This window comes from Microaerobacter geothermalis (assembly GCF_021608135.1).
Lineage (GTDB): Bacteria > Bacillota > Bacilli > DSM-22679 > DSM-22679 > Microaerobacter > Microaerobacter geothermalis.
This window is the reverse complement of the sequence record NZ_JAKIHL010000001.1, coordinates 230687-288357: the sequence shown is the minus strand read 5'-3', so window position 1 is coordinate 288357 and position 57671 is coordinate 230687. Positions and strand designations below refer to the sequence as shown.

54 protein-coding genes, 2 tRNA genes and 2 riboswitches (2 of these 58 running past the window's edge) are annotated in these 57671 nt (G+C 42.1%); of the genes, 5 read left to right on the top strand and 51 right to left on the bottom strand.

What is annotated here, in order from left to right; all coding sequences use genetic code 11:
• The 6 genes from L1765_RS01470 to L1765_RS01445 form a co-directional block, all read right to left on the bottom strand.
• Window positions 1-690 carry the 5' portion of a DMT family transporter gene (locus L1765_RS01470; RefSeq protein ID WP_236403653.1) on the bottom strand. 204 nt of this gene lie to the left of the window's left edge, so only the first 690 of its 894 coding nucleotides appear in the window; its start codon is at window positions 688-690; its stop codon lies off the left edge, out of view.
• 42 nt (window positions 691-732) lie between these two features.
• Window positions 733-2031, bottom strand: coding sequence for a (Fe-S)-binding protein (locus L1765_RS01465; protein WP_236403651.1), 1299 nt, complete (start codon window positions 2029-2031; stop codon window positions 733-735).
• On the bottom strand, window positions 2028-3455 hold the full coding sequence (locus tag L1765_RS01460; protein WP_236403649.1) for an FAD-binding oxidoreductase: 1428 nt from the start codon (window positions 3453-3455) through the stop codon (window positions 2028-2030). Before L1765_RS01460 ends, L1765_RS01465 begins: the two co-directional genes overlap by 4 nt.
• 274 nt (window positions 3456-3729) lie before the next feature.
• A complete protein-coding gene (locus L1765_RS01455; protein WP_236403647.1) occupies window positions 3730-5016 on the bottom strand; it encodes a nickel pincer cofactor-dependent isomerase, group 22 in 1287 nt (428 codons plus the stop codon).
• Between the two features lie 248 nt (window positions 5017-5264).
• Window positions 5265-5960 (bottom strand): FadR/GntR family transcriptional regulator, encoded by a 696-nt coding sequence (locus L1765_RS01450; protein ID WP_236403643.1) that lies wholly within the window; start codon window positions 5958-5960, stop codon window positions 5265-5267.
• Between the two features lie 198 nt (window positions 5961-6158).
• On the bottom strand, window positions 6159-7775 hold the full coding sequence (locus tag L1765_RS01445) for a methyl-accepting chemotaxis protein (protein WP_236403642.1): 1617 nt from the start codon (window positions 7773-7775) through the stop codon (window positions 6159-6161).
• A 206-nt stretch (window positions 7776-7981) separates the two neighbouring features.
• On the opposite strand from L1765_RS01445, the gene L1765_RS01440 reads away from it, so the two are divergent.
• Complete coding sequence (locus L1765_RS01440; RefSeq protein ID WP_236403641.1) at window positions 7982-8902, top strand: DMT family transporter; 921 nt, start codon at window positions 7982-7984, stop codon at window positions 8900-8902.
• A 27-nt stretch (window positions 8903-8929) separates the two neighbouring features.
• The gene (locus L1765_RS01435; protein WP_236403638.1) at window positions 8930-9427 is read left to right on the top strand and encodes a hypothetical protein; all 498 of its coding nucleotides are present in this window, start codon (window positions 8930-8932) and stop codon (window positions 9425-9427) included.
• Window positions 9428-9639: 212 nt separating this feature from the next.
• On the opposite strand, the gene L1765_RS01430 is transcribed toward L1765_RS01435, so the two are convergent.
• The 37 genes from L1765_RS01430 to L1765_RS01245 form a co-directional block, all read right to left on the bottom strand.
• Window positions 9640-10182 carry a hypothetical protein gene (locus tag L1765_RS01430; protein ID WP_236403637.1) on the bottom strand — a complete coding sequence of 181 codons (543 nt, stop codon included), beginning with the start codon at window positions 10180-10182 and terminating at the stop codon, window positions 9640-9642.
• Window positions 10183-10198: 16 nt separating this feature from the next.
• Entirely contained in the window at window positions 10199-11086 is an 888-nt protein-coding gene (locus L1765_RS01425) for a 4Fe-4S binding protein (protein WP_236403636.1), read from the bottom strand.
• A 128-nt stretch (window positions 11087-11214) separates the two neighbouring features.
• Window positions 11215-11817: a 4Fe-4S dicluster domain-containing protein gene (locus L1765_RS01420; RefSeq protein WP_236403634.1), complete on the bottom strand. Its 603-nt coding sequence runs from the start codon at window positions 11815-11817 to the stop codon at window positions 11215-11217.
• A 52-nt stretch (window positions 11818-11869) separates the two neighbouring features.
• Window positions 11870-14383 carry a molybdopterin-dependent oxidoreductase gene (locus L1765_RS01415; protein WP_236403631.1) on the bottom strand — a complete coding sequence of 838 codons (2514 nt, stop codon included), beginning with the start codon at window positions 14381-14383 and terminating at the stop codon, window positions 11870-11872.
• A gap of 21 nt (window positions 14384-14404) precedes the next feature.
• On the bottom strand, window positions 14405-15118 hold the full coding sequence (locus L1765_RS01410; protein ID WP_236403629.1) for a c-type cytochrome: 714 nt from the start codon (window positions 15116-15118) through the stop codon (window positions 14405-14407).
• A 413-nt stretch (window positions 15119-15531) separates the two neighbouring features.
• The gene (tatA, locus tag L1765_RS01405; RefSeq protein WP_236403625.1) at window positions 15532-15744 is read right to left on the bottom strand and encodes a twin-arginine translocase TatA/TatE family subunit; all 213 of its coding nucleotides are present in this window, start codon (window positions 15742-15744) and stop codon (window positions 15532-15534) included.
• Between the two features lie 32 nt (window positions 15745-15776).
• Window positions 15777-16334 carry a 4Fe-4S dicluster domain-containing protein gene (locus L1765_RS01400; protein WP_236403624.1) on the bottom strand — a complete coding sequence of 186 codons (558 nt, stop codon included), beginning with the start codon at window positions 16332-16334 and terminating at the stop codon, window positions 15777-15779.
• A 121-nt stretch (window positions 16335-16455) separates the two neighbouring features.
• Window positions 16456-17214, bottom strand: coding sequence for a twin-arginine translocase subunit TatC (gene tatC / locus L1765_RS01395; protein ID WP_236403621.1), 759 nt, complete (start codon window positions 17212-17214; stop codon window positions 16456-16458).
• A gap of 77 nt (window positions 17215-17291) precedes the next feature.
• Complete coding sequence (locus tag L1765_RS01390) at window positions 17292-17969, bottom strand: molybdenum cofactor biosynthesis protein (protein WP_329609976.1); 678 nt, start codon at window positions 17967-17969, stop codon at window positions 17292-17294.
• Between the two features lie 6 nt (window positions 17970-17975).
• A complete protein-coding gene (mobB, locus tag L1765_RS01380) occupies window positions 17976-18497 on the bottom strand; it encodes a molybdopterin-guanine dinucleotide biosynthesis protein B (protein ID WP_236403618.1) in 522 nt (173 codons plus the stop codon).
• Window positions 18481-19728 (bottom strand): molybdopterin molybdotransferase MoeA, encoded by a 1248-nt coding sequence (locus tag L1765_RS01375; protein WP_329609973.1) that lies wholly within the window; start codon window positions 19726-19728, stop codon window positions 18481-18483. Before L1765_RS01375 ends, mobB begins: the two co-directional genes overlap by 17 nt.
• Window positions 19721-20728: a molybdenum cofactor guanylyltransferase gene (locus L1765_RS01370; RefSeq protein ID WP_236403611.1), complete on the bottom strand. Its 1008-nt coding sequence runs from the start codon at window positions 20726-20728 to the stop codon at window positions 19721-19723. Before L1765_RS01370 ends, L1765_RS01375 begins: the two co-directional genes overlap by 8 nt.
• A 127-nt stretch (window positions 20729-20855) precedes the next feature.
• The gene (gene yihA / locus L1765_RS01365) at window positions 20856-21446 is read right to left on the bottom strand and encodes a ribosome biogenesis GTP-binding protein YihA/YsxC (protein ID WP_236403609.1); all 591 of its coding nucleotides are present in this window, start codon (window positions 21444-21446) and stop codon (window positions 20856-20858) included.
• The gene (gene lon / locus L1765_RS01360; protein WP_236403606.1) at window positions 21443-23770 is read right to left on the bottom strand and encodes an endopeptidase La; all 2328 of its coding nucleotides are present in this window, start codon (window positions 23768-23770) and stop codon (window positions 21443-21445) included. The genes yihA and lon overlap by 4 nt, the downstream gene beginning before the upstream one ends.
• 85 nt (window positions 23771-23855) lie before the next feature.
• Entirely contained in the window at window positions 23856-25541 is a 1686-nt protein-coding gene (lonB, locus tag L1765_RS01355) for an ATP-dependent protease LonB (RefSeq protein WP_236403601.1), read from the bottom strand.
• Window positions 25542-25770: 229 nt separating this feature from the next.
• Window positions 25771-27042 (bottom strand): ATP-dependent protease ATP-binding subunit ClpX, encoded by a 1272-nt coding sequence (clpX, locus tag L1765_RS01350; RefSeq protein ID WP_236403599.1) that lies wholly within the window; start codon window positions 27040-27042, stop codon window positions 25771-25773.
• Between the two features lie 16 nt (window positions 27043-27058).
• Window positions 27059-27649, bottom strand: a complete 591-nt coding sequence (gene clpP, locus L1765_RS01345; protein ID WP_236403597.1) for an ATP-dependent Clp endopeptidase proteolytic subunit ClpP — start codon at window positions 27647-27649, stop codon at window positions 27059-27061.
• A 101-nt stretch (window positions 27650-27750) separates the two neighbouring features.
• Window positions 27751-29046: a trigger factor gene (gene tig / locus L1765_RS01340; RefSeq protein ID WP_236403593.1), complete on the bottom strand. Its 1296-nt coding sequence runs from the start codon at window positions 29044-29046 to the stop codon at window positions 27751-27753.
• Window positions 29047-29191: 145 nt separating this feature from the next.
• Window positions 29192-30565, bottom strand: coding sequence for a sensor histidine kinase (locus L1765_RS01335; protein WP_236403589.1), 1374 nt, complete (start codon window positions 30563-30565; stop codon window positions 29192-29194).
• Complete coding sequence (locus L1765_RS01330) at window positions 30565-31257, bottom strand: response regulator transcription factor (protein WP_236403586.1); 693 nt, start codon at window positions 31255-31257, stop codon at window positions 30565-30567. The genes L1765_RS01335 and L1765_RS01330 overlap by 1 nt, the downstream gene beginning before the upstream one ends.
• Window positions 31258-31446: 189 nt before the next feature.
• A tRNA-Arg gene (locus tag L1765_RS01325) sits at window positions 31447-31523 on the bottom strand.
• 13 nt (window positions 31524-31536) lie between these two features.
• Window positions 31537-31610, bottom strand: a tRNA-Gly gene (locus L1765_RS01320).
• 106 nt (window positions 31611-31716) lie between these two features.
• Complete coding sequence (locus tag L1765_RS01315; protein ID WP_236403584.1) at window positions 31717-32235, bottom strand: YfcE family phosphodiesterase; 519 nt, start codon at window positions 32233-32235, stop codon at window positions 31717-31719.
• 3 nt (window positions 32236-32238) lie between these two features.
• Complete coding sequence (locus L1765_RS01310) at window positions 32239-32868, bottom strand: XTP/dITP diphosphatase (protein WP_236403580.1); 630 nt, start codon at window positions 32866-32868, stop codon at window positions 32239-32241.
• A gap of 141 nt (window positions 32869-33009) precedes the next feature.
• Window positions 33010-33756: a ribonuclease PH gene (rph, locus tag L1765_RS01305; protein WP_236404000.1), complete on the bottom strand. Its 747-nt coding sequence runs from the start codon at window positions 33754-33756 to the stop codon at window positions 33010-33012.
• Window positions 33757-33927: 171 nt separating this feature from the next.
• Complete coding sequence (locus tag L1765_RS01300) at window positions 33928-34998, bottom strand: GerMN domain-containing protein (RefSeq protein ID WP_236403577.1); 1071 nt, start codon at window positions 34996-34998, stop codon at window positions 33928-33930.
• Window positions 34999-35112: 114 nt separating this feature from the next.
• Window positions 35113-35913, bottom strand: coding sequence for a glutamate racemase (gene racE, locus L1765_RS01295; protein WP_236403574.1), 801 nt, complete (start codon window positions 35911-35913; stop codon window positions 35113-35115).
• A 66-nt stretch (window positions 35914-35979) separates the two neighbouring features.
• A complete protein-coding gene (locus L1765_RS01290; protein WP_236403568.1) occupies window positions 35980-36453 on the bottom strand; it encodes a MarR family winged helix-turn-helix transcriptional regulator in 474 nt (157 codons plus the stop codon).
• A gap of 357 nt (window positions 36454-36810) precedes the next feature.
• The gene (locus L1765_RS01285) at window positions 36811-37062 is read right to left on the bottom strand and encodes a helix-turn-helix domain-containing protein (protein WP_329609972.1); all 252 of its coding nucleotides are present in this window, start codon (window positions 37060-37062) and stop codon (window positions 36811-36813) included.
• A gap of 114 nt (window positions 37063-37176) precedes the next feature.
• On the bottom strand, window positions 37177-37533 hold the full coding sequence (locus tag L1765_RS01280; RefSeq protein ID WP_236403560.1) for a sulfite exporter TauE/SafE family protein: 357 nt from the start codon (window positions 37531-37533) through the stop codon (window positions 37177-37179).
• 5 nt (window positions 37534-37538) lie between these two features.
• Window positions 37539-37901, bottom strand: coding sequence for a sulfite exporter TauE/SafE family protein (locus tag L1765_RS01275; RefSeq protein WP_236403556.1), 363 nt, complete (start codon window positions 37899-37901; stop codon window positions 37539-37541).
• A gap of 83 nt (window positions 37902-37984) precedes the next feature.
• On the bottom strand, window positions 37985-39193 hold the full coding sequence (locus L1765_RS01270; protein ID WP_236403553.1) for a M24 family metallopeptidase: 1209 nt from the start codon (window positions 39191-39193) through the stop codon (window positions 37985-37987).
• A 120-nt stretch (window positions 39194-39313) separates the two neighbouring features.
• The gene (locus tag L1765_RS01265; protein WP_236403549.1) at window positions 39314-39790 is read right to left on the bottom strand and encodes an acyl-CoA thioesterase; all 477 of its coding nucleotides are present in this window, start codon (window positions 39788-39790) and stop codon (window positions 39314-39316) included.
• Between the two features lie 47 nt (window positions 39791-39837).
• Window positions 39838-40572, bottom strand: coding sequence for a DNA/RNA nuclease SfsA (gene sfsA, locus L1765_RS01260; RefSeq protein ID WP_236403548.1), 735 nt, complete (start codon window positions 40570-40572; stop codon window positions 39838-39840).
• A 134-nt stretch (window positions 40573-40706) separates the two neighbouring features.
• On the bottom strand, window positions 40707-41456 hold the full coding sequence (gene sdhB, locus L1765_RS01255; RefSeq protein ID WP_236403547.1) for a succinate dehydrogenase iron-sulfur subunit: 750 nt from the start codon (window positions 41454-41456) through the stop codon (window positions 40707-40709).
• Complete coding sequence (sdhA, locus tag L1765_RS01250) at window positions 41453-43219, bottom strand: succinate dehydrogenase flavoprotein subunit (RefSeq protein ID WP_236403546.1); 1767 nt, start codon at window positions 43217-43219, stop codon at window positions 41453-41455. The genes sdhB and sdhA overlap by 4 nt, the downstream gene beginning before the upstream one ends.
• Before the next feature lie 14 nt (window positions 43220-43233).
• A complete protein-coding gene (locus L1765_RS01245) occupies window positions 43234-43878 on the bottom strand; it encodes a succinate dehydrogenase cytochrome b558 subunit (RefSeq protein WP_236403545.1) in 645 nt (214 codons plus the stop codon).
• 347 nt (window positions 43879-44225) lie between these two features.
• On the opposite strand from L1765_RS01245, the gene L1765_RS01240 reads away from it, so the two are divergent.
• Window positions 44226-44657 (top strand): DUF2507 domain-containing protein, encoded by a 432-nt coding sequence (locus L1765_RS01240; protein WP_236403544.1) that lies wholly within the window; start codon window positions 44226-44228, stop codon window positions 44655-44657.
• 81 nt (window positions 44658-44738) lie between these two features.
• On the opposite strand, the gene L1765_RS01235 is transcribed toward L1765_RS01240, so the two are convergent.
• Window positions 44739-46076: a homoserine dehydrogenase gene (locus tag L1765_RS01235; protein ID WP_236403543.1), complete on the bottom strand. Its 1338-nt coding sequence runs from the start codon at window positions 46074-46076 to the stop codon at window positions 44739-44741.
• 1 nt (window position 46077) lies between these two features.
• Window positions 46078-47187: a homoserine O-acetyltransferase MetX gene (gene metX / locus L1765_RS01230; protein ID WP_236403541.1), complete on the bottom strand. Its 1110-nt coding sequence runs from the start codon at window positions 47185-47187 to the stop codon at window positions 46078-46080.
• A gap of 108 nt (window positions 47188-47295) precedes the next feature.
• Window positions 47296-47407, bottom strand: a riboswitch (SAM riboswitch).
• Window positions 47408-47631: 224 nt separating this feature from the next.
• Between metX and L1765_RS01225 the strand changes: the two genes are divergently transcribed.
• Window positions 47632-48219 (top strand): biotin transporter BioY, encoded by a 588-nt coding sequence (locus L1765_RS01225; protein WP_236403537.1) that lies wholly within the window; start codon window positions 47632-47634, stop codon window positions 48217-48219.
• Between the two features lie 134 nt (window positions 48220-48353).
• On the opposite strand, the gene L1765_RS01220 is transcribed toward L1765_RS01225, so the two are convergent.
• From L1765_RS01220 to trxA, 6 genes are all read right to left on the bottom strand, one after another.
• On the bottom strand, window positions 48354-49259 hold the full coding sequence (locus L1765_RS01220) for a DMT family transporter (protein ID WP_236403536.1): 906 nt from the start codon (window positions 49257-49259) through the stop codon (window positions 48354-48356).
• 208 nt (window positions 49260-49467) lie between these two features.
• Entirely contained in the window at window positions 49468-51027 is a 1560-nt protein-coding gene (locus L1765_RS01215; protein ID WP_236403532.1) for a Na+/H+ antiporter, read from the bottom strand.
• 50 nt (window positions 51028-51077) lie between these two features.
• Entirely contained in the window at window positions 51078-51725 is a 648-nt protein-coding gene (trhA, locus tag L1765_RS01210) for a PAQR family membrane homeostasis protein TrhA (RefSeq protein WP_236403526.1), read from the bottom strand.
• 80 nt (window positions 51726-51805) lie between these two features.
• Window positions 51806-53044, bottom strand: coding sequence for an aspartate kinase (locus L1765_RS01205; RefSeq protein WP_236403525.1), 1239 nt, complete (start codon window positions 53042-53044; stop codon window positions 51806-51808).
• 177 nt (window positions 53045-53221) lie between these two features.
• Window positions 53222-53404, bottom strand: a riboswitch (Lysine riboswitch).
• Between the two features lie 76 nt (window positions 53405-53480).
• Window positions 53481-55262 (bottom strand): excinuclease ABC subunit UvrC, encoded by a 1782-nt coding sequence (gene uvrC / locus L1765_RS01200; protein WP_236403523.1) that lies wholly within the window; start codon window positions 55260-55262, stop codon window positions 53481-53483.
• 177 nt (window positions 55263-55439) lie between these two features.
• Window positions 55440-55754, bottom strand: a complete 315-nt coding sequence (gene trxA / locus L1765_RS01195) for a thioredoxin (protein WP_236403521.1) — start codon at window positions 55752-55754, stop codon at window positions 55440-55442.
• A 328-nt stretch (window positions 55755-56082) separates the two neighbouring features.
• Between trxA and L1765_RS01190 the strand changes: the two genes are divergently transcribed.
• Window positions 56083-57671, top strand: partial view of a long-chain fatty acid--CoA ligase gene (locus tag L1765_RS01190; protein ID WP_236403519.1) — the 5' portion only. The gene runs 28 nt beyond the window's last position; 1589 of the gene's 1617 nt are visible here — the first part of the coding sequence; the start codon lies at window positions 56083-56085; its stop codon lies off the right edge, out of view.

Here is a 57671-nt window from a genome sequence, read left to right as displayed (position 1 = left end):
TATACCGGACAAAACATAATAGCCATTCACATTCTTCCAATTACGGTAGACGGTTTCCTTTAGTTCTCCTTTATATGCCAACAACGCTGAAAAAGACACGACGGCGGTAATGGCACCAAACAACGCTCCTACAAAAGGATCAGACATCGAGATCATGCCCAATTTTCTTATCCCCTGTCCGAGCCCAAATCCTGCGGCGGCCGTTAATGCCAATAAGTATCCCGTAGAATTGCGATTTCTGTCATCATTGTTCCTTTTCCCCAGCATATAAAACCCTTGAATACTCAGACCAAGAAACAATATCCCTATTCCGATGGAAGGCAATACGTGCAGTTTTTCGTTTAATATCAACAAGGCAAAAACTAAGGTAAAAAGGGGAGCCGTATTTTTTATCGCTGCACCACGGGAAGGACCAATTAATCGAAAGCTTGCAAAAAGACTGATTCGGCCGATAAAGGTGGTCAGCAAACCGGCGATAACAAAAAATAGAATGGCCTTAGACGAAAAGGAAGGGGCTTGGGGGCCCTGATTGATTCGCCAAATCCATGTGACAAATAATAATACAATTAAATTAACGGTCATCGTTGTAAATACGCCATTATCATCGGCATTTTTTTTCATTCCTTTTTTCATGATAATATTGCTGACAGCAAAACCCAATGCAGACAAAAAAGCAAAAAGGTACCCCATTCTTCTCCCTCTTTCTATTGAAGTGAAACTGATAAAGCCGTTTTAATTGATTCCTGCCGCTTCTGCTAACAATTCTACCAGGTGGACTGCCCTTACTTTCTCCTTTAATCCTTCTCTTTCTATTCCCATCCTCATTTGCAGCAAGCAACCGGGATTTGTTGTCACGATGGTGGTTGCTCCGGTATCCTTGGCGTAGGACATCTTCTCATCCAGGATCTCCATCGATTCTTTATAATGAACCAGGTTATAAATTCCCGCTGATCCACAACAGGATTCAGCATTTTCCATCTCTACAAACTGAATGCCGGGGATGGATTGCAGTAGGCGAAGGGGTTCAACCCGCACCTTCTGCACATGATTCATATGACAGGAAGGCTGGTAAGTGACAATCTCGTTGATTTCCTTGGTAAAAGGCACCCCTCCGCATTCCACAAGTACTTGGCTGATATCCTTTGTCCTCGCTGTAAAATTTTTCGCCCTTTCCTCCCACTCGGAATCACCATGGAATAGATGGCCATATTCTATTAGCATGGCCCCGCATCCACCGGCATTATTAACGATAAAATCAATGTCTCCATTTTCAAAGGCCATGATATTTTTCTTCGCTAATTGAATGGCTAATTCCTTCTCTCCTGAATGGGCATGCAGGGCTCCGCAGCAAGTTTGGCCATCTAGTACCACCACTTCACAACCTGCTTTGGCAAGGAGTTCGATGCTTAGACGATTGATTTTTTGAAACATGGCGTCCATGATACAGCCATGAAAAAATGCCACTTTAAATTTCTTCTGTTTGGGAACGATCTGTTTGGGTGTTTTCTTCCTCATTCTTGGTGAGGAAAGGTCATCGGGTATGACTGCCTCGAAATCTTTCAAGTGGGAAGGCAATAGGTTTAGCATCCCGCTTGTTCTTGCCAGACGTTGAATCCCCGATTTCTGATAAAACCATAGTACATTCCCAATCCTCCTCATTTGTTTTGAATTGGGGAAAACATATTTAAACAGGACCTTTCTAGAAACCTGAACGGGTTTGGCGTACTTTTTGCGAACTTCCAATGTATTTTTTGCCGCTTCATAGATCTTTCCGTATTCTACTCCAGTTGGACAGGCAACTTCACAGGCGCGGCATCCTAGACACAAATCAATTGGATCTTCTAAAACAGAAATGTCTGCTCTCCCCTCCGCCACAAGCTTGACCAGATTAATTCTTCCTCTGGGAGAGTGAGTTTCCTTCTCCATGGTTTGATAGGTGGGACAGACAGGTAGACAGTATCCGCATTGGACACAATTGAAGGTTTTATCGTATTCCAGTTGCTTCTTTAGTTGTAATAGGTTGTTGTTCATTCTGTCAGCACCAACTTTTGTCCGGGTTCAGGAAATATTTTCCCGGGATTCATTATATGGTTCGGATCCCAGGCTTCTTTAATTCTTTTCATCATATCAAGACCAATACTGCCCAATTCCATTTCCATAAATGGGGCCTTCATGGTTCCAATCCCATGTTCGCCGGATAAAGTGCCCCCTAATTCAACAGCCGCTTTAAAAATCTCCGCGACAGCCATTTCCACCCTTTTCATCTCCTCTTGATCCCGCTTGTCGGCGATGATATTCGGATGCAGATTCCCGTCTCCGGCATGGCCGAAGACCACAAGGTGAATGTTGTATTTCTCTTTGATCTCCTTTAATTTTCTAAACATGTCCGGAATCTTGCTCCGGGGAACGGTTGCATCCTCCGAGATTTTGGTCGGCTTTATTTTTACAATGGCCGGGGAAACGAGCTTTCTCGCCTTCCAAAGCTCTTCCCGCTCTTTTTGGGAATGGGCCAGCCTGACTTCCTTCGCACCCACTTCTTTGCAGATTTTTTCCGCTTTTTCTATTTCATCCCGAATCGCATGGGGATGACCATCCATTTCTATTAAAATAATCGCTTCTGCATCTGTAGGAAGGCCGCAAGGCTGATAGTTCTCAACGGCAATGATGGAGGCTTGATCCATCAGTTCCATCTTGGAAGGAAGAATCCCGGATGATAAAATTTTTGAAATGGCACGGCCTGAATCAACTAAATCCTGAAAGATCGCCATCATAGTTTCCGTTGCCGGGGGTTTAGGAATTAATCGCAGGGTGGCTTCTGTGATTATTCCCAGGGTTCCCTCCGAACCTACAATCAGTTTGGTTAAATCATATCCGGTTACGTTTTTTACCGTTCTTCCACCGGTTCGAATAATCTCCCCTTCAGGAGTGACCACTTCAAGTCCAATCACATAATCCTTGGTGACTCCATATTTCAGACCCCTCGGCCCGCCTGAGTTTTCTGCCAGATTTCCTCCAATGGTTGACACATGGGAGCTGCTTGGATCAGGAGGATACATTAGCCCTTTGTTTTCCGCCGCTTTATGAATTTCGGATGTGAGTACACCCGGAGAGACAATGGCCACCAAATCCTCCTCATCAATGATAAGCTTTTCATTCATTTTGGACAGATCCAGGACCATTCCACCCTTTACCGGAAGAGGTCCTCCGCTGAGGGAGGTAGATTGGCCCCGCGGATAGACAGGAATCTTCTCCTGATTGGCCAGTTTTACCAGATCGGCAACCTCTTTTGTTGACTTAGGCTGAATCACTACATCAGGTATATACGTTCCAAAGGAGGCATCAAAGGAGTAACTCATTAAATCAGCCAGGTCTGTAAGCACCCTTCGGTGATCCTTTACCAATTCTTTGGTCTTATCGATGATTTTGGCATCCAATTTATTAATTCTTCTATCCATATTTTCTCCTCCAATATTTCTGTGTGAAAGGAACTAAAGATTTACACGTCCGCTGGTCGAGTTCGTGCAAGTAGTAATTAAGTCCGCTTCGAGGCTAAAGAACGGAGCCCTCAAAAACATCTAGGTATTTCGAAGGTGGAGTCAGTTTGAGGGCTAATTCCCGTTCTTTAGCCCCTACCCTTTGTACGAACTCGAAGGCAGTCCTTAGTAAATCTTTAGTTCCTTTCCACATCGTCCCTCAAACTGAACCATCATCAAATTTTTAAGGGTTTAGTTAAACAAATATTGAAAGACTGCCCTCTTCTGTAAAAGCCAAAGAGAAGGGACCGCTTATCCGTTCTATGGGGGCGTTATTGCATACCAATTCCTGATAAATCACCTCAGAAACAGCCAGTTCATCCAAGTGCAGGGTATTTTTTAAGATGGCAATCCTCAACTGATCAGGATTTTCAGGTTTTAATGTCTTTATGACTCCTTCAAAAAGCTCCCGATCCGTTGAAAAAGTAACCGGAATGGCACAGCGTTGGACAAACCCGGTGGTCATACAATTTAAATAGGTAGCCTGTTTATCCATTTTTTCTACCAATCGCTGAGTAGTAAAATCTGCTAGCCCGATTCCATTTGCATTTCCATGGGATTCTTCGGTCAGATCAAGGACGGCTACATATTGGATATTGGGTTCTTCCGGTTCTTTAATTCCATGGATGCGCATTCTGCCAATGACATTGGTATCGATGCCGGTACCGCTATAATTTTTTCCCATTTCCTGTATGACGCACAAATCCAGATTGGATACCGGAATCTTTGGCAAATATGATTTTGCTTTGATCAAAAGTTCCTTTTCTACTTCCCAAATTTTTTCCCTAGCTATTCCTTGAATGACAGCCGTTTCATCATAGGAATTTTCCACGATGGCAATTCCTCCGATAATCGGAATCTTATCCATCATTACCTTTGCAATGGATGGAATGGCCTGACTCATTTTACTTGCCCCAAGCCTGTGTACCATTGACGCTCCCTTCTGCCTTCCCATACCCACTGCCATCATCTTTAACAGTCCACTTTCGTAAGGTCCTTGAAAGGCGGTATGAGGTTTGACCCGGTTCACGACCAGTACCCCATCTGCTTCGAGGGCTTCCTTGGCGATATAAACCGGAAGGCCTACCAGGCCTTCCTCTGTCACTCCGATCTGTACCACTTCACTTGAGCATGCAATCTCTGTTCCGATAATTTCAGGCGTTATCCCTAACGAATGCAATACTTCCCTCTGACCTTCAGCTTTCCCCCTTCCATGGCTTCCCATGGCGGCAATCAGAAAGGGCTCATAGCCCATTCCTTTTAATTCCCTTACGATGGACTGAAGGATTTGTACGATATGCTGAATTCCACGACTTCCGACGGTAATGCCAATTTTTGCTCCTGATTTCAGCGGTTCAGTCAGATTTTCAGTTGGACTAAATATTTTCTTGATTGCATGTTTTACTTCTTGATTTACATCTTGCACATGATCATTAGAGAAATTTTGTCTAATTTTATAAAACTTTGGCAGGTGAATAGTCATCAGGCGGCTGTCCCCTTTCGTTCTATAGAGTACGGAACTAAAGATTTTACACGTCCGCTAGTCGAGTTCGACCAAGAAGTGATTAACGTCCGCTTCGGGGCTAATTGAACGGAGCCCTCAAAAACATCTAGGAATATCGATGATGAAGTCAGTTTGAGGGCTAATTCCCGTTCTTTAGCCCCTCCGCTTTGCACGAACTCGAAGACTGTCCTTAGTAAATTCTTTGGTTCCGTCCATATTAGGTTAAGTCAACAATATCTCTTGATGACTTGATCAATGTGATAGCTAATCGCATTTCGGGCTTGTTCGGGATCCTTTTTCTTAATCGCTTCATAGATTGCCCGATGTTCTTCCAATACAATTCGGCTTCTGCCAGGAACAGACAGCGATTCGCTTCTGCTATGTTTCAACCCTTCAATAATCGCATTTGAGATGAGAGAAAATGTTTTCAGCATCATTTGATTGCTGCTGGCATTGACCACAGCCAGGTGAAAGTTAAAATCCTCTTCTGCCGCGATTTTCCTTTCAGCGACTGCTTTTTCCAAATCAGACAATGCCCTCTCAATGACAAGTACATTTTTTTTATCAGCTCTCAAGGCGGCCAAATAGGCAGCCTGGCCTTCAATGCCTTGACGAAGTTCCAACAATTCCAGAAGTTCATTGGTATTTTTCGAAAATATTTCTTCTATCTTTGAAACCATTTGATCCCTTTTATCTTCTACCAGAAAAACGCCAATCCCGGACTTGATTTCTATGATTCCTCTTGATTCCATTACACTTAATGCTTCACGAACGGCACTCCTTGAAACAGATAAAGTTACCGCAAGATCTCTTTCCGAGGGCAGCCTGTCACCGGGATTGATTAAACCTGATTCTATTGAATGTTTCAGTCGTTCAATGACCATTTCATATACTTTCTTTTTTTTGATCGGTTCCCAATTCATGTTTTATTCTCCCATCTTTTGTGTTCAGGAGGTTAGGTGGTTAGGTGTCCAGACCACCCATTTCAAAAATAACAAACGATTTAAATAATTTCAATAGTATATTTTATCTATCACTCATAAAAATTTTAATCTTTAACAAAAATCGGACAGATTAAATGGAATGTGCTCCAAAAAATCTGCCCCGAAACAATCAGCAGTTTAACAACGAAATCTGCTGACGATGCCTTCCAATGTTTTGGATTGTTGGGAAAGGGTGTTGGCATCCTTGGCCAACATTTGAATTACATCGACCTGATCTTCTACCGCAGTGGCTGCCGTATTCGCAGACACGGTAAACTCTTTGGCAATATGATTTAAGTGATTAAGTATGCTTTCCAATTCAAAGCAATTCTCCAATACTTCTTGGGAATGTTGAAAATTGCCTGTCACCTGTTTTTTTGTTTTTTCCACGACATCCCTTAGATAGATAATCGCTTGTCCAGTTCCTTCAATAATGCTCATTCCCTGATCAATCTCAGATACACTGTTTTCTACACGTTTCACTGCTTCCACGGAATGCTGTTTCACATTGGCCAACAGGGTCATAATTTCATCGGCAAATTGGGACGTCTCTTCGGCCAATTTTCTTACCTCACTGGCAACAACGGCAAATCCTCTACCACTCTCACCGGCCCTTGATGCCTCAATGGACGCATTTAGTGCCAAAAGGTTTGTTTGTCTGGCAATATGTGTGATTGACGAAACTTTAGATACAATTTCCTCCGTATCTACCGATACTCGTTTAATCATTTCTGATGAGCGATAAGCCATTTCTTGAATGGTTTTCATTTTTTCTTTGGAAATAGTAACGGATTGGCTTCCCTGTTCCGCTTTGATAAACGCATCTTCACTTAATTTCAATGCTTCCGTCACTTTCTGCTGCATATCCCTCGAAAGTTCTACCATGCTATTGATCTTTTCATGTCCCTGTTTCATTGAGGAAAGCTGTTCCTCTGTTCCCTGGCGAAATTCCTCCATCACCTCTGACAGTTCTTCAAAGGCCTTTGCCAAATCATTGGCCTCTTTCGCCTGAGCTTCGCTTATTTTTCTCGTAGCCTCTGAAGCCCCTGTAATCTCTCGAATCATGGTGTTTAAACCCTTCGTTATTTTGTTCAATTCAAAGGCCATTTGACTGAAATAATCCCTGCCCCTGGCTGGTAACAGTTTGGTTAAATCACCGGATTGAACTGCTTTAGAGTGGCTATACCACTCATTAAGGTGGGATGAGATGCGTTGATAAAGCCATGCCGCTCCCAACAAGCCTGATAATACCCCCGCCCCTCCCAATAGAGCCAAATGCAAATAATCCATCGAAGAGAAAAATCCAATTCCTACAGCCAATAAGGAGGGGACGATTCCCAATCCAAAAATGGCTGGAATTAAAAAAGGTGTATGTATAATTCGTCCCAATCGTAAATTGTAGTGATGGGATCCTTCCTGATATATGGGACATGAAGCATCAATCAATACTTCGCCAGTGTTTCTTGGATATATCTGTAATAGAGCTTCTGAAGTTTTGGCAGACTGAAGCCCGACCTCATCGTTAAACAGAATTCCTTCCCGCAAGCGATTCGTGTGAAAAAGTGCGAAGCCCTCTTTATCGACAATCACAAGATACTCATCCTTATTTAGAGTGCGGTCAAGGACTTGTCTTATTTCATCAACTTGATTCTTCCATTTTCCTTGGGCAAAAAAAGGCTTTAGTTCATTAGCAATCCTTTTAACTTTATCCATGGCCAATTTGGCGCTTCTACTTTTTAACATAGACCTTGACATATTAGAACCCCCCGTTTTTAGAAAATTAAGATTTTATCTACCTAATTCCACATGATAAATTTTTCTCCTTCCTATTTATTAAAAATTACTTCCAATTGTATATTTATCAATTATAATGTGGATATATTAGCCCTTAAAACGTCTGCATCTTTTGAACACCCAGATGTTTTTAAGAGCTTCGTTTTTAGTCTGAAGGGAGAATCAAGATGAATAAGCGATTAACCGCAGATATTATTTTACTTCTTGTTGCACTTATATGGGGAGCAACTTTTGTCGTGGTACAAAATGCGATAGACACCCTCCCCCCTTTTAGTTTTAACGGCGTTCGATTCACCATTGCTTCCTTATTTCTGTTTCTGATCATGCTCATTTTTTATCGACAACAATTAGCATCGATCTCCAGGCCTTTGATTAGAGCAGGAATTATTCTTGGAATATGGCTTTTTAGCGGATATGGTTTTCAAACCGTTGGACTTCTTTACACAACATCGGCAAAGGCAGGATTCATCACGGGTCTTTCTGTTGTCTTGGTTCCCGTTTTCGCCTTTTTCATTTTGAAGGAAGTTCCAAAGTGGCCGGCCATCACCGGTGTTATGGTCGCAACAGTCGGATTATATCTTTTAACTTTGGGAGATTCATTTATTCTTAACTTAGGGGATTTCCTTATATTTCTGTGTGCCATTTCTTTTGGAATGCAGATCGTATTTACAGGGAAATATGCTCCCTATCACCCAGCATTAGCCCTAGCTCTGGTCCAAATTGGGACTGTTGCAGTATTAAGCTTTATATTGGCGTTTTTTCTAGAAGATTGGCGTCTGGCATTACAAAGCAATATTTTATTCAACAGAGATGTCGCATTTGCTTTACTGGTTACTGCCATCCCAGCCACCGCCTTGGCTTTTTTAGCCCAAACCACTTTTCAAAAATTCACCACATCTGCAAGGGTCTCCTTAATCTTTGCTATGGAACCGGTATTTGCGGCACTGACAGCATACATATGGCAAGATGAACTGTTATCTTTTAAAGGGTTTATCGGTGCTTTTCTCATTTTTCTTGGTATGATTTTGGCGGAAATTCCTCCTGGAACCTTTTCTTTTCTAAAACGTACAAAGGAATTAAAATCATAATCTGATTTTATGGGAAGGGGGAACAGAATGGCAAAAAAGCAAAACAATAATGCTGTGCTAGGTACTGTTTTGATTGCCGTTGGACTCATATTTCTCGCCAGAGAATTTGATATCCCTTACATAGACCAGCTTTTTACCTGGCAGTGGATGATGGTTGGAATCGGACTGGTATTGATTCTCTTTTCCGGCAGAGGAAAGGATGGAGGATTGATCCTGCCAGGAGTGATTCTTATTGGACTAGGCATTCATTTTTGGGGAACATCCTTTTTTTCATGGTGGCCGACCCATTGGGCCATTTTCACCTTTATTGTCTCAATCGGGTTTTTCATGTATAGTGCAAGAACTAAATCAGCTGGGGCTTCCATCCCGGGTATCATTCTATTACTGATATCGATCATTGCCTTTTTCTTTTCCGGTTTATGGTTCTTCATTGCCAAAACATTTAATCTACTGGAAAATTGGTGGCCTGTTTTACTCATACTTGTCGGTGTTTACCTATTGTTCTCTCAATTCAAAAGAAGATAGGATCCTTCTTGGAACTTTTCCAAGGCTTGACGCTACTAACAATCGCTGCTTTCCCCTCTAACGGAAATTAACCCTCAAACTGATCCATCATCGAAATACCCAGATGTTTTTGAGGGTTTATGGATGTGTGAATCTTTATTTCCGCATCTATCGACCTTAGGATTGTAAATCCTCTTGTTCGATTCCTATATAAGCAGGGGTATAAGTGGCAATTAGCTATCCGATAAAAGGAGGAACTTTTGTTTCATGCTAAGCACCAACCAAACACCCAATAAGATTCCAATGCCTGTAAGGAATATTTGAACGTTAGAATGATACAACCATGTAATGCCGGGGATTTCAATGGTTATTCTGCTTTTGTCCATAAACCCAGCTGGCATCACTTCAATCTCATATTGTCCCGACTTTTTAAAAATTGTGGTCAGGGCATATTTCCCGGGAAAATTTACTGGGTCCAAAGGGACCGTTTCTCTTTTTATCAACAGATCCTTTGAAAATAACCCTCGCTTGTAAATTTTCCACTGGATCAATCCCTGATACGGAAGCATGGTATTTGGATCTTTAATTTCCACACGAACGACTAGCTGTTCATCTTTTGTAAGTTTTCCGGGTGTGATGGTGTACAAATAAGAAAACTGACCCGTCACATCCCTAATTTTTATGGAAGGTGATGATTGTGTTTCCCCATTTACATAAAGAAGGGGAACTTGAAAGAATAAGAATAAAAGTAGCATAAAAAGTACTAAAAACCTCATTCCATTCCCTCCCCCTCTAAGCCAAGCGTTTTAGGGAACCATCATCCGATCGGTTCTTTTTTATCTGTTTCAACGGTGATTTCAGGACAAATGAAAAGTTATTGGTAGGACAAACCGAAATACATATGGCGCAACTAGAACATTCCGATGTGATATTCCCTTTTTTGGGTTCAATATCATAGGGACAAGAAAGGTTGCATTGATTGCAGGATTCTTTACATCCATTTCCTTTCTGAACAATTCGAACCATTCTTTTCTTCCCCACCCATGAGATCCAGGCTCCCGCTGGACATAAAGATCGGCACCAGGCACGCTCAGAAACAAAAAGATCAAACAATAAAATCAACATGATTATGATGAACCCAATCCCAATAGAAGAATAATAGACTAGTTGAAATGCTGCTCGCCCGATTAATGAGTAAGGAAGAAGATACGGAATCACATTTAAGCCGAAAAGGGAAAAGATCAATCCAAATCCCAATACCCAATATTTGATTTTTTTATCAATGGGAAAATCAGAAAGGGGAATCCCAATTTTCATTAATATTCTTCTCAATCCCATATTGAGATCAGACAACAATGACATTGGGCAAATCCAACTACAAAAGATCCGGCCAAAAATCATTGTAAACAGGATAATCGCTACTCCTGACACAATAAACGTAAGTACGATGGCTCTCCCTGACAAAAGATTGGCAGCGACCTGTAGCGGATCGGAAAATGTGATTCCTGCAAGGGTGAGCGATCCGTATGTCCCCTTCCACTCCTCCAGAGATTTAACTGTTTGGTGAGGATCATCGGCATAGCTAAAAATGTAGGTGTCAATCCACTGTATTCCTTTCTTTATTAAGGGGCGCATCGCCTCTTGATGCTGATTATATGAACCTTCATCAGTATGTCTCATGATTTGACCATGCTTATCCACGGGAGTGACGTTAAGTAGGACGGAGTAGAAGCTTACTAAGGGAATAATAATAATCAGGAGCAAAGCGAAAGTTTGACATCCTTTTCTCACAATTTGCCAACCCATGGTTACACACGACCTTTCGATGCTAAGTCATCCAATGGTTCTATCCAAATGGATGCCGGATTTGTTAAGCAAACCATTTCACAAACTCCACATCCCACACACTTTTCAGGGTGAACAACCGGTCTTTCGCCAGGCAGAACAGTTATGGCCTCATTTTGATACGGACAATTCATATAACATATTCCACAGCTGCGGTTATTCCATGATAAACAGGTGGCTTTATTTAGACGGGGGATTCCCATCTTTACTTTTTGGGCAATCACCTTTTTATCCCTTACTATCTTTTCAATGGCTTGTGTCGGACAAATCTCTCCGCATTTCATACATAGCTGGCAAGCATTCTCCCTTGGAATCAACATGGGTGTATCCATTGATTTGCCATCATCGGTTCCAACGAACTTAATGGCATAATATGGACAAATTTCCCCGCATTTGAAACAGCGAATACAGCGATTCAAAAACTCTTCTTCCGACAAAGAGCCCGGTGGGCGAATATAACTTTTTGCTTCTCCAGATTTGGAGAGCAGGCCAGCCAAAGATACAACTCCCAATCCCCCCAAAACCCTGCCGGTATTTACGATGAAGGCTCTCCTATTCATTTCCATTTGCAATTCCTCCTTATCAGAAGAAGAGGGGGGAGAATCCCCCCCCATTTTATTAAACTTTCTCTATGCGGGCAGCCATATGTTTAAATCCTGCCTGACCGGACTCAGGATCTGTTGCCCGGCTTGGCATAGTGTTTACTAGCCATTTATTTTCCGATGGAAGGGGACTATCAGCGACCGAAAGGTTCCATGGTGCAAAGATTTCTCCCCTTGGCGGCAAATTTCGCCCCCTTACACCGATCTTACTATTAGGTCCTACACTGGCCTTGGCAGTAATGCTGCCACGACGCGTACTTACCTTAATCCAATCGCCGTCGTTGATCCCCCAAACTTTTGCATCCTCTTCATTCACTTCCACGTACATTTCCGGAACCAATTTTTTCAATGTTCTTGAACGTATCGTTTTTGAAGAATGGAAATGTTCATAAACAATTCCGAGGGCCAGCCATACCGGATATTTATCCGTAGGCACCTCACTTAAGGGTACTCGGGCAAATTCCACATCAGGAAATTCAGGGGCATTGTCTCCCCATTTACTTCCATCTGCCGCAGTATAGACACCTTGATCCACGAAAATAATTTTTGCCTTTCCATTCTTTGAAGGGAAGTTTCCATAGGGCTTGTCAGCCCACCCTTCTTCCTGCCCCATATAGCGACGTTTCGTACCGCCCTTTGCTGCAATCTCAGGAGTGGGTGCAGGCCATTGGATTCCTTTTAATTTTCTAAGCTGCTCATATCCTTCAATACCGGTGATGTCAGCATCAGACCCCTTTAAGATGTCCTTAAATTCCTGAAACACTTCTTCCGCGTTGTAAAATCCTTTATCGTCTTTGCTATAATTCCATTGTTTGCTCCAGAAGGACCAGAATGAATCCTTTTCTTTCATCTTATGGGCTAAATCAATCATGATATCCATATCCGGTTTTGTTCCTTCCGGTGGTTCAACAGCTTTATCCACGACATAAATCCGACGGATGGAATTAATATAGGTCCCCTGTACCTCTCCAATCGTGGCCGCAGGGAATACCACATCCGCATATAACAAGTTAGGAGCATCTTTAAATATATCTGAAGCTACCACAAACATATTTTTTAAGGCTGGTCTGACAAGATTATTTACATCCGGCAGATTAATATGGGTTGTGTATGAGAAGAAAATGGCTTTAACATCTCCGGCAAGGGCCCTTTCAAACATGCCGACCGCACCGTTTGGATTTTTCATTTTTACTGTTTTGGCAAGGGTGCCTTCTCCCCATACCCTTTCTACCGCTTTCACATGATCTGGGTTTTTCAATGCCCGATTTCCTGGAAGTTTGCCGGTTAAACCACCTGACAATCTTTCACCCATAGCATTGGGCTGACCCGTCATGGAAAATGGTCCAAATCCAGGTTTTCCCATAGTTCCCGTTATTAAATGAAGGTTAATAATCGCTTCTACAATCGGAACACCAATGGTTCTCTGGTTTACTCCCATGGACCATATGGTAAGAACACCATTCTTGGCATTTACCCATTTCTTTGCCAATTCCCTCACTTGATCCGGGGAGATTCCGGTAATATCTGCTACATCTTCAGGCTTATATTTTTTTACTCCTTCTTTATAAGCCTCAAACCCCTCCGTATTCTTTTCCACAAAAGCCTTGTCAACAGCATCCAATTCATAGATAAATACATATCCTAAAGAATTAAGCAGGGCTAAATCTCCATTTGGTCTGAGAGCCCAGTAATGGGAATGTTCAGGATCGATTTCCTTCCATCCCCTTGCTGTTCCTGTTTCACGGGGATCAATCACATAGGTCTCCAGCTTTCTCCGCTTTTTCTCACTGGAAATCAACCAGTACTCTACTGAGTGGGCTGCCCTCATATTATGACCAATATCAATGATGAGATCTGCCAAATAGAGGTCTTCGTAGGTGGTAGGTGGGGCATCAGAACCAAATGCCTTGGAATATCCCACAACAGCACTGGTCATACACATCCTGGCATTAGCTTCTATGGTATTGGACTCCAATCCCGCCTTCCAAAACTTGTTAATTAAATATTGAGCTTCCAAAGTCAATTGTCCAGAACCATAAAATCCAATGGAGTTACCGCCATAATTTTTCTTTATATCTGCAAACTTTGTCGCAACCACATCCAAGGCTTCTTCCCATGAAACCTCCTCAAAGCCATTAAATGTACCTTTTGTTGATGGATCACGACGGATCAATGGCTTTGTTAGACGAACGTCCATATTCTCAAATACTTGATAAGCGTTCAATCCTTTTACGCATTGCTGTCCCTTGTTGTCAGGATGATCTTTATCAGGTCTAGAGCCAATAATTTTTCCATTTTCAACAACCCAATAACTACCGCAACCAAATCCACAGTATGGACATTGGGTGGGAACCAAAGTTTGATTTATGGTGCTTTCTGAAACTACTTCAACCACTTCATTGTTGGTTCCTTCCTTCACTTGAACACCAGAAGTGTTCTTGCCGCAGCCTGCAAGTACGGCAGCTCCTGTTACCGCTCCGGTGGCCTTCAAAAAACTTCTTCTTGAAATTTTTCTTGTTTCTTTACCCATTTATTACACCTCCTCTATTTGCTATTTCTGCCAACTTCTAATAAATGAAACAACGGCTTTGATTTCATCCTCACTCAATTCCTGAATTCCCTGAGTAGGTATGCTGAATGATGTCATCGCAGTACCCCGTCTACCATCAGCAATCGAAGTAAATAGATACTGGTCTGAGGCAGCCTTTAAGAAGTTCTGGTCATTTAAGGATGGAGCGGACCCTCCGGCGCCATTTGTACCATGACAGCCGACACAACTCTGGTTATAAATCTGTTCTCCCAATTCAATGGATACGTTAAAATTTTCACCTCTTGGGACCGGTTCTTCCTTGCTCCATGACCTGATATAGGCAGCCACGTCTGCTATTTCTTCTGGAGTTAACTGACTTTTAAATGCTGGCATCGCCTTTTTTCCGCCATACACAAGTTGGGTTAAGAATGGTTCATCTGCCACCTTGAGAAAATCAGGACTGTTGATAGCTGTTGCCCCTAGGGCAGGATTACCTTCACCATTCTGGCCATGACAGGACTGACAGCTTTGTCCATATATCTTTTTTCCATTATCAACCGAAGGCTGATAATTGGCTGGGACTGGATAAATGCTGTCGTCCGTTTTCTTCCCAACTTCTCCTTGGACAGATCCTTGGTTCATCGGGGCAGCTGTCTTTTCAGATGTCTCCGATGAACATGCAGTCAAGAGGACAACAAAAGCCAAACATACAACAAATAAGATTGCTTTTTTCAAAATTTCCCCTCCCTTTTCTTTTTCTTTCAAAGATCGGTTTTATCTCTCAACTCCAGGCCATCCCTCCCTTTTAAGATCATCACCTCCATTTGATGGCATTTCTCCATAACGGATTAAAATCTTGCTTCAGCAGGAAGAGATGGAACAAACATTATGAATTGGTTTGGTCGAAATTTTCAATAGAAGGAATAGGGGAAGAAACCCAGTCCATTACATTGAACTAAGTCCTTCCCCTACTGAATACGCTAATCAGAAATTATGAAGATGTTGTAAAGAAATGTTGTAAAAAGTGTGAAGAAAAATACCCATTTAACAATATAAGAATCGGACAAATCATAAAAAGTCTGGTTGTACAAAAAATCTCCAGTTTTAACTGGAGAATGAGTAAGTTTTCTTTGTCGTCTGAAAGTGGTTTAGCTGTTTTCTGTCTTCTTTTCCTTTTTCTTATCCTCTATTTCGTCTAATTCTTCCATGACATCAGAAGTCAACTCTTTTGTTGACTTTTTAAATTCCCTTAAAGTCTGACCAAAAGCCCGTCCAATTTCAGGCAATTTTTTCGGACCGAATATCACCAGCGCCAGAATTAAAATCAAGATTAGACCTGGAATTCCAATGTTAGACAACATGTTCATTACTCTCCTTTTTTAATAAATTATCATTACTGAACCATAATTTGAATGGTATCCTTCCCTGATACACAATAATGCTTGCATTCCCCGCATCCATTGCACCGTTCAGGAATAATAAAAGGTTTTCCATCTTCTATTTTAACCGCCTTTTCCTCCAATGGGCAAAAAACTTTACAATAATCACAGGGTTGTTCCCCTTTCCACGCAAAACAGCGGGAGGGGTTGATTTTTGCCACTCCCAGCTTTACTTTTTCCTTGGGAGTGGGGGATAATGCGCCAGTGGGACAAACCTCTACACATTTCATACAAAGTGTACATGGATTATGATAAAGATTTAGAATAGGGGTACCCACATGTTTCCCTGCTTTTGGCCCCAGTAGAAGAATAATGTCCTGGGGACAAGCTGTTTGGCAATCTCCACACCGGTTACATATTAACAAGAAGGATTGTTCGTCAACAACACCTGGAGGACGGATGTATTTTCTAGTATCTTCGATTTGTTCTTTCACAAAAAATCCAAAAGTCTTCACCAGGGATTGGACATTTTCCTTTAAAAAACGACGCCTGTCTAATACATCATCTTCCAAATTATACCCGGTTCTATAAAAGAACAGGTCCCTCCCTTCCAGTCAAAGTCCCCATATTATTCATATCTTTGATATGAAAATACCTTTTCATATCAATTTGTGACCCTGCGGGTCATGCATGCTAATCTGCTGAAGAAAACTCCTGTTCAACCTCTATATCTTCCTCTTGCTGCTTCTTATAAACTAACTTAGAAAGCCATATGCTGAATTCATACAACAGGATAAGCGGGATGGTTACCATAATCTCAGAGATCAATTCCGGAGGAGTGATGGATGCTGCAATGATAAACAAAACGAAATAGGCATATTTTCTCATGCGAGCCAGTCTTCTGGGATTCACAATGCGCAACCTGGTTAAAAACATGGCGATAATTGGCAATTCAAACAGGATACCAAAAGGGATAATGATTCGGAACATAAAATTAAAATATTGATGAATACCATAGATTTCGTTGGCCCCAACCTGCTCTGTAATGGTTTTCATAAAGTCCACAATCATGGGGAAAATCACCCAATAGGAAAATCCAATCCCAAAGATAAAGAGGAATGTGGCAGCAGGAATAAACCGCAAGGCTATTTTCTGCTCATGTTTTTTTAAACCTGGTTTCACGAATGCCCAAATCTGATACAGGATAAAAGGGATAGCCAGGACCGTTCCGAGAATCATGGAAATTTTTATATAAACCGTAAGTGCATCGGATAATGCAAATACATTCCAGCTTAGCCCCCTTGCAGCAGGGGCATTTTTCAGATAATTCATCACTTTGCCAGAAAATACAAACCCGATGATAATGGCGATGGCATAAAAAATGATTGAATAAATGATTCTTCTTCGCAGTTCTTCCAAGTGTTCGGTTAACTCTAAATTTTTATCTTCCATATTTTCATCCTCTTTTAACTTCCAACCTCTTAACCTTCCATATCTCCTCAGAACAATTTGTATACACAAGAATTATTTTAGTAGGAAATGGTTCCTTGTTGATTTCCAACCCATGACTCACCATCTTCCCAAAATTCTTTCTTCCAGATGGGAACCATTTCTTTGATTCTTTCGATGGCATAACGACAGGCTTCAAAGGAATCATGACGATGGGGCGTCGATACAGCGATCACCACAGCGACATCAGATATCTCAAGATGTCCGATGCGATGAGTAATGGCAACCTTCGCGTCCGGCCATTTCTTCTTAATCTCATCGCCAATTTGTTTCATTTTCCTTAAGGCCATTGGAACATACGCTTCATACTCTAAATAAAGGGTTTTTTTCCCTTTGGTTAATTCTCTTACCGTACCTATAAAGCTATTGACCGCTCCGGCATCGGGGTGAACCACTTTAGAGATCACCTGTTCAATAGAGACCGGCTCCTCTGTAATCAGAAAATAATCCTCTTCCCCACCGCTTACTGGTGGTATAAGGGCCAATTCATCCCCTTCTTCAATCAACTCTTTATCATCGGCATATTCATGATTAACCGAGAAAAAACTTTGCCTGATTAAAGGTGCTGCATCAGGGTATTTCTCCATTAAGAAATTCCTCATCTCACCGAGATTTCTTTCTGCACCCCAATCCAATTCAAGTGTACCAGAACCGATGGCCTCCGCCAATCCGGCAAATAACTGGATGGAAACTTTCATCATTTTTCATCCCCCTTCTACTCCCATCTTTTTCTGTGTCAATACTTCCTGGTATACCAAATTAAAAATTGCGTCAATTTGCTCGATATGAAAACATGGGTAAGGAATATTCTCTATTCCTTCTTTCTCCCAATATACAACACCCTTCACCTGTTGAAGGGAATGTAACAGCACAAAGTCTTCCTGGTTCCGCAAGAGCACCATTTTGGGGAGAGAGGAACCTTTATATCCCTCCACCAAAATCACATCTACTCCTTCTATTTTACTTAACAATTCGCCCAAAGACCAATCATTTTCACGAAAGCCTAATATCGCCATGTTCCCCCGGGATGAGATGGAGACCACATCTGCCCCAGCCTGCCGATGTTTCCATGTGTCTTTACCCTCTCTGTCCATCTCAAAGCCGTGAACATCATGTTTTAAGGTAGCCACACGCCATCCCAAGATTTTAAATTTTTCTATGAGACGGCAAATTAAGGTGGTTTTACCACTGTTTGAATATCCTACCAGATTAAACACTGGAATCATATGAATAACCCTCCGGCATCTCCAACATGAGAACTGAAACTCGATCATTTTCATTGATCCCGCGGCCGCCTGCCGGAATATAGACCAAACAGTTGGCATCTTTTAGCGTTGATGTCACTCCCGCTTTATCCAATCCGACAGGTTTCACCCGAAATTGCCCCTCTTTTACATAAGCTTTTGCCCTTACGAATCGTGGATACGCAGAAGGCTTCTTAAAATCTCCATCCAAAAAGGCTTCCAACTTCAGCATATAGGGATGTTCTACCGACATCATCGACAAAATGGCAGGTCTTACATATAATTCGAATCCGACAAAACAGGCGGCTGGATTTCCTGACAAACCAAAAATGAGCTTCTTATCCCTTACTGCAAAGGTGGTAGGGCTCCCTGGTCTCATGGCAATCTTGTCAAAAACAATTTCTGCTCCAACGCGGGAAAATACGTCGATCATCACATCGTAATCACCCACGGAGACCCCCCCGGTGGTGATTAGGTAATCCACTTCTGTCAATGCATGCTCCACTGCTTTCACAGACTTCTCCACATCATCCTGGACTGGTTGAAAAATACGTGGTTCTGCTCCATATTTTATAAGCAACGATGCAACCATGTATGAATTGCTGTTGCGAATTTTTCCCGGTTTCAAAGATTGTTCCACTGATAATAATTCCGTTCCTGTTGCTAAAATTCCAACAACCGGCTTTTTATAAACGGGTACCTTTGCATATCCGAAAGTAGCCAACAACGTAATCTCCCCAGGACCAATACGGGTTCCCGATGGAACTAATGATTTTCCTTCGTGAATATCTTCTCCCCTTTTCGAGACATTCTGTCCCGGGGTAAACGATACAGGGATCTGTATTAATCCCTTATCCGGCAATTCTTTCACCATCTCTAACATGACAACTGCATTGGCTCCTTCGGGCATGTCGGCTCCTGTCATGATTCGTATGGCTTCTTTTTTTCCCACTCTTTTTGAGGCCAATTGACCGGCCCCGACCTCTTCAATTACCCTGAGGGTGATCGGATTTTCATGGGTGGCACCGATGGTATCCTCCGAACGAATGGCAAACCCATCTAATGGAGAGCGATCCCTAAAGGGAATATCATGATCGGCAATCAGGGGTTCTGCCAGGTAGCGACCATAGGCTTCTTCTATAGGAACTTGTTCAACCTTCATAGGATGAATAAATTGCATCACCTTTTCTACTGCTTCCTCAACCTTAATCACGTTTCGGGGTCGTATCATTTTTTTCCTTCCCTTCTCTATCTTCCATGATCTGAATAATTCGTTTATAATCTTCGGGGCTATTCATATTCATGAATGATTCGGCAGAAAAGCCTTTCTTTTCTATGGTATCCGGATTGAGATACTTTACATTTGCTGCTTCAAGCAGTCCCAGCATACGAGGTTTTTTTGCCTCTAACAGTTGCTGAATAACGGGCAGACATCTTCGATGATACACTCCGTGAAGAGGATGAATTTTTCCATCATGGCCAATGGGAACTACCGCATCTGCTCCCTCGGCCTTGGCAATTTCCACCATCCACTCTAAAAAAGTGCCCTGTAAAAAAGGCATATCACAGGCGACCACAATGTGATAAGAAGATAAACTTCCTTTCATTGCCGTGAACATGCCAGCCATCGGACCCATTCCAGCTACATGGCTTTCATCTGCTTTCCAAACCACTTCTCCAAAAAGCCTGGCATAATTGGAACGAGACATATCATTCACACTAACTGTAACCTTATCTGACACCTGACGAAGAGTATTCAAGGTTTTTTGAATTAACGGGGTCCCTGCAATTGGAAGAATGGTCTTGTCCATCCCCATGCGGGAGCTTCTGCCCCCTGCCAAAATCACACCATGAACAGAGGCTTTTCGATACCATTGAGCCCACTCTTTGATGCACATTCTCGCGTTGTGAACGAGAAGAGAAATTTCTTCAGCAGTAGCATCATCAATATGAATTCCGACTGAAATAAGAACGGAGCCGTCAACCAATGGTTGAAGGGATCGAATTGCCTCTTCAGCCAGCGATTGTTCCTTATGATGGGGAAGAGAGTAAGAATGAGATACTTCCATTTGGTTTTGATAAAAAGATGACAAGGCAATTGCTCCAATATGGGGTTTAGTTCCACCATAAAGATGAAAGACCAAGTCATCCCCTTGATGATAGCCTTCCAAAACGACTTGATATTTTCCCTCACCATGTGCAATCTGCTTCATCGAACGCCTCCATTTTTTATCCTCATTCTAACCTCTCGCCTCTATTTTACAATGAAAAATATCACAGTAATTTTCAAAAAGTATGAATAATTTTTGACAGATTCACAAAAACGCTAGAGTGAAATTCTTAGTGGCGGTTAATATAGTCCATAAGATAAGACCATATCTCATCCCTGCCCTGTGCAGTTTCTGCAGAAAATAGAACACCCGGATCCTGTTTGTTCATTTCTAAAGTTTCTTTCACGATTTTCATATGTTTTTGCCATTTTCCCCTTGGAATTTTATCCGCTTTTGTCGCTACAACCAGGGTAGGAATCTGATAATGTGTTAGCCAGCGATACATATCCTGATCATCCTTCGTTGGAGGATGACGGACATCGATGAGTTGGATCACCAGTCGCAATTCCTTTCGATTTCTCAGATAAGACTCTATCATTCTTCCCCATTCTTCTTTCACTTTTTTAGATACTTTGGCAAATCCATATCCCGGCAAATCAACAAAATAAAAGGATTGATTAATCCGGTAGTAATTCAGGGTTTGGGTTTTACCGGGTTTCGAACTAGTCCTTGCCAAAGATTTCCGCCGAATAAGACAGTTAATCAGGGAGGACTTTCCAACATTTGAACGCCCGACCAGAGCAATCTCCGGCAGGGCGTCATTTGGATATTGATTTGGAGAAACGGCACTGATTACAAAATGAGCATCCGTTATTTTCATTTCTTTTTATCCACCAATGCATGTTTTAGTACTTCATCCATGTGTTTTACCGGAATAAAGGTTAAATCCTTTCTTACAGATTCAGGAATATCATCAATATCCTTCTCATTATCAGCAGGCAAAATGACCGTTTTTAATCCCGCCCGATGGGCGCTTAATGCTTTTTCTTTTAATCCTCCAATGGGAAGAATGGCACCCCTCAAAGTAATTTCCCCAGTCATACCAACTTCTCTAGAAACTTTCTTCCCAGTTAATGCTGAAACGAGGGCCGTTGCCATCGTGATCCCAGCTGATGGTCCATCCTTTGGAATTGCCCCTTCAGGAACATGGATATGGATATCATGTTTCTCATGAAATTCAGGATCGATCTGAAGGGCTCCAGCCCTGGATCGAATATAACTAAAGGCAGCCTGGGCAGATTCCTTCATGACATCTCCCAATTTTCCCGTTAATGTCAATTTCCCTTTACCGGACAAGACAGTCACCTCAATGGTCAAGGTATCTCCTCCCGCTTCGGTCCAAGCAAGACCTGTTGCTGCACCAAGAAGATCCTCCTTTTCGGCAGTTCCATAGCGATATTTGGGTTTTCCAAGAAGCTGCTCTACGGTTTTGGGTGTCACGATCACCCTCTTCTTTTCACCGCTGACGATAATTTTTGTTGCTTTACGGCAAATGGAACCAAGCTCCCGTTCCAGATTCCTTACTCCCGCCTCTCTGGTATATTGACGAATCACCTTAACTAAAGCTTCTTCTTGAAATTGCAGTTTATCTTTGGTCAATCCGTGATCTTTCATTTGTTTGGGAAGAAGGTAGCCTTGGGCAATTTTTAATTTCTCCACTTCTGTATAACCGGAAATATATAAAACTTCCATACGATCCAGCAAAGGTCTTGGAATGTTGTGAACAGCGTTTGCTGTCGCGATAAACATCACTTTAGACAAATCATAGGGCTCTTCGATATAGTGGTCACTGAAGGTGTGATTTTGTTCAGGATCCAATACCTCTAACAAGGCAGCTGATGGATCCCCTCTAAAGTCACTGGCCATTTTATCGATCTCATCCAAAAGAAATACTGGATTTACCGTTCCGGCTGTTTTCATTCCCTGAATAATTCTCCCTGGCATAGCTCCCACGTAGGTTCTCCGGTGTCCTCGTATTTCCGCTTCATCCCTTACACCTCCAAGGGATATTCGAACAAATTTACGTCCTATCGCTCTGGCTACTGAGCGGGCTATGGAGGTTTTTCCTACACCGGGTGGTCCGACTAGACAAAGTATTGGGCCTTTTAATTTTTCCACCATTTTTTGAACAGCCAGATACTCTAACACTCTATCCTTTGCTTTTTCCAAACCATAATGGTCCTCATCAAGGATTTTTTCAGCGTGTTGAATATCTAGGTTATCTTCTGTTCTTTTTCCCCAAGGGAGTTGAAGAAGCCAATCCACATATGTTCGAATGACACTTCCTTCTGCCGATGTAGCAGGCATTTTCTCCAGTCGTTCAATTTCTTTTTCCGCCTTTTGTTTAATGATATCTGGAGCATCGGAAGCTTTGAGCTGCTGGCGAAGTTCTTCCACTTCCCCTGCACGCCCTTCCTTTTCACCTAACTCCTTTTGGATGGCTTTCATTTGCTCACGCAGATAATATTCCTTTTGGGTCTTTTCCATCTGTTTCTTGACGCGCTGGCCAATTTTTCTTTCTAATTCCAGAACTTCCCTTTCATTATTTAGAATGTTAAGGAGTTTCTCCAGTCTTAACCTGACATCGCTGGTTTCCAAAATCATCTGTTTGTCCTTCATTTTTAGTGACAGATGAGAGGAGATGATATCTGCCAAGCGCCCCGGCTCTTCAATGTCTGAAACAGTAGCTAAAGTTTCAGGGGAAATTTTTTTGGATAGCCTGATGTACTGTTCAAAATGATGGAGAACCGCTCTCATCAGGGCCTCTGTTTCTGGATTAACCTCTTCTTTGTCAGGAAGCTCTTCAATTTCTACTAAAAAGAGCTCATTCTCATTTGTATAGCGAATAATTTTTGCCCGGTGTAATCCCTCCACAAGAACTCTAATTGTGCCATTAGGCAGCTTTAACATTTGCCTTACCATCGCAATGGTTCCTACTTTATAAATATCTTCGGCAGTGGGTTCTTCAATATGGACCTCTTCTTGAGTGGAAAGCAATATGAGATTATCTCCCACCATCGCTTGCTCTAAGGCTTTAACAGATTTCTCCCTCCCAACATCCAGATGGAGCACCATGCCTGGATACACAAGTATTCCCCTTAATGGCAAAAGAGGAATCTGTTTTGTCTCTATTTTTTTTCCCATCCATAAGCACCTCCGAGACGTTTGAACAATTCCATTTTATTCTATTGGTTATCCTTTGTCCAATAATGAAGTAGTTCAACTGATACTAAACAGATGCGGAAGAAGCGCTTAATACATCGCTTGTCGCAGGAATAAGACGGGGTTCCTGAGATTTCTTCTCCAATCTTATCGCATGTTGAAATACATCAAGCAGCCATTCCACAGGAATGATTTCAATATCCTTTATCTCTTTAAATATCTCCTGGAAATTTTCCCTTGGAATGATCACCTTCTTGGCTCCAGCTTGTCTGGCGGCCTCCACCTTTGCTACAACGCCTCCGATGGGCTTCACCCGCCCATGGATGCTTAACTCACCTGTCATCGCGACAAAATTATCCACCGGCACTTTCTTTATCGCGGAGTAAATGGCCGTAGCCATCGTAATTCCGGCCGAAGGTCCGTCAGCAGGAGAGCCCCCGGGAAAATTAATGTGCAGATCATAATCATACGGATTTACATCTGTACCTCGCAGTACCGTTAATACATTCTCCACAGATCCCTTTGCCATACTTTTTCTTTTAAGAGTACGTCCTCTTCCACCAATCTCCTCTTCCTCCACGACTCCAGTAATGTTTACCCTGCCTGCTCCTGGCACAGCCGCTGGAATAGCCGTTACCTCAATTTCCATAATCGCACCCATATTAGGGCCAAATACAGCCAATCCATTGACCAAACCAATCTGAGGTTCCTTTGGTACTTTCTTTTCCGGACGTGGTGAGATTTGACTGCTGTTTACCACCCATTCTATATCCGAGGCCAGAATCATTTTTCTTCCTTCCGATAAAGCGATTCCCGCTGCAATTTGAACGACGTTGACCGCTTCCCGTCCATTGGTGGCATATTTTTTGATCACCTGAACAGCCCCTGGCTCATATTTAAATGCAACTTTTTCAAATGCCCGCTTCGCAATAACACCAATTTCATCGGGAAGCAACCTCCTGAAATAAATTTCCAGGCACCTTGAACGCAAGGCAGGCGGCAGTTCATCGGGAGTTCTGGTGGTGGCTCCCACCAGACGGAAATCTGCTGGTAATCCGTTTTGAAAAATATCATGGATATGAAGTGGAATATTGGTATTTTCTTCACTATAATACGCACTTTCCAGATAAACCTTCCGGTCCTCCAATACTTTTAACAGTTTATTCAACTGAATGGGATGAAGCTCTCCAATTTCATCAATAAACAGCATTCCCCCATGGGCTTTCGTGACCGCCCCTGGCTTAGGCTGAGGAATACCGGCCATTCCCATGGCACCCGCCCCCTGATAAATGGGATCATGGACTGACCCGATCAGCGGGTCGGCAATCCCTCTTTCATCAAATCGTGCAGTTGTAGCATCTAATTCTACAAATTTGGCATCCGGTCGAAATGGAGATAATTCATTTTTTTTGGATTCCTCCAGTACTAATCTAGCCGCTGCTGTTTTTCCCACCCCGGGGGGGCCATAAATAATCACATGTTGAGGATTGGGGCCGCACAAAGCCGCCCTTAAGGCTTTGAGTCCTTCCTTTTGACCAATAATATCATCAAAGGTTGTCGGCCTTGTTTTTTCATTAAGGGGCTCAGTCAACGAAATAGAGCGAAGCCTTTTCAACTGCTCCATCTCTTTTTTTGATTCCCGGTCAACAGCCGTTTTGCTGTTTCTTTGATTTTGCAGCAAATTCCAAAAATAGAGGCCGATGATCACGGCAAAAAATACTTGAATAAAGGTAAGCAAAATGGTCCAATTCATTGTTTTTCCTCCCAGCCATACATACTATACATGTGGAACCAAAGATTCACACGTCTGCTAATCGAGTTCGTTTATAGGACACTTAGTAGCCTCAAAGCTTAATTCGAACTCCAAGGCTGTCCTTAGGGAATTCTTTAGTTCCGTCTACATACATTTGTCAACCATATCTAGTTGTAGTATTGCCGAGAGAGAAGAGGAGTAAACAAAAAGGACGGGGATTTCCCAGTCCTTAAGCACTTTCTTCTTGCGGATTTATTTTTAGCAGCCGCCCATCCTTTGTCGTCAACTGTGGCAGCAATTTATGGGTGACCGTTTCTTTGGTAATCAGACATTTTACAATATCATCCCGAGAAGGCAGATCATACATCACATCTAACATAATGCTTTCTATGATGGAACGAAGTCCCCTTGCCCCTGTATTTCGCTTGATCGCCTCTTTGGCAATGGCCTGAAGGGCATCCTTCGCAAATTCCAGTTCCACTCCATCCATCTCCAACAGTTTCTGATATTGTTTCACTAAAGCGTTTTTAGGTTCAGTCAAAATTCTGATAAGGGCCGATTCGTCCAATGGCTCCAAAGTGGAAATAACGGGGAGACGGCCGACAAACTCAGGAATTAAACCAAATTTCAATAAATCCTCCGGCAGTACCTTGGAAAGAAGTTCGCCGGATTTAAAATCCCCTTGTCCAGTGGCATCGGAACCGAATCCAATTACCTTTTTCCCCAACCGTCTTTTGATGATTTGTTCAATTCCATCGAAGGCACCTCCACAGATAAACAGAATATTGGAGGTATCAATTTGGATGAACTCTTGATGGGGATGCTTTCGTCCTCCCTGGGGCGGAACACTGGCAACCGTTCCTTCCAATATCTTAAGCAATGCCTGCTGAACTCCTTCACCGGAAACATCCCTAGTGATAGAAGGATTTTCTGACTTGCGGGCGATTTTATCAATCTCATCTATATAGATAATCCCTTTTTCCGCTTTCTCCACATCATAATCAGCTGCCTGAATCAATTTTAACAAGATGTTCTCAACATCTTCCCCTACATAACCAGCTTCTGTTAATGATGTTGCATCAGCAATGGCAAAGGGTACATTTAATATACGAGCTAATGTTTGTGCCAGCAATGTCTTTCCACTTCCAGTGGGACCCAATACCAAGATGTTACTTTTTTGCAGTTCAACATCCTCTATTTTTTGGGAGGAATTAATTCTTTTGTAGTGATTGTATACAGCCACAGACAGGGATTTCTTCGCCAGTTCCTGCCCGATTACGTATTCATCAAGAATTTTTCTGATTTCCGCAGGTTTTGGGACTTCCCTTATGTCAAAATCCTCATCGGTACCTAACTCTTCTTCAACGATCTCGGTACACAATTCGATACACTCATCACAAATATACACTCCGGGCCCGGCAACTAATTTTCTCACCTGTTCCTGGGATTTGCCGCAGAAGGAGCATTTTAACTGCCCTTTTTCGTCGTTAAATTTAAACATACCTTATCACCCCTCCTTATTTGATATCGTTACGGGTGATCACCTCATCAATAATTCCGTATTCCTTAGCTTCATGAGCACCCATAAAATTGTCACGGTCTGTGTCCCTTTCAATCTTTTCTAGAGGTTGACCCGTTCTTTCTGATAATATTTGATTGATTTTGGCCTTGGTTCTTAAAATCCAATCCGCATGGATTTTAATATCGGTAGCTTGACCACGTACCCCACCCAAGGGTTGGTGGATCATAACCTCGCTATTTGGGAGGGCAAACCGTTTCCCTTTTGCTCCAGCCGCAAGTAGGAAGGCCCCCATACTCGCAGCCAGACCAATACAAATGGTCGAAACATTTGGTTTTATGTACTGCATGGTATCATAGATCGCCATCCCTGCCGTAATAGAACCTCCAGGAGAGTTTATGTATAAACTGATATCCTTCTCCGCATCTTCAGCAGCAAGAAAGAGAAGTTGTGCTACAACCACATTGGCAACATTATCGTCGATGGGACTCCCTAACATTATAATCCTGTCCTTCAATAAACGTGAATAGATATCATATGCCCTTTCACCCCTATTTGATTGTTCCACTACCATTGGTACCAAATTCATGCTCGTTCCTCCTTTTCCAATAATTAGGCCATCTGTCAAAAGCCTTGGCAAAACAAGGCACGATTTACTCGTGCCTTGTTGAATATCACGCCTGGTACAGTTTATGCCACAGATTTACTATGTTCTACAAGTAAATCAACTGTTTTTCTGATGAGTAAATCACTTCGAAGGCTGGCCATGCCATCCTTTCCATTCAGTATTTTCTCAATCTCTTCTTCACTTCTCTTATAAAGCTCAGCCATCCGAGCAATTTCAGCTTTCATATCCTCCTCAGAAACTTCCACATTTTCAGCTTTGGCGATGGCTTCCAAGGTTAGATTAATTCTTACCCTTTTTTCGGCATCCTTTCTTAATTGTTCCCTTAAACCAGCTTCATCTAAACCTGTATATTGATAATAAAATTCTAAATTCATACCCTGCATCTTCAGGTTTTGTTCAAAATCCTTAATCATGTGGTCTACCTCATGTTCAATCATCACAGCGGGAATTTCAATAGTGGCATTCTCCGCCGCTTTTTCTACGACAGTATCTCGAATATAATGTTCTTTTTCGTGTTGGGCCCTTTCTTCCAATTTATTCTTGATGTCAGCCTTCAATTCTTCCAAAGTGTCAAATTCGCTAACATCTTTTGCAAATTCATCATCTATGGCAGGAAGCTCCTTTCTTTTGATATCAAGGACTTTTACCTTAAACAATGCTTCTTTTCCGGCCAAGTCTTTTGATTGATAATCTTCCGGGAAAGTGACTACAATATCCTTTTCATCACCGGTTTTACAACCGATCAATTGATCCTCAAACCCCGGAATAAAGGTTCCTGATCCAATCTCTAAAGAATATTTTTCCGCCTTTCCACCTTCAAAAGGTTGTCCATCAATAAACCCTTCAAAATCAATATCAACAAAATCACCTGACTCTACCCGACCATCCTCAACAACAACCAGCTGGGCTTGACGTTCTTGCATGGACTTCAATTCATCTTCAATCTTTTCTTCGCTGACAGAAAAATCTTTTTCAGGAACTTCTAAGCCCTTGTATTCCCCCAGTTCTACTTCAGGCTTAACCGTTACGGTTGCCTTAAAAACGAGGGGTTTTCCTGCTTCCAATTGTTCAATGTCTACTTCCGGACGGTCAACCGGAAAAATATCAGCTTCCTCTACAGCTTCCCCGTATGCACGAGGTAGCAGGATATCTAATGCATCCTGATACAAAGATTCCACACCAAAGCGGGCTTCGAAGATTTTACGCGGTACCTTTCCTTTGCGGAATCCTGGGACATTTATCTTGTGAACAATTTTTTTAAAAGCCGCGTCAAGGGCCTTTGCTACCTGTTCTTCATCTACTTCTACGGAAAGAATCCCTTTGTTTTTTTCTGTTTTTTCCCAACTTGCTTTGACCATGGTTATGCTCCCCCTCCTAGAGAATCAAAAATCAGTTTATGTAAGATAATTAAAAGCATATACACAATTATAACCACTTTATTATAACATAAACCAACTTGAATTCAAGAGAAGAAGGAGGTTCCGCTTTTTGTAAATTCTATTGTCAATGGATCTTTTTGGGAAAGACAATCGTAAAGGTTGTCCCCTCTCCCACTTCGCTCTCTACGGAAATAGTTCCTTTATGAGCTTCAACAATGGCTTTGACAATGGCCAATCCAATTCCCGCTCCTCCATATGAACGATTTCTTGATTTTTCACCTCTAAAGAAACGCTCAAAGATATGGGGAAGATCTTCTTTGGAAATCCCCGAACCATTATCCTTCACGAGTATTGTCACTTCTGAATTGCTCTCTTTTGCCAATATGGTAATATTACCATTTTCAGGAGTGAATTTATAGGCATTGGACAAAAGGTTCAGCAGAACTTGAGTAATGCGGTCTCCATCTCCCATTAACGTAATTTGATCGTCAATTATTACGTTTACATTCATCGGTTTATGGGACCATTCACTTTCCAGAGTTTGTACCACTTGATTGATCAGTTCATTTAGATGAATGGGTTGAATGTGCAGTTGAACTAGAGGATTCTCGGCCTGATTCAACTTTTCAATATCTCCCACCAGACGAATCAGTCTCATCACCTGTTGCTGACTACTGTTTAACCTCTCTTTTGTCGGTTCCCAAATTCCATCCTGAAAGGCTTCCAAATGACTCCTTAAAGTTGCCAAAGGGGTTCTTAATTCATGGGCAACGTCTGCCATCAAATTTTTTCTTAACTGTTCCTGCCTTTGCAAGGTGTCTGCTAAATGGTTAAAGGCATCCGCCAGTTCTTTGATTTCACCGGTTTTTTCTTTAATATGGACCCTTTCATTCAAATGTCCAAATCTTAGATGATTGGCTCCCTTTTTGATCTCCAACAAAGGTGCTGATAGCTTCCTGGATAAAAAAAAGCTTAGCGCTAACGCAACAATGGAAAAGAGGACCACTAAAATTAGCATCGATTGATTAAAGGAACGAATAAAATTTTGATCTAGAATAGACCAACCGGATTGACGGGTATCAAACGAAAAGTAGATCTCCCCAACCTTCTTATCATCAACAACGACTTCTTTTTTCACCACCAGCATATTTGGGAATTTATCCTGAAATTGCTCCATGGACATGTTCGCGCCCATACCCATTCCAAAAGATGACCATACTTCATTTCCATTCTGGTCTACCATCATAATATCCATGTCTTCCATCATCGCTTGATGGGCTAAAAACATGACGGCTGATATCGTCCAACTGCCGCTGCTTTTGAAGATATTTTTGGATTCATTGATGATTTCCTCCATCTTTAACTCTTTTCGTTCATATAGGTAATTCGTAAATGACTGTTTGATTAGATAATTGATACTTAACGATGTTGAAGCTAGGATAATCAAAGTAATCCCCACAAAAGCAACAGCAAATCGGGTGGTTAATTTATTCCACATCAAGTTTCCACTCCAAACTTGTATCCCACACCATAAACGGTAACCACATATTTTGGATTCTTGGGATCTTCTTCTATTTTATGACGCAAGTTCTTGATATGAACATCAATCGTTCTCTCATCCCCGACGAAATCAAAACCAAAAATCGATTCTACCAGTTGTTCACGGGAATAAACGCGACCAGGTGACCTGCTTAAATGGACCAATAATTTGAACTCAACGGGAGTCAGATAAACGCTTTCTTCACGAAGGAATACCTGATGTTTCTCTTCATCAATCATCATTTCCCCCCGGCGAATGATGCTCCCTTCCTCCATTTCCTGTTTTCCTTTGGAACGCCTTAATAAACTGTATACCCTTGCTACCAATTCCCTTGGGCTGAAAGGCTTTGTCACGTAGTCGTCTGCTCCCAACATTAATCCAGAAATCTTTTCTTCTTCACTGCTTTTCGCTGTTAACATTAAGATAGGTACCTGTGAATATTGTCTGATTTTCTTGCATACCTCTTCACCTGAAATATCTGGGAGCATCAGGTCTAATATCATTAAATCCGGTTGAAACCGTTTGTGCAACTGAATGGCTTCCTTACCTGTCGAAGCAACAGATACTTGATACTGCTCCTTTTCCAGATAAGCCTTCACCACATCAGCTAACGTTTCTTCATCTTCAACCAGCAGGATTTTTTCCTTCATACTTTTCTTCCCTTCTTTCTATAAGATTCGGAACAAAAGATTCATTACTGTGGGCGGAACTAAAGAATTTTCTGCATCTATAATTTCATATTACTACGATTTTAACCATCTTTTGTGAAGAAGTAATGAAATCATTCTTACAAAAAGAAAAAATGTCCGATATTCGGACATTTCATTTATGTAAAGATATGGCGTGCCTGGAGGGATTCGAACCCCCGACTCTCTGCTTAGAAGGCAGATGCTCTATCCAGCTGAGCTACAGGCACATCATGTTTAGGATGGAGCGGGTGATGGGAATCGAACCCACGCATTCGGCTTGGAAGGCCGATGTTCTACCATTGAACTACACCCGCAAAAAATGTGAGAATTGCAGATTTAATAAATTTGCCTCAAAAAGAAAGTCACGAAAGTTATTATATTCATTTTAAGAACAAAAGTCAACCATTAAACCATGTTTTTTTACTTCCTTAATAGGAAGTGTCCACCAACGGATGATACGATCTTTCCATTTGGCTGGTAATAGCTAACTTCTACCTCTTTCTTATGTTGGTCCATTACCTTCAAGACTGCAAAGGTGGGTACAGAAAATCCCCTGGGCAGAAGCAAACTTCCCGGATTAATAAATAAGACACCCTTTTCCTGAAAGCATACCGGGAAATGGGAATGACCGAACATCACCACATCTGCGTCTAATTCTTTGGCGCGATAAAAGAGCTTTGTAAACCCGGACTTCACTTGATACAGATGTCCATGGGTAATAAAAATTCGGAACCCAAACCAGGTAATGATCTTTTCATCGGGTATTGAATCATCCGTATCGCAATTCCCTCTGACCAATTCCATTTTGTTAAACGGAAATTGTTCCTTGTTCGTACATAAATCCCCGCAATGGAAACCCTTGGAGAAATGCAAAGATTTGGCAATTTGGACTACATCGGAAGTGACTCCGTGGTTATCGCTAACAATTAGTGCAATCATCTCCTAAGCCCTTTCTTTTATGGAATAAAGATGAAGCCAATGTTCCTTCATCAGAAGTTGCTCCAGCTTCTTTAACGCTTTTCCCCGATGGCTGATTTTATTCTTCTGCTCCTCTGACATTTGTGCCATCGTTACCCCCCATTCGGGCAAGTAAAAATAGGGATCATAGCCAAATCCATTTTCGCCCTTCGGCGTCAAGGTAATAAGTCCTTCACAGGTTTCTTCCACTACCATTGTTTCTTTGCCGGGGATGGATAGAGCAAGAGCACACACATATCGGGCTGTCCTATTCACCATACTTGTCTGATTCAGAAGGGAAATTAGTTTCGCGTTATTTTCCTTATCTGTAGCTTGGGGGCCAGCAAATCTTGCAGAATAAATTCCGGGGTCACCACCAAGGGCATCCACCTCCAAGCCGGAATCATCAGCTAAAGCAGGTAGACCATATGTACGGGATATGGTCTCTGCTTTTTTTATGGCATTTTCGAAGAAAGTTTGTCCATCTTCAATAATGGTTGGCGGATTTTCCATTGAGGACAAGGGAATCGTCTCGATCGACAATTTGGAAAACATTTTCGTAAATTCCCTGATTTTTCCTTTATTCCCAGTTGCCAGTATGATTTGTGTTTTCATGATCTCTCTCCCTTTCTTCCCATCTATAGGTACGCAACTAAACGCTCATGGCCCTTCGGATCACAAATTGATATGAAAATGTTCCCCCACCTTCGTTAATCTTCGAAAAACTTAGAAGTGGGAGACTCTTGGCGGATTATGTTAAATTTCCTTACTTCCTATCTTTTGGGAGATCTCTCCAAGGGATTCCTTCTGGATTTGAATGAGTTCCCTTATTCCCAGCTTGGCCAAACTTAATAAATCCTCCAGCTGGTCAGAGGAAAAGGGGGACTCTTCCCCTGTGCCTTGAACTTCCACATATTTATCATCGCCAGTCATTACAATATTCATATCTACCTTGGCCTGTGAATCCTCTTCATAGGACAGGTCGAGATAGACTTGATCCTGAATAATTCCCACACTGGTGGCAGCCAGGAAACTGGTAACCGGCAGAGCCGGAATGGTTTCCGATACCACGAGTTTGTTCATCGCCTCTACCATGGCAATGAAGGCTCCAGTAATGGAAGCCGTCCTCGTACCGCCATCTGCTTGTATTACATCACAATCCAACCATATGGTTCTTTCTCCTAATTTCTCTAGATCGACTACCGAACGCAATGCCCGGCCAATTAAACGTTGGATTTCCATCGTTCTGCCGCTTAGTTTTCCTTTTGATGACTCCCTTTGATTTCTAACTTGAGTTGCCCTGGGCAACATGGAATATTCAGCAGTAACCCATCCTTTCCCTGATCCCCTCATAAAGGGAGGTACCTTATCTTCAATGGTTGCTGTACAGATCACCCTCGTATCTCCAACCTCAATCAATACAGAACCCTCAGCATGCTTTATGTAATGATTGGTAATATGAATCGGCCTTAATTGATTGGCGCTTCTTCCGTCCACTCTCATCAAAAAATACACTCCTTACTTTTTCCTCGTCTTCGCCATTATAGCATATCCTGTTTTTATTTTTTATAACAAAAAAGAGGCAGTAGGATAAAAACCACCTCACCGTTTAGAGGATGTTCAAATTTGAACAGACCCTTCTTAACGAATTGTCTGCGGGTATCGCTTTTTTGATTATGAAGAAGCGGGATTAATCCACTGGGGTCTAGTCACTGGTTTGGAGAAATCACTGGAATCCGTGGTTACAGTTGATTCCCCATTTACTTCAACAAGCACCTTGTCAGCCTCTGTATTCTCAGTCAGTGTAAGAACGATGGATTTGATTACATCGTCAGATGCTTTCCCGGAATCAAAACTTAAAATGGTTTGATCAAAATTGGCTATGGCTACATTATTATCCAAAACAGCACTTAACAATTTGGTTGATGGTAAAATTCCGCTGAACAGATTGCTCCCCTCTTTTGGACCCATAATCAACTGATTTAGAGAGTCCCTGACGATATCTGTACTACGGGGAATTAAACGGGTAACCGGAACATAATATGTTCCGTCTCCCGAAGGAGTATCAGCTTGAAAGTATAGGGTAACCGGCGTCGTTTGGCCGATATCGATATTTTCAGCCAACTCCAGATTAATCCCATTGGCTCTGCTAAGGGAATGAACTGGAGTTTTTGTAACCGGCATGACTTCTAATTCCCTTCCTTCCACCCAGATGGTTACCCGATTGATGGTAGGAAATTCAGTAAGGGACCAGGTGATCGCGTCTAAAATGGCCTTTTCTTCATCCGGTTGATAATTTAAAAATTCTTTGGAAAAATCGACAATGGCCAAACCATCCTCCTTGACAGACATCCCCAGGACTTGGGTTCCTTCTGGCAGAACCGCTTCAAATCCTTCAGGTAAAATGGACTCAACAGGACCACCCTTCACCATATAGCGCAATACTTGTTTGCCAATTCCTTCTACCTTGGGAATAGACATGGTTTGTGGAACAATGTAACCATTCATATCCTTTAAATAAATGACTTGTTGAGTGATCTGCAGCTCTTCATTACTGATCACTGTCGTTCCATCGGTTTGACTTATATCAATATTTACTTCGGAAGCCTCTTGTTCCTGAAGAGGCGGTGGATCAATGGGTTGGCTGGTTACATTCTCTTCCGGTCCAAATAATCCACAACCAGATAAAACAAAAATCAACAGGAACAAAACAGCGGCCACTCTATATTTTGACTTGCCTAGCATGACTTCCCCTCCTCAAGGTGATTTTGTACTATTATGTATACGAGCCTTGAGAGGGTTTATTCATACTTTTTGTCCATCCTGATTAAATATTCTTTGTAAATTTTTCATTCCATACTATGATACACGAAATACGGTAGAGCGAACATGTACACGCATTTCCAGCCATGCCTCTGCCATTTTTTTGAAATGAACAACGGGTCCGCTGGTATAAAATAAATGGGAGTTAGTAAATTCTTCAAAAGATAGGAGTTGCTTCTCTTTTAACAGCTCTTTTACTTCTTTTACTGTCTCTTCAGCGGAGCTGATCAAGGTTACCTGATTACCCATCACTTCCTGGATCAAAGGAGCAATTAATGGATAGTGAGTGCAACCAAGGATTAAGGTATCCAAATGTTTGTCTCGAATCGGCCGAAGGGTTTCAGCCACGATATTTAAAGCCTGAGATCCGGTTAATTGCCCTTTTTCAACAAGGGATACAAATAGCGGACAAGCCAACTGAATCACATTTAAATTAGAATTGATTTCTTTTAGCGCTCTTTCATAGGCTTTACTGTTGATTGTTCCTTCCGTTCCAATGACCCCTACCATTCCATTTTTTGTCGTTTGCTCGGCTGCCCGTGCTCCCGGCCGGATAACTCCTATAACCGGAATATCCACATCCTGTTTTATATCCTCCAAAGCATGGGCAGTCGCTGTATTGCAGGCAATGACCAACATTTTTATGTCAAATTCCAATAAATACCTGACAATCTCGAGGGTAAACCTTTTTACCTCCTGGGGAGGACGAGGTCCATAAGGACAGCGTGCGGTATCCCCAAAATAAACGATCCTCTCGCCAGGTAGCTGCTTCATGATTTCTTTGACAACCGTCAAACCTCCAAGACCTGAATCTAAAACTCCTATCCCTTGACTCACACAAGTTTCCCCTTCCTCTAGATTCTCTGCTTTCCATTATGTTATTCATTGGGGAATTCTTTGGTTTCATTCTCCTTTGTATGGAATCTCATTTTCCATTTCACGATATAGCATAGTTAGTACCTTTTCGATGGATTCTACATCCTCTTCCGTCAAATGACCCAACACCTCCCGAAGGTATTTCTGTCTTGCTTTTAGGACGTCATAAATAATTTCTTCGCCTTTTTCCAACAAATGAATTCGAACAACCCTTCGATCTTTGGTGTCCTTTACTCGCTTTACCAGTTGGTTATTCTCCATTCGGTCCACCAGATCCGTTGTGGTACTGCAGGCCAGAAACATTTTGTTGCTCAGTTCCCCAATGGTCATATCCCCTTCTTCCATCAGCCACTGTAAGGCAACAAATTGCGGTGGGGTAATGGGAAAATCACTTAAAATTTCCCTTCCTTTTTGTTTAATAATGGCACTGATTCTTCTTAACAGCCTTTCGATTTCATTCACTTGCTCGTCCCGACGTTTTATCCCTTTTTCGGTAACCATCGTTTCCTCCTGTACATCATTTTTGTCTACAATTATACAGATTTGTTAAAAAAACTTCCATAAAGGAGACCTATAGATGCAGAATTAAAGATTCACACGACCGCTTGTCGAGTTCGGCATAGGAAACTTACTTCAGGAGAAGAGTTCTTTCTTACCTAAAGTTTAGTTGTGCCGCACAGGACGTGCCAATGTCGACAATGAATCAGACGCTCCGTTTTTGTCGACAACTTTCCCAGGAGATTAACGCCACTTATCTCCTAGATCATAAGTGATAATTTTTCAGAATCATCATTTGGGATAAACTGAAAGGCCCTCTGCCTTAAAAAAGACAGAGGGCCTTCATTTGGTTCGGGATGGCTAAATTTCTAGTTCCCCGAGCCGAACCAATTCTACAACCGCTTGCGATCGACCTTTGACACCAAGCTTTTGCATTACGTTTGAGATGTGGTTTCTCACTGTTTTTTCGCTGATAAATAATTGTCTGGCGATCTCTTTGGTTGTCTTATCTTGGACTAGTAATTCGAATACTTCTCTTTCCCTGTTTGTTAACAACTGCTTAGCTTTCTGGTCATTACCCTTCAATCGTCCACCCCTCCTTGCTCGGGTCATCAAGTAGACAAGGCTAAGGGATATACAGTCAACATATTTTATGAGATGTAAAGGGCAGTGGTGCTTAAACCGCTTAAAATGGGCCTCAGCCTAACTAAAGAAAAATAAGACAGTCTATTTTCGGTCCGGGACAAAAAACTCAAAAACACCCAATAAGATAATAAATCCTGCAAATATTTTGCTTAAATAGGGTAAAGTAGGTCCTACAGCCAACCATGACCCGATGAACGCCCCAAACATACTGCCCAAGCCAATCCAAAATAATAAATGAACATTGACATTTTTTTCACGAAAGTGGGTAATAAGGGCAACCATGGCTATGGGAATAAAGGAAATCAGGGTGATCCCCTGGGCTGAAAGCTGTGAAATGGGTGTGAACAGAACAAGGGCAGGAATAAGCAACTTCCCCCCTCCCAGTCCCAAACCGGATAATATTCCCATCACCATTCCAAGAAGTGATAATAAAATCATAGAACTCATGACAGCAACATCCTTATTCCAGCCACCACCATCAAGATTGAAAAAAGGCGTTTCAACCATCTATTGGAAAATCGTTTTAGCAGCTTCGCACCTATAAACCCCCCCACCATTCCTCCAAGCATAAGGGGAAGGATCTCGTTCAAAGGAATCTGCAAATGATTTTTATAGATAAATATGCTGATCAGCGATGTGGGAAGGATAATGGCAATGGAAGAGCCATGAGCAATTTTTCGCGGTACCTGTATAAAATGAACAAGGGCAGGGACGAGCAAAGTTCCCCCTACCCCAATCAAACCATTAATCAATCCCGTTCCAATTCCAATGATCAATTGGAACCATTTCTTTGATAGGGTTACCAAATTCGTTCACCTCACCGTAAAATGGAATTAGTTCCATTTTTATAGGTTACCCTATCTTTTCTTCCGTTATCTCTAGTGCGAAACTAAAGTTTATTTGGATTCAGTAGTTCTTCCGGAGTAACACATAATGATTTCAAACCACCTTGCGTAACTACATAGGTATTTTCAATGCCTACTACACCCTTACCTGGAAAGGTGAACTTCGGTTCCACAGCAATCACCATATTTTCCTTCAACGGATGAGAAAATCCTTTAGCCAGGATGGGCAGCTCATCCACTTCCAAACCCACACCATGCCCAAGAAAGCGAACCTGATCTTTTCCAAACCCCATATAATGTTCAGAAAGTCCAGCATCCTCCACTATTTTGAGGGAGTCTAAATAGAGGGATTCCCATGATACTCCTGGCTTTGCCGCCTGCTCTGTCCATTTTAAAATGTTCATCGAAATTTCGTAGGCCTTTTCCAGTTCCCGATCCAGCTGGCCTATCACCACAATCCTCGTTTGATCCACATTATAGCCTTCATAACAGGTGCAAAAATCAAGGATAATCGGTTCATTTTCCTTTAACTCCTGCCACCCTGCCGTCGTCGGATTTGCCGGACTCAAGCCCAATCCTCCAGCTGGACCGTCAAAATAGGTGGGAATGGAAGCAGAAGATCCGGTAGCGATCACCCCATACAACAGTTCCTGATTGTAAGCTCTCATCCGGTTAAATCCAATATGTCCCTGTTGGCGAAGAACCTTTTCCACTTCGGCAGCTGCTTCAATCTCTTTCATCCCTGGATGAACAATGGAAAGAAAATGTTGGATCGCTTTATCTTCAATGATCGCTGCCTTTTGGATCATTCCTAACTCATAAGGGGATTTAATCGATCGTATTTCTCTAATGGACATGGAGATGTCCATCACTTCTGCATCAGGAAACAAATTCTTGTATCTTTCAGCCAATTTGTATGGAAGCACATCCAAATCCATCCCTATCCGTTTGGCTTTTCCAAAGGATTGAATCAACCTCTCCGGAAGTTTTCTCAAACTACCCATCTCTTCCACCCGAACTGAAGCCTCTCTTTCTGCCCTTAACACACTTTTTCTGACGTATAAAATCGGTTCCCCAGAAGCAGGAATATATAACAGGCTGGTTTGCATCGTACCGGAAAAATAAAAAATATCAACATTTTGAGTTAGAAAGGCGGCATCGATTTCCAATTTATTTAAATATTTTTGCATCGCAGCTATCCTTGCATCAATCTCCCCTTTTGGGACTAAATGAAGATGAGAAATCAAGTCCATAGTTTTTCCTCCTTCTATAAAATTTTCATAGTTTTTATTTTATTTGAAATAAAATAAAAACTCCAGTCCCAAGACTGAAGTATCTGAAACTTAGTACCACTTATGATCGCCCGTTATCTGTCACTTTCTCAAAACTTCTTCCTCAAAATTGCAAATCGCCTGACGTATTCCATCTGGGATCGGTTTGCTTTTATTGCTCTTTTTATCCATGTAAACCACGGCTCCCCTTCCTACAGCCGCCAACTGATTCTTTTCCTTTAAAACTAAGGCATACTCAATATCCAATGATGACCGACCCAACCTGGCCGACCGAACATATAGATCCAGAGGCTCTCCAAAATATATCTGAGCCAAATAATGGCACTCCAAATCTGCTGCAACAATCATATCCCCTGTAGACATATCCAGCAATTGGTCAACAATGCCCAGATGAGAAAAGTAATCTAATCTCCCCTGTTCAAAATAGATGAAATGGCTGACATTATTCAAATGGCCCAAAGCATCTGTCTCTGAAAACCGAATTTTGATTGGAGTAGAAAAACGAAATTTTTTCAACCAGCTTTCCACGTCTGGCTTCACGTATTGCGGCAGCGCCAATATCCTCTCCCCCTTTACATTTTTCCTTCATCACTTCTAAAAAAACCTCATTGATCCAGCTTTATAGGCAACCAACTATCCCAATACATACCATCTAATGTCACATCTGTCAAACAAGCTTTGGTTTCAATTCCTATTTCTAATGCCCTTTTTACCGCATCGCTAAACTTGGGATCCCGTTTAAAGTGAGGAGAAAAACATTTGGCATCTCCCCTTTGTACAACAAATAACAAGTGACATGGGAATCCATGTTGATGCCAATGAATCAACTCTTCCACATGTTTTGTTCCCCGTTCGGAAGGAGCATCAGGAAAATAGGCGATTTCATCCACCACCATATTTACCGACTTAACCTCCAATAAATGGGTTTTTCTTTCGTGTATGGCAAAATCAAATCGACTTTCTCCCATTTTATATTCCTGCTGAATGATTCCTTCACTTGGTATGGACGGAAGCCATTGATGTTGCAGCATCAGCCTGGTAAAATGATTGACCAGGATTGCATCAACACAAACAAGACCTCCCTCCTGTTGCACCAGTAAAAGAGAATAGGGAGTTTTTCTTGAAGGATTATTACTGGCCTTTAAATATACCGACAATCCTTTTTTTAATACTGTATCCAATCTTCCCGTACTAGGAACGTGTACGTCAAGGATGGAACCTTCAATTTCCACCCTTGCGATAAATCGGTTTTTTCTTTCCAAAAAAATGGCCTGTTTCAACTCCCCAAAGGGTAAAACCACCCTATTGGGATCATTGAAATCCCTTTTATTTTGGTTCATGTGGTATCTCCTCACTACGAGCACGAACTCGAAGGCTGTCCTTAGTAAATTCTTTAATTCCGTCTTTATAGGTTCTCTATGAATGAAAAAATCCCTTCCCAAGAGAGAAGGGAAAGATAAAGAAAATGTGCCGGCTAATCCATAAAAAATTTCTTAAAGGCATGGAGAGTAGTTTCCTTATTTAGATCAGCGATGGACGTGGTTAAAGGAATTCCTTTTGGACAGGATTGAACACAGTTTTGGGAGTTTCCGCAATCCGTAATTCCTCCATCTCCCATAATCGCCTCCAGCCTCTCTTCTTTATGCATTGCCCCTGTTGGATGGGCATTAAACAAACGAACTTGAGACAATGGTTGGGCACCAATAAAGGGAGAATCTGAATTTACATTGGGGCATGCCTCCAAACAAACTCCGCATGTCATACATTTGGAAAGCTCATAGGCCCATTGTCTATCTTTTTCAGCCATTCTCGGACCCGGCCCAAGATCATAGGTCCCATCTATCGGAATCCATGCCTTGACTCTTTTTAGATTTTCAAACATCCTGCTGCGATCAACGATCAAATCCCTTTCCACAGGAAAAGTCCTCATGGGCTCAAGCCGAATAGGTTGTTCCAACTTATCAACTAAAGCGGTGCAGGCTTGTCTGGGCTTTCCATTAATCACCATCGAGCAGGCTCCGCAAACTTCTTCAAGGCAATTGGATTCCCATACAATAGGAGAAGTTTTTTCCCCCTTGCTGTTAACCGGATTCCTTTGAATTTCCATTAACGCACTGATCACATTCATATTGGGTCGATAGGGAATAGTAAACTCTTCCTTATAGGGTCTTTCTTCAGGACCATCTTGACGGGTGACGATTAACCTGATTGTTTTTTCACTCATGATTTCACCGCCTCCTTGGCAACATCATAACGACGGGGCCTCGGTTTGATTAATGAAATATCTACTTCTTCATATTCAAAATCAGGTCCGTTTTCTTTTTCATTAAATTTCGCCTTTGTTGTTTTTAACCATTCTTCATCGTTTCTTTCCGGAAAATCGGGTTTATAATGGGCTCCGCGGCTTTCATTCCGGTTGTAAGCTCCAAGGGTAATCACCCTGGCCAACTGTAGCATATTCCACAGATGTCTAGTAAAGGAGGCTCCCTGATTATTCCATTTTACGGTATCGTGAATGTTGATCTTTTTATACCGCTCCATCAATTCCTGAATTTTTTCATCGGTTTGTTTCAGACGGTCGTTATAACGAACCACCGTCACATTGTCCGTCATCCACTGCCCCAATTCCTTATGGATCAGATAGGCATTTTCCTCGCCGTCCATTTTCAGAATCTCTTGATATTTCTCTTCTTCCCGTTTCTTTTCAGCCTCCAATTGAGAACTGGAAACGCTAGAAGAGTCTTTAGATAATCCATTCACATATTCCAAAGCTTTAGGACCGGCAATCATTCCTCCGAATATAGAGGAAAGAAGAGAATTTGCTCCTAGTCGGTTCGCCCCATGATACTGATATTCACATTCTCCGGCAGCAAAAAGGCCGGGAATATTGGTCATCTGATTAAAATCAACCCAAAGTCCACCCATCGAATAGTGGACAGCAGGAAAAATCTTCATGGGAACTTTTTTGGGATCTTCACCCATGAACTTCTCATAAATCTCAATGATTCCGCCTAACTTGACATCCAACTCCTTAGGGTCCTTATGGGACAAATCCAAATAAACCATATTTTCGCCGTTGATGCCCAATTTCAAATCAACGACAACATGGAAAATTTCCCTTGTGGCAATATCCCGGGGGACCAGATTTCCATAGGCGGGATATTTTTCTTCAAGGAAGTACCAGGGTTTACCATCTTTATAAGTCCAAACCCTTCCCCCTTCCCCCCGAGCAGATTCTGACATTAAGCGGAGCTTATCATCACCGGGAATGGCAGTCGGGTGAATTTGAATAAATTCGCCATTGGCATAATACACCCCTTGTTGATACAGAGCACCGGCGGCAGTTCCGGTATTAATGACTGAATTGGTAGATTTTCCAAAAATAATCCCAATTCCCCCTGTGGCCATGATCACGGCATCCGCAACAAAGGAGCGTATCTCCCCATTTTTCAGGTTTTGGGCATTAATTCCGCGGCACACTCCCTCATCATCGATAATGGCCGAAAGGAAATCCCAGCCTTCATATTTGGTGACGAGACCGTTTACCTCCTGCCGGCGAACCTGTTCGTCCAGCGCATATAATAACTGCTGACCAGTTGTTGCACCAGCAAAGGCAGTCCGATGATGCTTAGTTCCACCAAAACGCCTGAAATCCAATAATCCTTCTGGGGTACGGTTAAACATAACGCCCATCCGGTCCATTAAATGAATAATGCCAGGTGCGGCCTCACACATGGCTTTTACAGGAGGCTGGTTGGCCAAAAAATCTCCTCCATAAATGGTATCGTCAAAGTGAATCCAGGGAGAATCTCCCTCCCCTTTGGTATTAACCGCTCCATTAATCCCACCTTGGGCACATACAGAGTGGGAACGTTTCACCGGTACCAGAGAAAAAAGATCAACAGGTACTCCTGCTTCAGCAATTTTTATGGTGGCCATTAACCCGGCCAACCCTCCGCCAACAACAATAATCTTTGTCTTTTTCAATCTGTCTCACTCCCTTATCTGATCAGTTGGCTGGCCGTTTCAACATTGACAAAGGTTAGTAAGGTATAAATCCCGATAGAAGACAACACCACGAATAATGTCATCCATACATATGTTGATATTTGCTGGGATCTAGGCCCAATGGTGATTCCCCAAGTTACGAGAAACGACCACATTCCATTACTAAAATGGAATACAGCCGAAACCAATCCAATAATATAAAAAGTTAACATCCATGGATTGGATAAAATATCTGTCATCAGTTCAAAAAACTGATCTTTTTCCACATTCCCCAATGCCACTTGAACTCGGGTTTCCCATACATGCCATGTAATATAAATTAGGGTAATAACCCCTGTGACCCTTTGAAGCATAAACATTACATTTCGAAAATAACTATAATTTCCCACGTTATGCTTCGCTTGAAAAGCAATATATAGTCCATAAATGCCATGGTATATAATAGAACCAATGATCAATAATTCAAAGACCAGCAAAAATGGAATTTCCCAAATCTCCGCTACCTTTTGGTTATATGCTTCTACCCCTCTGGTCGCAAAATAATTGGTATACAAATGTTCCAGCAAAAAAATCCCCACTGGAATAACCCCGGTTAATGAGTGAAGCTTACGATAAAAAAAATGACGGCTGTTTTCCAAGTTGATTCCCCCTTCATTCTATCCTCACTGCCGTTTGTTGCTATCAATCCTTTATTTCTTACCATCCCCTTTTTTAGGTTCTTCATCCGTAGAAATAGACAAAAGCTCCCCAGGGAAGCTAATAAGAGAAATTTTGAACATTTTGTGACAAAAACATTTTACTCCTATTTCTTATAAGCGTCAAGGAATTCATTATTTTCATAGTGTTTTTGTTGTTAAACTAGGGAATGCTGCTTCATAAATCAATTTTATTTTTTTAAGTTCATTCTTTTTTAACTGTTGCATATGATAAAAATAAGATCGCATGGAGACTACAAATATATAGGATATGGGAAGGGAGAATGTGTATGTCAGTGTTAAATGGATTTTTGTTTTTTCGTGGACAAGTTCTTCAGGATATACTAGGAAGTCGGGAAAAAATCATACTATATTGGGTCGGTAAAAACTCAGCCCGTCATTTTCACGTAACCACCATGGAAGAGATGCAGAAAGTGTTTGACAATTTAGGACTAGGGAAAATTAAGCTGGTAAAAGATAAGGCAACCGAAAGCCAGTGGATTTTGGAAGAATCCCCACTATTGCAAGAAAAAATCAAAAATGAAGATAGCTTAGCATTCGAATGCGGCTTGCTTGCAGGATTGCTTGAATCTATTTACAGGGGAGAAACGGCTGGGGATTACTTTTCTTCTGAAAAAGAGGGAAAGAAGGAATTAATCATTACGATCGGCAAGCCTCTATCCAATAAAGTGATGACGATCGACAATTCTCATGAGCGGTAAAAAACGGTATCCCCACTCCTTGCAAATGATGGATACCGTCAGAAACGTGCCTAAAAGGCGAGAAAATTCTGGCACATGCAGTTAAACAACTGCTTTATCTGCTTTACCTGTTCTTTCGATCTCGGTTTTCTTTTCCTTTACATGATGTTTAGACAAGACCACCGGTCTAGTAAGAAAGCTTACTGGTTTTTCACCGCTTCGCCAATCTAATTCCGATAGAAAAAAATGAGAAGGAATTTGTGAAGTGAGAATCGCAAACATCAGATGGTCCCCTTTTAATTGCTCCTCTACTTCCATCACATCGATCCCATTTGCCTCCAGTTCTCCGCAAAGGACATTTAGTCCTTTGCTAGCAGTTTTTACCGGCCATTTAGCTAGTATGAAGGTCCCTTTGTCTGCCTGCGGCTGCTCATCCCCGATTTCAAGGGTTTGCTTATACTCTCTCCTTGGCAAGACCGGATGATGGAGGGCATACATGATATCTTCTACCACTGCACTTGCGGTTGGAAATTCCCCAGCCCCTCTTCCAATAAAAGATAATTCTCCTACCACATCCCCTTTCACATATACCGCATTAAATACATCCTTCACCTGTGCCAGAGGATGATCAATGGGTAAAAGGGTGGGCTTAACCGATAACTGGACTGTGTTACTTTCCTGTTCCCCTAAGGCCAACAGTTTGACACGGTACCCCAACCGGAGGGATAACTGCAATTCTTCAGGGGTAATGGTTGTAATTCCTTCTTTCTTCACTTCACCAATGGCGATGGGAGTTTTAAAACAGATTCGGGATAATAGGGTCAGTTTATATGCCGCATCAAATCCTTCAATATCTGAAGTGGGGTCAGCTTCAGCATATCCCAACTGCTGTGCCTCCGTAAGTACTTCCGAAAAGGGTCGATGATGTTCCTCCATCTGGGTCAAAATATAATTGGTTGTTCCATTTAAAATCCCATACACTTTTTGAATGCGATTGACCCGCAAAGCTGTCCTTAAGGTGCTAAGAATGGGGATCCCCCCTGCCACGCTAGCTTCATACAAAAGATGTACCCCTTGAGACTGTGCTAACTGCAGCAACTCGTCTCCATGCTTTGCCATTAACTCTTTGTTTGCGGTAATGACATGGCATCCTTTTTTTAACGAGGCTTCGATGTATGTTCTGGCAGGCTCAATCCCTCCCATTACTTCAACAATAATGGAAACCTCTCCAATTTGAATGATATCTTCAAAGCTGGAAGTTAGTTCAGACGGGTCGACTTGGACATTTCTTTTCTTGTCTAGCTGTCTGACTAATATTTTAAGAATTTCAAGGGAGACTCCCCATTCTTCCGCAAGTACTTTTTCGTTTTGACGGAGTGCTTTTACCACTCCGGAACCAACTGTTCCTAAACCCAACAAGGCAATTTTTATCTTTTTCATTCTACTGATGCACCCCTTTTTTGCTTAAAAATGACTCAACCAGTGGGCCGATTCGCTCAAATTCTACCAAAAATCCATCGTGGCCAAATTTAGAATCAATCTCTATATAGGTCGAATCCACCCTGGCTTGCTTCAGGGATGACTGCATCTCTTCCATATGCTGGACAGTATATAACAGATCCCGGGTGATTCCAATCAGCAGCACCTTGGATTTTATGTGACTGAGAGCAGTTTTCCAGCCGCCCCTTCCACGACCGATATCATGGGAATCCATGGCTTTTAGGAGATAAAGATACGAATTGGCATCAAACCGGTCAACCAGTTTCTCTCCCTGATATCTCAAATAGCTTTCCACTTGGAAAACGGAGTCAAATTGGGTAACTTGATGGTCTTGTCTCATCGTTCTTCCGAATCTCTCTTCGAACAGGTCTGCGGTCCGGTAAGTAATCATTCCCACCATCCGGGCAATGGATAGTCCCTTAACAGGACCCCTTCCGGGATAATAATGTCCCCCTTTCCACTCCGGGTCAGACAGGATGGCTTGACGTCCGATATCGTTGTAAGCAATGGCCATTGGTGATAAATAGGCGGAAGTAGCCAGGGGAATGATATGCTCAATCATCTGGGGATAACTGATTCCCCATTCCAAAACCTGCATGCCTCCCATTGATCCCCCGATAACAGCATACAACTTGGAAATTCCCAACTTTTTCAAGAGTAGGTATTGCACATGGACCATATCGCGAATCGTTACTGTAGGGAAGTCCGCTCCATAGGGTTGGCCTGTTTTCGGATTTATGCTGGATGGCCCTGTTGTGCCGTAACAACCTCCAAGTACATTAGTGGTAATGACATAATACTGATTGGTGTCAATATACTTTCCCGGTCCAATCAGCCCGCTCCACCATCCCGGATTTTTTGTAGTCCCCACCGCTTGGGCATCTCCAGTTAGGGCATGGCAAACAAGGACAACATTACTCCTATCCCGGTTTAAAAAACCGGAAGTTTCAAAGGCAACCTCCACATGGGGCAACGTTTCTCCACATTCAAGGAGTACTTCGCCCAAGGATACTTTTTGAACCTGCATCACTTCTATTATATCTATAGCCATCTTTCATTCCCTCTCTCTTCACTCACAACTCCAAAAACATAAAATCCTCTTTATAAAGTAAAAATCCCCACTTCGATAAGAAGAGGGGTTAGCATCGGAACCAAGCCTCTCTTATCTTCCAGAACTCATCCGTTCTGCTGGAATTAGCACCTCTCCGAAGTCTGAACTTCGGGGTTGCCGGGTTTCATCGGGCCAGTCCCTCCACCTCTCTGGATAAGAGTCATCCAAGATATCAAGTTTTTAGTTCATCCATTTAGAATTGTTAGAATTCATATTAAGATATTCCCCGAAATATGTCAATCCATAAAATTTTGATTGTGATCTTATTGACTTATACCCATCGAATCAGTAAACTGAAGCTAGCTATTTGTTAACTATAAAAATTATAACGTTAACAGATAGTAAAAATGGGAAGAAATATAGAGAAGGGGAGGAGAAGAATATATGGGGAAGTCCTATCATTTAAAAATGTTGATTCTAACTGGATTATTTGCAGCAATTACGGTTATTTTTGCCCGAATCTCATTTACAACACCGTTGTCTGAATCTGTTCCGTTTACCCTGTCAATCATCGCCGTGACACTGACTGGAGCCGTATTAGGGAGCCGCTATGGAGCATTAGCCATGATTGTATACTTATTATTGGGAATTGCCGGAGCTCCTGTGTTTGCCCAAGGCACTTCAGGAATTGGAATTATCGTTGGAAAAACAGGAGGATACCTTATCGGATATGTCGTTGCTGCTTTTGTGGTGGGATGGATTGTGGAACAAGCGGCAAAGCGGGACAAACTTTCTTACGGATGGTTCTTGTTTGCCAATCTGGTCGGACTGTTTTTTATCTATTTACTGGGAGCCTTTCAACTAAAACTGGTTTTATCCCTCACCTGGGGGAAGGCTCTGGCTGCCGGTGTTTATCCCTTCGTTCCTTTCGACATCATCAAGATGATGATCAGTGCATATCTGGGCAGCATTTTGGTCAGCCGACTCATTTCTGCAGGTCAGCTGTCTTTTGGAAAATCACACACTGTATAAATTAACCAATGAAAAAACCTGCACCCGATGTTACAGCTGTGTACAGCTCTTGAAAGGGGCAGGTTTTTAATTTGTTTATAGACGTTAAATCTAACTTTTCCTTCATAGAGTGAGAGAGACCATCAGAAAATTGTTTACTTTGCTTCTTCCCGCTTTAAATAAGTTTGAAACTTCAAAGTGGCCAATATTACTCCTAAGAAAATTAAGCCCCCACCTATGAAAAACTTGAGAGAAAGCTCTTCGCCCAGAAGCAGCCAGCCTAGAAGAGCCCCAACTACCGGCTGAACGAAAAAAAAGATGGCGGCGGTTCCTGCTTCCAACAACTGAAAGCCCTTGTTCCAAAGGAAAAAGGCAAGAGCGGTAGATATGATTCCGGTATACAACACCCCGAGCCAAATCAAACCGGAAAAGGAAAACTGCACCGGGGTTTTGCTTAATTCCCACAACATGGTTGGGGTGGTGAAAATCAAACTAAACAGCATCCCATAGATGGTGACCATTAGTGTGGTATATTTTTGAGTAGCCATCCTGACATACACCGAATATAGCGCCCAGGTAATTCCAGCTAACAGTAAAACCAAATTACCGGTAAAATTAGATCCGCTAGGATCGAATCCAACAACAATCACAACACCAACGGTCGCAATAAAGATGGAAATTATTTTTTGAAAGGTCAATTTTTCCTTTAACAGAAAAAAGGCAAATATGGCAACAAAAGCAGGTGTGGACGATGTAATTAATGCACCCATCGAAGCATTGGACAAATAGGTCCCGACAAATTGGGCGCCAATGGAAATAAAGTAACCAACAAACCCAATTTTAAATAGCAGGGAAAGATCCTGCTTTTCTATTTTCCAACTCCTCCTCTGGGTTTTATTTAACAGAACTGCCAACACCAAAGTCACAACAGCAATGACATAACGTATCCAAAGAAGAGTTAAGGGTGGTATATACTCCATCACATATTTGCTGACCACATAAACTCCACCCCAAATGGCGGCTGCAAGGGATAAGCATAAAGTGCCTAACCATAATCTCATCCTGTTCCCCTCCGCTATTCATTATTAGTCAATCAATTTTCAATTCCCAAGCGGAGCGGGTTCCTATAAAACCCTTACACCCCCTTGGTTCTCAGAGGGATACGGGAACATCACACTCAAACAGCACAACACATTCCCCCTTCCAGTTTTTCAAACATTCAGCCAGTTTCACCATCAAATCGGAACACGATTTACATATAGAAATTTCTTACTTCTCCTTTTCCTGCTCTAACAACTCAATGATTTCTTTTCTCTGTTCATCCGACACTTGATCGGAAATGAGATGATGGCTGGATAAGTGATCCACAGCCTCATGTTCTGCATATAAAGCTTCCTTTATGGCTCTTTCCATCTGTTCCTTTTGAATTTCTGGATTTTGCTGATATAGATGGTTTAACTGATGATGCAGATCATTTAATTGTTCTTCGTATTTGCCGCCTAACTGACGAAATATAACAGGAGAAAGTGTTCCTTCATCCTTCATTTTTTCCAACCGTTTCTTCCCGGAAGTGTAGCGATAGATTCTGCTTAAAATGGTTTCATAGCTTGAAAGAGCTGCGCCTCCAGTTTGTACACCCAACCAGGAAACCAAGGGTTTAATGGTTAAACCTTGAACGATTAGTGAAAATAGTACAACTCCAAAGGCCAGTACCAACACTTCTTCTCTCATTGGAAATGATGAAGGCAGACTAAAGGCAAGGGCAATGGATAATGACCCTTTCAGCCCTCCCCAATTAAACACATGCTTCCATGCTCGGGGAATATGGCGAATAAAGCCTACACTGGTATAGACAGCAATACTTCTGGAAGCGAGGACAATTAAGATGGCTCCAATGATATACATCCATTTATCCCACAAGGAAATTCGCATGATCTCCAAACCGACCATGAGAAAAACCAAAGAATTGGCTACTAGTGCTGCTACATCCCAAAAGTTTTTAATATTTAATTTGGTCGTTGGACTCATACCAATACGGGCTCCGTAGTTTCCAAAGATAAGACCTGCTATTACAACCGCAATCACTCCAGAAACATGGAAGGCTTCGGAAATGAAGAAAGCACCGTAAAACAAAAGCATTGAAAAAATGATTTCAAGGGGATAATCATCAAAAAATCTTGTCAATTTTGAGAAGAAGTATGCCAGCAAACCTCCTATAAGCAATCCGCCGATCACAACCTTAAAAAACTGAAACAGCCCCATGGCAATACCAAAGGGTCCAGCCTCTATAAATGTGCTCATCTGATATGCGGCAATGGTGAACAGGACAACGGCCACTCCATCATTAATCAGGCTTTCCCCTTCCATGATGATGGATAACCTGTGATTTACCCCCATGCTTTTAAAAATAGATAAAACACTGACCGGGTCTGTCGCTGCCATTAATGCAGCAAATACAAAAGCCGCCTGTAAGGGAAGACTTAAAAACTGCACCGTCAACAATCCCGCGACGATAAAGGATACCAGGGTCCCAACGAGCGCTAAAGTTAAGATAGGACCCCTGTTTTCCCTAAGATGAGAAAAGGGAAGTTTAAGGGTAGCTTCACCCAACAAGGTAGGTAAAAAAATTGATATGATCGCAAAGCGAAACACTTCATCCTCGGCAAAAAAATCCTTCAATTCCTCAAGTCCTGGAATTGGTAATAATCCTATTATTGCTCCTACAATAACCAACGCAATAGGATAGGGGAGATTCAGTTTTTTGGCGAAAGCAGTTACCCCTGCCGCAATCGCTAATAAAAGTAAGACCAACTCAAATTGTGTTTCCATGCAATACTCCTTTTATTACAACTAAATAGCACTGCTGAGGGATACTCCGTTTAAGAAGGCAAAATAAATACGGCAACCATAATAAAATGAAGAATGGTTCCGGCCATCACGAACAGATGGAAGATTTCATGGAAGCCAAACTTCTTTGGAAAAAAATCAAATATCTTTGTGGCATAAATGATACCGCCAATCGTATACGCTACTCCACCGGTGATCATTAATACAATGGCTCCAATCGGGAAATTTTCCACCAACTTTACAAATGGAATAATAGCAATCCAACCCAATGTGATGTAAAAAATAGTGGAAACAGACCTGGGTGCATGTATAAACCAAATTTTTAATATTATGCCAATCAAGGCGATAGCCCAAACAGAACTGAGCATCGCCCATCTCCAAGTCCCGCTTAAGCCATAATAAAATACTGGTGTATAGGTTCCAGCAATAAGAATGAAGATAGAGATGTGATCGATCTTTTTAAGAACGAGTTCCTTCCTCGGTGTGGTACGTAACCAGTGATACAAAGTACTAGCCCCATACAACATAATGATACTTATCCCATAAATCGTCATGGTGATAAGCTTGGAAGGATTGTCCTTAGATAGGATGATTAAAAAGATCAACCCAACGATTCCTGCCAAAAACGTGACAAAATGCGTCCAAGTATTAACCGGTTCTTTCATTTTCCACCGTGTCATTTGATTTAATCTCCTTTGATTGTCATTTCGTAATTACCTTTATCAACAGTTTATCGTGTTCTGAAAAAAAAGGAAACCCTTTACCCATGAACAACAGCTTCTTCTTCCACATCCAGTTTAAAAGCCGTATGAAGGGTATTAACCGCTAACAAGGTGAATTCCTTCGGAATGACACAGGAGACTTTGATTTCTGATGTGCTGACCATCCGAATCGGAATATCTGCATCGCTCAATTCTTTAAACATTTGAGCAGCAATTCCTGGATTGCTGATCATTCCAGCCCCTACAATCGAGACCTTCGCCAAATCGGCCTCATGGGAAATGGATTGGAAATTCAGCTTCTCCTGGTGAGCTGCCAACACACGTAATGTTTTATTCAAATCTGCAGTTGAAACAGAGAAAGAAATATTTGTTTCTTCCGCATCATAAGAGCTTTGAATGATAATATCTACATTGATATTATTTTCTGCCAAAGTCATAAATAAATTGGAAAGTGATCCGACCCGGCTAGGCATTCCAATCACCGTTACCCTTGCCACATCTTCATCATGGGCAACACCCCTGACGACTAATCCAGTTTCCATACTTGAAACCTCCTCTACCCGTGTTCCTTCTTCTTCAACAAAACTGGAGCGAACCGTTAACCGAACTCCATATTTCTTCGCACATTCCACCGCCCTTGGATGAAGGACCCCAGCCCCCAGATTGGCCAATTCCAACATTTCATCATAGGAAATGGAAGACAGTTTTCTTGCTCGAGAAACCACCCGTGGATCTGCTGAATATACCCCGGTTACATCGGTAAATATCTCGCATAAATCTGCCTTCAAACTGGCAGCCAGAGCAACAGCAGTAGTGTCTGATCCGCCCCTACCCAAGGTCGTAATCTGTCCATCTTCAGTCATTCCTTGAAACCCAGCAACCACAACAATTTTGCCTTCATTTAGGTATGAAATGATTCTCTCGTTATCAATTCCTGTAATTCTCGCTCGACCGTGAACCGGTTGAGTCAAAATTCCCGCCTGCCATCCGGTAAGGGAGACGGCATCATACCCCAACTGATGAAAGGCCATTGTTAATAAAGCAATGGATACCTGCTCACCAGTAGCAAGGAGCATATCCATCTCCCTCTCACTCGGATAAGGCGCAATTTGTTTTGCCATGTCTACCAAAACATCTGTGGATTTTCCCATAGCTGACACGACTACCACACACTGACATCCTTCATCCACTGCCTTGGCTACACGTTGAGCCACACACTGAATCCTTTCAATTGATCCAACGGAGGTTCCCCCATACTTATGAACAATAATACCCAATCTCTTCTCCTCCCATCCTAAAAAAACAAATTACTTCTCACTTCTGCAATCTCGTCCCTTATAAAAGCACATGTGTCTTCTTAATACGGACATTATAAAGGGTCCAAAAAATGAAAAAGACAACAACAAGGTTAGCCTTGTCGTTGTCACGTAGACATTGACCGCCACCTCTCCCCATCGCAAGATAGTGCTCCACTATCCATGGGGGTCATGGATAGTGACAGTCTTACACTTATTCAGTGTAAGCCCAGCATTCCATTTTGGCCAAATGGAACACTTCGGCAAATTCCCCTTTCTCCCATTTTCTTCGATGCCTTTCTCCAATGGGTTACTCATGGTCTTTGCGCCTCTACCTCACTTCTGGCAGTGAGGTGTTACATATTTAATTGTAATGGATTATACCATGGGACATCAGAAAGTGTAAACCCCAATTTCCCTAAGTTTCCTTGTCAAGATGCTCCAGAAGATTCTTTGCCAAAGGTTCAGGAAACCCTAATTCTTTGAGTTCATCCAGAGAGGCTTCCTTTATTTTTTTCACCGAGCCGAAATGCTGCAACAAAACCCTCTTTCTCTTTGGACCGATTCCCGGAATCTCATCCAATACAGATGACACCATTCTTTTGCCGCGGGTTTCCCGGTGAAAAGTAATGGCAAAACGGTGGACCTCATCCTGTATTCTCTGCATCAGATAAAAGGCTTCACTGTGCCTATCCAATGGAACGGGCTGTGGAGGTTGACCCATCCACAATTGTTCACTTCGGTGTCTTTCATCCTTTGCCATTCCGCATACCGGTATAAAAAGCCCCAGTTCATTCTCCAAAACGTCTGCAGCAGCAGATATTTGTCCCTTTCCTCCGTCGACAAAAATTAGGTCTGGCAAGGGGAGTTCCTCTTTTAATACCCGAGTATATCTCCTGCGAATCACTTCCCTTATCGTATCATAATCATCTACCCCTACAACCGTTCGTATTTTATATTTTCGATATTCTTTTTTGTCAGGCTTCCCATCAATATAAACAACCATAGCAGAAACCGGATCCGTGCCTTGAATATTTGAATTATCAAAGGCCTCAATGCGATGAGGGGTTCCAATCCCCATTCTCTCCCCCAGTTGATGTAGGGCATCGACGGTTCGGGCATAGTCCTTCTCCTGCAAGCGGAAACGCTCCTGTAGGGCAATTTCCGCATTTTTTGTGGCCATCTCTACTAAATTTTTCTTTAACCCCCGTCTTGGTATCGATACTTTTACCTGCAGCCATTGGGAAAGTTCTTCACCTTCTGTTCCTTCGGGAAGAAAAATTTCCTTGGGAAGCGTTTGCTGTCTGTCGTAATAAAATTGGGTGACAAAAGACAAAAAATCTTCTTTCTCATCGCCAAAATAGGGGAATATCGAAACGTCCCTCTCAATCATCTTGCCCTGACGAAGATAAAAGACCTGAACACACATCCATCCCCTGTCAACGGCATAACCGAAAACATCGCGGTCCACATGGTCCTGAAAGGTAATTTTCTGTTTCTCCATGACGGCGTCCATATACAAGATTTGATCGCGGTATTCCTTTGCCCGTTCAAATTGGAGATTCTCACTAGCCTCGTTCATTTTTTGATACAGTTCTTCCCTGATCTTTTCATGCCCACCTTTTAAAAAACGGGTAATTTCTTGGGTGATTTTCTGATATGTTTTCTTCTCTACAGTTTGAATGCATGGGGCAATACATTGGCCCATATGATAATATAAACAGACTCGATCGGGAATCGTTTTACATTTCCTCAAGGGATATAATCGATCGAGAAGCTTCTTGGTCTGCTGCGCCGCCCCTGCATTGGGATAAGGGCCAAAATATTTTGCATTATCCTTTCTAATCTTTCGAACTACTTCCAAACGGGGATGTTCTTCCCTGGTTAATTTGATATAGGGATAAGTTTTATCATCTTTCAGCATCACGTTATATCTTGGAGAATATTTTTTTATCAGGTTACATTCCAAAATGAGGGCTTCTAATGCTGAATCGGTAACGATATACTCAAAATCGACTATTTCGCTAACTAACCTTTGAGTTTTTCCATCATGGCTGCCGGTAAAATAGGAACGTACCCTATTTTTCAACACTTTGGCTTTTCCAACATAGATCACCTTTCCTTCATAATCCTTCATCAAATAGCAGCCAGGCTTATCCGGTAAAAATGACAGCTTTTCTTTCAATGATAATGATGTCATGACGGATCCCTTCCTTATGTGTGCAGCGTCTACCCCATTATATTATATCGCCTTTTGGAATTCACGTTTGACTAGTATTACATGAACATCAAAAAAGCCCTTCAACACATGTTAAAGAGCCTTTTGAAAATATACAAAAGCACAGAAGCGTTGTTACCAATCAGAAGCCCATTAAGCTTATAAATACTTATTAATTGTTCCCATTAAGGCTTCTTTGGGTTGGAACCCTACAATTTTATCAACAGGTTCCCCATTCTTAAAAACCAACAGTGTTGGAATGCTCATAATTCCAAATCTACCAGCGGATTCGGGATTTTCGTCAACGTTTACCTTTACAATTTTTAACTTATCACCCACTTCTGAATCAATCTCTTCCAGTACAGGGGCAATCATTTTACAAGGTCCACACCATGGGGCCCAAAAATCAACGACAACCGTTCCATTTGAAACTTCATTCTGGAAGGTTTGATCAGATGCACTTACAATGGCCATGTTAAAAATCCTCCTCATTTACCAATAATCATCAGTACATACACCTAAGAGTATACCACTGAAGGGTTAAATTATCCAACACCCTGTTACATTCCCTAATTTTTTACCGTTGAAACCTGATATTTTTTTAGTTTCTTAGAAAGGGCAGTGTGGCTGATTCATGTAGATTGCGGACGTGTAAATCTTGAGTTCTGCTTCTACAGTTGATAAAGAAAACTTGGCTGAGTAGATATCCTGCTCAGCTTTTTCTATGAATGAAAACGCTTTAATGTTATAATATTGTAATAATTGATAATTTTTTATCTCATATAAAAATAGGGGGCGGTAAATGATGATGGATTACCCGTTAACATTAAAGCACATCTTTGATCGGGCAAAGACTTTATTTCCAAAACATGAAATTGTATCACGTACCTCTAAAGGAATATTCCGTTATAACTACTCCGATTTTCACCGGCGAACGACTAAATTGGCCAGCGCTCTTCAGAAACTGGGGGTTAAACGGGGGGATAAGGTAGCCACCTTCGCCTGGAATGACCACCGCCATCTGGAATGTTACTTCGCCATTCCGTGTATGGGAGGGGTCCTTCATACCATTAACATCAGGCTTTCCAGGGAGCATATCAGCTATATCGCCAATCATGCCGAAGACAAAGTTCTTTTTGTTGATGAAACTCTCGTTCCAATGATCGAAGCCGTTCAGGATCAGCTGAAAACCGTAAAAGCCTATGTCATTATGACCGATCAAATGGAGTTAAACACCTCCCTTTCTCCGGCCTATTCCTATGAGCAATTGATAGAAGAAGGAGATGAAAATTTCATTTTCCCTGATGATCTCGATGAAAATGATGCTGCCGGCATGTGTTTCACATCTGCCACCACCGGTAATCCAAAAGGGGTTGTCTACTCCCACAGGGGGTTATTTCTCCACAGTATGGCGATTGCCATGTCAGACAACTTGGGGGTCTCCCAACAGGATACCTTGCTGCCCTTTGTTCCCATGTTCCATGCCAATGCCTGGGGACTCCCCTTTGCCTGTACCATGGTAGGGAGCAAGCAGGTTCTCCCTGGTCCCATGCCTACCCCGCAGGTTCTTCTGGAATTGTTTGAAACGGAAAAAGTAACCGTTTCTGCCGGAGTCCCCACCGTATGGATGGGAGTATTGCACGAATTGGAGAAAAAGTCCTATGATCTTTCCCATCTAAAAACACTCATTTGCGGTGGTTCGGCTGCGCCCAAATCGATGATTAAGACATTTAGAGAAAAATATGGAATCTCCTTGCTTCACGCTTACGGAATGACTGAAACCACTCCTTTAGTATTTGTCTCCCGCATCAAGAGGGATCTTCATCATTTAAGCCAGGAAGAACAATATGACTTATTGGCGAAACAGGGTTTGCTGTCTCCCGGTGTAGAGATGAAAGTGGTAGGAGCCAATGGTGAAGTGAAATGGGATGGTAAGGAAATGGGAGAGCTTTTATTGAGGGGACCATGGATTGCCAGTGAGTATTATAAGGATGAACGGACAGAAGAAACCTTCCGGGACGGTTGGCTCCACACCGGTGATGTGGTAACCGTAGACGAAGAAGGGTATGTAAAGATCGTGGACCGGACGAAAGACCTGGTAAAAAGTGGAGGGGAATGGATCTCCACTGTTGACTTGGAAAACGCCATCATGGGGCATGAGGCGGTCGCTGAAGCCGCCGTCGTTGCCGTCCCCCATGAAAAATGGCAGGAGCGCCCGGTAGCCTGTGTCGTGTTAAAACCGCCGTTTAAAGATAAGGTGGACAAGGAAGAAATTATTTCCTTCCTGGAGCCCCAGTTCCCAAAATGGTGGCTGCCGGATGATGTGATCTTTATGGATGAAATCCCGAAGACAACTGTAGGCAAATTCTTAAAGCGGGCCCTAAGGGATCA

Excerpts from the sequence above, each read along its gene's own strand:
- L1765_RS01465 (WP_236403651.1), bottom strand. The coding sequence starts at position 2,031 with ATGAACAACAACCTATTACAACTAAAGAAGCAACTGGAATACGATAAA.
- L1765_RS01460 (WP_236403649.1), bottom strand. The coding sequence starts at position 3,455 with ATGGATAGAAGAATTAATAAATTGGATGCCAAAATCATCGATAAGACC.
- L1765_RS01455 (WP_236403647.1), bottom strand. The coding sequence starts at position 5,016 with ATGACTATTCACCTGCCAAAGTTTTATAAAATTAGACAAAATTTCTCT.
- L1765_RS01450 (WP_236403643.1), bottom strand. The coding sequence starts at position 5,960 with ATGAATTGGGAACCGATCAAAAAAAAGAAAGTATATGAAATGGTCATT.
- L1765_RS01445 (WP_236403642.1), bottom strand. The coding sequence starts at position 7,775 with ATGTCAAGGTCTATGTTAAAAAGTAGAAGCGCCAAATTGGCCATGGAT.
- L1765_RS01440 (WP_236403641.1), top strand. The coding sequence starts at position 7,982 with ATGAATAAGCGATTAACCGCAGATATTATTTTACTTCTTGTTGCACTT.
- L1765_RS01435 (WP_236403638.1), top strand. The coding sequence starts at position 8,930 with ATGGCAAAAAAGCAAAACAATAATGCTGTGCTAGGTACTGTTTTGATT.
- L1765_RS01430 (WP_236403637.1), bottom strand. The coding sequence starts at position 10,182 with ATGAGGTTTTTAGTACTTTTTATGCTACTTTTATTCTTATTCTTTCAA.
- L1765_RS01425 (WP_236403636.1), bottom strand. The coding sequence starts at position 11,086 with ATGAGACATACTGATGAAGGTTCATATAATCAGCATCAAGAGGCGATG.
- L1765_RS01420 (WP_236403634.1), bottom strand. The coding sequence starts at position 11,817 with ATGGAAATGAATAGGAGAGCCTTCATCGTAAATACCGGCAGGGTTTTG.
- L1765_RS01415 (WP_236403631.1), bottom strand. The coding sequence starts at position 14,383 with ATGGGTAAAGAAACAAGAAAAATTTCAAGAAGAAGTTTTTTGAAGGCC.
- tatA (WP_236403625.1), bottom strand. The coding sequence starts at position 15,744 with ATGTTGTCTAACATTGGAATTCCAGGTCTAATCTTGATTTTAATTCTG.
- tatC (WP_236403621.1), bottom strand. The coding sequence starts at position 17,214 with ATGGAAGATAAAAATTTAGAGTTAACCGAACACTTGGAAGAACTGCGA.
- L1765_RS01390 (WP_329609976.1), bottom strand. The coding sequence starts at position 17,969 with ATGAAAGTTTCCATCCAGTTATTTGCCGGATTGGCGGAGGCCATCGGT.
- mobB (WP_236403618.1), bottom strand. The coding sequence starts at position 18,497 with ATGATTCCAGTGTTTAATCTGGTAGGATATTCAAACAGTGGTAAAACC.
- L1765_RS01370 (WP_236403611.1), bottom strand. The coding sequence starts at position 20,728 with ATGAAGCAGATTGCACATGGTGAGGGAAAATATCAAGTCGTTTTGGAA.
- yihA (WP_236403609.1), bottom strand. The coding sequence starts at position 21,446 with ATGAAAATAACGGATGCTCATTTTGTAATCAGTGCCGTTTCTCCAAAT.
- lon (WP_236403606.1), bottom strand. The coding sequence starts at position 23,770 with ATGGGAAAAAAAATAGAGACAAAACAGATTCCTCTTTTGCCATTAAGG.
- lonB (WP_236403601.1), bottom strand. The coding sequence starts at position 25,541 with ATGAATTGGACCATTTTGCTTACCTTTATTCAAGTATTTTTTGCCGTG.
- clpX (WP_236403599.1), bottom strand. The coding sequence starts at position 27,042 with ATGTTTAAATTTAACGACGAAAAAGGGCAGTTAAAATGCTCCTTCTGC.
- clpP (WP_236403597.1), bottom strand. The coding sequence starts at position 27,649 with ATGAATTTGGTACCAATGGTAGTGGAACAATCAAATAGGGGTGAAAGG.
- tig (WP_236403593.1), bottom strand. The coding sequence starts at position 29,046 with ATGGTCAAAGCAAGTTGGGAAAAAACAGAAAAAAACAAAGGGATTCTT.
- L1765_RS01335 (WP_236403589.1), bottom strand. The coding sequence starts at position 30,565 with ATGTGGAATAAATTAACCACCCGATTTGCTGTTGCTTTTGTGGGGATT.
- L1765_RS01330 (WP_236403586.1), bottom strand. The coding sequence starts at position 31,257 with ATGAAGGAAAAAATCCTGCTGGTTGAAGATGAAGAAACGTTAGCTGAT.
- L1765_RS01315 (WP_236403584.1), bottom strand. The coding sequence starts at position 32,235 with ATGATTGCACTAATTGTTAGCGATAACCACGGAGTCACTTCCGATGTA.
- L1765_RS01310 (WP_236403580.1), bottom strand. The coding sequence starts at position 32,868 with ATGAAAACACAAATCATACTGGCAACTGGGAATAAAGGAAAAATCAGG.
- rph (WP_236404000.1), bottom strand. The coding sequence starts at position 33,756 with ATGAGAGTGGACGGAAGAAGCGCCAATCAATTAAGGCCGATTCATATT.
- L1765_RS01300 (WP_236403577.1), bottom strand. The coding sequence starts at position 34,998 with ATGCTAGGCAAGTCAAAATATAGAGTGGCCGCTGTTTTGTTCCTGTTG.
- L1765_RS01290 (WP_236403568.1), bottom strand. The coding sequence starts at position 36,453 with ATGGTTACCGAAAAAGGGATAAAACGTCGGGACGAGCAAGTGAATGAA.
- L1765_RS01285 (WP_329609972.1), bottom strand. The coding sequence starts at position 37,062 with ATGACCCGAGCAAGGAGGGGTGGACGATTGAAGGGTAATGACCAGAAA.
- L1765_RS01280 (WP_236403560.1), bottom strand. The coding sequence starts at position 37,533 with ATGATTTTATTATCACTTCTTGGAATGGTGATGGGAATATTATCCGGT.
- L1765_RS01270 (WP_236403553.1), bottom strand. The coding sequence starts at position 39,193 with ATGGACTTGATTTCTCATCTTCATTTAGTCCCAAAAGGGGAGATTGAT.
- sfsA (WP_236403548.1), bottom strand. The coding sequence starts at position 40,572 with ATGAACCAAAATAAAAGGGATTTCAATGATCCCAATAGGGTGGTTTTA.
- sdhB (WP_236403547.1), bottom strand. The coding sequence starts at position 41,456 with ATGAGTGAAAAAACAATCAGGTTAATCGTCACCCGTCAAGATGGTCCT.
- L1765_RS01240 (WP_236403544.1), top strand. The coding sequence starts at position 44,226 with ATGTCAGTGTTAAATGGATTTTTGTTTTTTCGTGGACAAGTTCTTCAG.
- L1765_RS01235 (WP_236403543.1), bottom strand. The coding sequence starts at position 46,076 with ATGAAAAAGATAAAAATTGCCTTGTTGGGTTTAGGAACAGTTGGTTCC.
- metX (WP_236403541.1), bottom strand. The coding sequence starts at position 47,187 with ATGGCTATAGATATAATAGAAGTGATGCAGGTTCAAAAAGTATCCTTG.
- L1765_RS01225 (WP_236403537.1), top strand. The coding sequence starts at position 47,632 with ATGGGGAAGTCCTATCATTTAAAAATGTTGATTCTAACTGGATTATTT.
- L1765_RS01220 (WP_236403536.1), bottom strand. The coding sequence starts at position 49,259 with ATGAGATTATGGTTAGGCACTTTATGCTTATCCCTTGCAGCCGCCATT.
- L1765_RS01215 (WP_236403532.1), bottom strand. The coding sequence starts at position 51,027 with ATGGAAACACAATTTGAGTTGGTCTTACTTTTATTAGCGATTGCGGCA.
- trhA (WP_236403526.1), bottom strand. The coding sequence starts at position 51,725 with ATGACACGGTGGAAAATGAAAGAACCGGTTAATACTTGGACGCATTTT.
- uvrC (WP_236403523.1), bottom strand. The coding sequence starts at position 55,262 with ATGACATCATTATCATTGAAAGAAAAGCTGTCATTTTTACCGGATAAG.
- trxA (WP_236403521.1), bottom strand. The coding sequence starts at position 55,754 with ATGGCCATTGTAAGTGCATCTGATCAAACCTTCCAGAATGAAGTTTCA.